Source organism: Halopseudomonas pelagia CL-AP6, from assembly GCF_000410875.1.
Lineage (GTDB): Bacteria > Pseudomonadota > Gammaproteobacteria > Pseudomonadales > Pseudomonadaceae > Halopseudomonas > Halopseudomonas pelagia.
Map to the genome: position 1 here is coordinate 172279 of NZ_AROI01000002.1, position 55818 is coordinate 228096.

The following is a 55818-nucleotide window of genomic DNA, read 5'->3' on the forward strand; positions in this document are numbered from 1 at the left end:
CGCGCTGGCCTTGGCCACCAGCGTGCGCGCCGCCTGCTGGTCTATTTCCAGGCTCCAGCCCTGCAGGCCGCTATCGAGCCACAGGCTGGGCTGTTCAAGCAGCTTCTGCTCGAATACGCAGGGTGAGTTGAAGAGCACTGGCAGGCCAGGCAGATGGTTCAGCTGATGCTTGGCCAGGATGCGCTGCAACTGTGTCGCGCGCACGGGCTCCAGTTCGCGGCCGAGCAAGACGCCGATTTTTTTCAGGTCCAGCAGGTGATCCTTGGGGAATAACGCCAGGACGGTACCCAGGCTGTCGCACAACAGCGATGCCTGTACTTGCTGTGCCAGTGGGCCGGCATGCCGAGACGGCCGCAGCTGATAACTCAGACCCTGCTGTTGCAGCAGCTTCTCGATCAGTAGGGGCAGGCTGACATTGTTCTCCTCGGAGGCGGCAAGGGTATTCATCGACATTGTCCTTGTTCTGGGAGTCAGGATGAGTGGACGTCAGTGCTGAAACGGGGTGACGGACGCACCAGTTCTGTCTGATCTTAGCATGCACTCTGGTCTAGTGCCGTAGTGGCAGATTAACCCAGTGCACCGGGGTTTTTCCGCTGCCGCAGCACCTCTTATACCTGGGCAAACTGCTGTCCGTGGGCCAGCCAGCGGTCGATCAGGGCCGGGCAGCGCTGCGGATAACGCTGCTGCATCAGGCTGGCAGCTTCCTGCACTCTGGGCAATAAATCGGCATCACGGACCAGATCGGCAACGCGGAACTGAATCAACCCGGTCTGCCGCGTGCCCAGCACTTCACCAGGGCCGCGCAGTTGCAGGTCCTTTTCTGCGATGACAAAACCGTCAGTGCTTTCGCGCATGATGCCAAGCCGCTCGCGACCCAGCTGGGACAGCGGGGCGTGGTACAGGAGCACGCAATGGCTGGCTGTACTGCCACGGCCCACTCGGCCACGCAACTGATGCAGTTGCGCCAGGCCCAGGCGTTCCGGGTTTTCGATGATCATCAGGCTGGCATTGGGCACGTCCACGCCCACCTCGATCACCGTGGTAGCGACCAGCAGATGCAGGTCGCCGCCTTTAAAAGCGGCCATGATCTCGGCCTTTTCGCTGGGCTTCATGCGGCCGTGGATCAGGCCGATGGACAGCTCGGGCAGCGTCTCGCACAGCGACGCCCAGGTGACCTCTGCGGCCTGTGCCTGTAGCTGCTCGGATTCCTCAATCAGCGTACATACCCAGTAGGCTTGGCGCCCCTCGGCGCAGCCCGCGCGTACGCGCTCAACGACTTCTTCGCGGCGGCTGTCGGCAATCAGTACAGTATTGACCGGGGTACGCCCAGGCGGCAGTTCATCCAGCACCGAGGTGTCCAGGTCGGCATAGGCGCTCATCGCCAGGGTGCGCGGAATCGGCGTCGCGGTCATGATCAACTGGTGCGGTGAAAATTGCCCGGCGGCGCCCTTGTCGCGCAGGGCCAGGCGCTGCTGTACGCCGAAACGATGCTGCTCATCGATGATCGCCAGGCCGAGATTGTGAAACTGCACCTCGCCCTGAAATAAGGCGTGGGTGCCGACCACCATAGCCGCGTCGCCGGTGGCGATCATCTGCAGCTGGTTCTGCCGGGCCTTGCCCTTGAGTTTGCCGGCAAGCCAGGCGACCGAGATACCCAGGGGGGCGAACCAGGCGCTGAAGTTGGCATGATGCTGTTCGGCCAGAATTTCTGTCGGGGCCATCAATGCCACCTGCCAGCCGGCCTCCAACGCCTGCAATGCCGCCATAGCGGCGACCACCGTCTTGCCCGCGCCCACATCCCCTTGTACCAGACGCAGCATGGGCTGGCGCTGTTGCAGATCAGCGCTGATTTCCACGCCGACACGCTGCTGCGCCCCGGTTAAGGGAAACGGCAGGCGCTGGAGAAACTGGGCCGCCAGCTCTTGGCTGGGCGGCATTGCTGGCGCCTGATGCGCGCGAAACTCGGCGCGCAGGCGCAGCATGGTTAACTGGTGGGCCAGCAGCTCCTCAAAGGCCAGCCGGTGCTGCGCCCAATGCCGTCCTTCTTCCAGTGCCTGAAGATCCACCGAGGGCGGCGGGCGGTGCAGGGTGCGGATTGCATCGTGCAGCGAGCCCAACTGGTACTCGCTGGTCAGCTCTTCTGGAAGCAAATCGACCAGGCTGTTGCCCTGGGCCAGCCAGGTTAGCGCCGCGTCAGACAAGCTGCGCAGGCGCTGTTGGGACAGGCCTTCGGTGCTGGGATAGATAGGCGTTAGCGTCTCGGCGACAGGCAGTGGCTCGTCGCTATCCAGATTCTGCAGCTCGGGATGATAAATTTCCAGCCCGGAAGCGCCCGGTCTGACCTCGCCGTAACAGCGCCAGTGGCTACCGCGCTGCAGGTTGGATTTCAGTGCCCCGGAAAAATAGTAAAAGCGTAAGCTCAGGGTGCCGCTGCCGTCCTGAATGCGGCACAGCAGGCTTTTACGCCGGCCCATGACCACATCGGCGCCTTGCACCACACCCTCAACAACCGCGTCCATGCCGGGCCGTAAGGCGCCTATCGGCATGACGCGCGTGCGGTCCTGATAGCGCAGCGGCAGATGGAACAGAATGTCTTGTACTGAACTCAGGCCCAGCTTGGTGAGCTTTTCCGCCAGGGCCGGGCCGATGCCCTTGAGCGCCGTCAGTGACGTGATGTGCTGCACGGCGGGCATGGGCTTATTTACGGCCCTTGGGTTGGCCGACCGAACACAGCCGGATCGAGTCACTGAGGATCTCGATGGCCTTGGGCCGAGGGAAGCTGGCGCGCCAGGCGATGGCGACGGTGCGGTAGGGGGCCGGGGTTTTGAACTGCTTGGTGACCAGCAGTTCAGAGCTGTAATAGCGGTCATCGGCCGCCGACATCGGCAGCACCGTCATACCGATACCAGAGGCGACCATGTGGCGGATGGTTTCCAGCGAACTGGACTCGATGGTAGTTTGCCGTGACTGTTCGTCTTTCTTGCGCAGGCTGGGGCAAGCTTCCAGCACCTGATCGCGGAAACAGTGCCCTTCGCCGAGCAATAACAGTTTGTTGTCGTCGAGCTCCTCAAGACTGATATTGTCTCTGACCGCCCAAGGATGGTCGGCCGGGATCAGCAGGCTGAAGGGTTCGTCGTACAGGGTCTTGGTCAATACATCCGGCTCATTGAAGGGCAGAGCGATGATGATCGCGTCCAGATCGCCGTTGCGCAGTTTGTCGCGCAGTACGTGAGTAAAGTTCTCTTCGATATACAGCGGCATTTCCGGTGCCACGTTGTGCAGCTGTGGCACCAGGTGCGGGAACATATACGGACCAATGGTATAAATGGCACCGACTTTGAGCGGTGCAGACAGCTGGTTTTTGCCAGCGCTGGCCAGCTCGCGAATGGTCATCGACTCCTCAAGCACCTTCTGCGCCTGGGCGACAATGCGCTCGCCGATTGGCGTAACCCTGACCGCGCTCTTGCTGCGTTCAAAAATCATCACGCCCAGCTCGTCCTCAAGCTTCTTGACCCCGACGCTCAGGGTGGGCTGCGACACGTGGCAGCGTTCTGCCGCGTGGCCGAAATGTTGCTCCTGGGCGAGGGTCACTATGTAACGCAGTTCGGTCAGAGTCATGGCGTATACTGCTCTCATATTCAATGACCCTAAGCATAGCGGGTTGATCGATAGAGGAAAACAATGAAACAAGTACTTATTGCGGGTTGCGGTGATCTAGGAACGGCCTTGGGTTTGCGCCTGGCTCAACGGGGTTGGCAGGTTACCGGCTTGCGTCGCGACCCTTCGGCATTGCCCGCAGGCATTACGCCGTTGGCAGCGGACCTGTTAAAGGATGAGAAACCGGCTGACTGGCCAGCGCGGGTCGATTACCTGATTTATTGCCCGGCCGCCGGTAATCGCGACGCGGGGCTTTATCAACAGCTGTATGTCGAGGGCTTGCAACGGGTATTGGGCTGGTTGGGTGATGGGCGCAAGCAGCTCGGCTACCTGCTGCAGGTGTCCAGCACTGGCGTCTATGCCCAAAGCCAGGGCGAGTGGGTTACGGAAAATAGCCCGGCCCTGGCGGACAGCGACACTGCACAGGCGCTGATTCGTGCGGAAGACGTAGCGCTGCGCAGCGGCGTACCGGCCAGCGTGGTGCGTCTTGCGGGTATCTATGGGCCGGGTCGTACGCGGCTGATCGAGCAGGTCCGCAGTGGGCTGTGTATGCCGGAGGAGCCGGTGCAGTACAGCAATCGTATCCACCGCGACGACGCGGCGGCGCTGCTTGAACATCTGCTGTTGCAGGTGGAAGAGGACGAACTGCTGGCGCCCTGTTATCTGGGTGTCGACGATGAGCCAGCGAGCATGTACGAGGTGGCTAGTTGGCTGGCCGCTCAGTTGGGCGTAAGTTTGTTGGCCGAGGGCGCGACGAGTGGCCGGGTTGGCAGTAAACGCTGCAGCAACGCGCTAGCGAGGGAGTCTGGGTGGGAGCCGCAATACCCGAGCTTCCGCGAGGGCTACGCGGCGATGCTGAAGGCTGAATGACGGCTGACGCAGATGTTGTGTAGTGCGATGCCAGGCAGATGGACCGAACGCGGTTTTATGTTGTCCCAACAAGACTGGGAAGCCGGCCATCAGGCCGGCTTCCATCTGGCAACCTGAACAGAGGACACGTCATGAAGAAGACTGCATCAGCCCATTGGCAAGGCGATCTTAAGAACGGCAAAGGCACAGTGTCGACTCAGAGCGGCGCTCTGAAAGACAATCCGTACGGCTTCAACACGCGTTTCGAGGATGCTCCCGGTACCAATCCGGAAGAGCTGATCGGCGCGGCTCATGCAGGCTGCTTCTCGATGGCGTTTTCTATGCTGCTGGGCGAGGAGAGCTTCACCCCGGACAGTATCGACACCAAAGCCACGGTGACGCTAGAGAAGCAGAGTGATGGTTTTGCCGTCACTGCGGTGCATCTGCAGATGCGCGCACGCATTCCAGGCATCGATCAGGCCAAGTTCGAAGAGATAGCGGGTAAGGCCAAGAGCGGTTGTCCGATATCCAAGCTGCTCAAGGCAGACATCACGCTGGACGCCACGCTAGAAGGCTGAAGCGTTTAGAGGCCCCGGTTAACCGGGGCCTCAACTTAGCAATTGCTCACCAACTGCTTAGCCGACCACCATCACCGCATCCATCTCTACCGGCACGCCTTTGGGCAATGCCGCCACGCCGATGGCTGCGCGAGCGGGGTAGGGCTGCTGGAAATAACGCGTCATGACGTCGTTGACCAGCGCAAAGTGACCCAGATCCGTCAGGAAGATATTCAGCTTGACGATGTCTTGCAGCGTGCCGCCGGCGGCTTCTGCGACGGCGCTCAGGTTGTCGAAAACCTGGCAAATCTGCTTTTCCATGCCTTCGACGACTTCCATGCTGGCCGGATCGAGCGGAATCTGCCCGGACAGGTACACGGTATTGCCAACTTTGATGGCCTGGGAATAGGGTCCGATGGCGGCCGGTGCCCGGTCGCTGGTGATCACTTGCTTGTTCATTGAAACTCCAGGTGTAGTCAGTTTTTCAGGCGGGTAATGCGCATCACGCCTTTCAAGGCACGGATACGCTTGATCAGTTGGGATAGATGCAGACGGTCGCGGACACGCACTACCAGTTGCACCACGCTGATACGGCCATCGCGTTCATCGACGCTGATCTTGTCGATGCTGGCGTCGGCCATGGTGATGCCGGCAGCCAGTTGAGCAATAATACCGCGCTCATTTTCCAGCTCAACCTGCAGTTCGACGGTAAATTCGCCGCTAACATTCTTGTCCCAGGTCAGATGCAGGGTCTTTTCATTGCTGTGGCGGTTATCGGCCAGTTTGTTGCAGTTCTCCTGGTGGATAACCATACCCTTGCCGGAGGATAGATAGCCAATAATCGGATCTCCCGGGATTGGGTTGCAGCAGCGCGCAAAACTGACCACCAGACCTTCGGTGCCGCGGATTGCCAGGGGCAGTTCACGCATATCGGCGTCGATAGGTGTGTTGACGGTGGAGGTCTCGGGGTCTGATTCGATCATGCTGGAGTTGGCCAGCAGGCGGCGTGCTACTACATAGGCCATACGGTTCCCCAGGCCGATATCCGCCAATAGATCTTCCATCAACTCCAAGTCGCAGTCTTTGAGCACTTGCTGGATATTATCTGCCGGCACATCGGCCAGGGTAGTATCAAAGCTGGCCAGCACCTTGTCGAGCAGCCGCTCACCCAGGGCGATGGATTCGGAATGCCGCTGATGCTTGAGGAAATGGCGAATATTGCTGCGCGCCTTGCCAGTGATCACGAAGCTTAACCAGGCTGGGTTCGGACGGGCACCGGGAGCGGTGATGACTTCAACCGTCTGACCGCTCTGCAACGGCTCCGAGAGCGGCGCCAGGCGGCGGTTCACGCGGCAGGCAATGCAGCTGTTGCCCACATCAGTATGCACCGCATAGGCAAAGTCGACTGGCGTTGAGCCCTTGGGCAGCTCCATGATGCGGCCTTTCGGAGTGAAGATGTAGACCTCGTCGGGGAACAGGTCGATCTTCACATTCTCGATAAATTCCAGCGAGTTGCCGGCATTTTGCTGCAGTTCCATCACGCCCTTGAGCCACTGGCGGGTGCGTGCATGGTGGCCGTTGATTACATCGTCTTTGGATTTGTAGACCCAGTGCGCGGCGATGCCGTTGTTGGCCATGTCTTCCATTTCTTCGGTACGGATCTGGATTTCGATGGGCACGCCGTGCAGGCCGAACAGGGTGGTATGCAAAGACTGGTAACCGTTGGCCTTGGGGATTGCGATGTAATCCTTGAAGCGGCCAGGGAAAGGTTTGTACAGACTGTGAACTGCGCCTAGCACGCGGTAGCAAGTATCTGGCTTGTCGACGATAATCCGGAAGGCATACACATCCATGATCTCGTTGAACGCTTTTCGCTTGCCGCGCATCTTCTGATAAATACCGAACAGATGCTTCTCGCGGCCCATCACCTTGCCCGGCATGCCTTCGCGCTCGAGGCAGCTCTGCAGTGACTCGAGAATCTTGTTTAGTAGCTCCTTGCGGTTGCCTCGGGCTCTGCGTACGGCGCGGTCGATCATATTCGAGCGCATCGGATACATGGCCTTGAAGCCCAGGTCCTCAAACTCGGTACTCAGGCTGTGCATACCCAGACGGTTGGCGATCGGCGCGTAGATCTCCAGAGTTTCCTTGGCAATGCGCCGGCGTTTTTCCGGTGCCAGTGCGCCCAGAGTGCGCATGTTGTGCAGGCGGTCAGCCAGCTTGACCAGAATCACGCGAATATCGCGCGCCATGGCCAGGGCCATTTTCTGGAAATTTTCGGCCTGCGCCTCGGCCTTGGTCTCGAAGGTCATCTGCGTCAGCTTGCTGACGCCATCGACCAGCTCGGCCACGATGTCACCAAACTGCGTGACCAGCGCATCCTTGGGGATGCCGGTATCTTCAATCACATCATGCAGCATGGCGGCCATCAGGCTTTGATGGTCCATATGCATATCAGCAAGAATATGGGCTACTGCGAGGGGGTGAGTGACATAGGGTTCGCCACTGCGCCGGGTCTGGCCATCATGGGCTTGCTCGGCATAGAAGTACGCACGCCGGACCAGGTTGACCTGGTCCGGCTCAAGATAACGGTCGAGCCGTTCGGCGAAAGCTTCTATACCGGACGTCTGCCCGGCCACGCATGCGTAGGCTTCGGCGCCAGTGCTTGGCACCCGTGGGTGGCCTGTCACCGACCTGCGCAAGGCGATTACTCGTCCAGATCTGATTCCATCGAGTACAGCGGTTCCTGCTGATCCTGAATGGCTTCCTGTGCCAAAATCTCGTTGGAAATCAAGCCGCCAGCGATTTCACGCAGGGCGACTACGGTGGGCTTGTCATTTTCCCAGGCGACCTTCGGCTCTTTGCCGCCGGTGGCCAACTGACGCGAGCGTTTGGTGGCCAGCATAACCAGCTCAAAACGGTTTTCTACATTTTCCAGGCAGTCTTCAACGGTAACGCGGGCCATGGGTGTACTCCGGAACGGCTTTAAAATCGTAACTCGACGCGCCCAGAACGGGTCGCCGGACCGTGTAGTGTACTGAATCGCGCCCTAGTCTGACAAGAGCGCGGCCAACATGCCTTGATAGCGCTCCTGCTGGCAGCTCTGGCTGAGCCGGTGACTGCGCAAAATGGCCTTGAGATCATCCAGTGCGGTAGTGAAATCGTCATTGATGACCAGGAAGTCATACTCCACGTAGTGGCTGATCTCGTCCCGGGCCAGCGACATACGCTTGTCGATCACGCCGTCATCGTCGGTACCGCGGTTGGTCAGGCGGTCACGCAGTGCTTCTCGTGACGGCGGCAGAATGAAAATCGAGCGTGCCTGAGGCAGCGCGTGGCGTACTTGTTGCGCGCCTTGCCAGTCGATCTCCAGAATCAGGTCGTGGCCTTGCGCAAGGGTTCGTTCCACAGCGCTCTGCGAAGTGCCATAGAGGTTGCCAAAGACTTCGGCATGCTCGAGAAAGTCGCCCTGTTGTACTTGATCGAGGAATGCTTGGCGGCTGACAAAATGGTAGTTAACGCCATCCAGTTCGCCGGGACGCATCGCTCTGGTGGTGTGCGAGACGGATACCCTTAGACTGTCGAGCTGATCGATCAGCGCCTTTACCAGGCTGGTTTTGCCTGCGCCCGAGGGCGCAGAAACGATATACAGGGTGCCAGTGGCTTGGGTCATCAGAGGGGTGTCCTGCGAGTCGAGGGCATGAATAATCCGGTCGATTATAGGGGGATTGCGCCCTCGCGTCATGACTCAGCACTGTACGTAGGCTTACTTGCCGCTATTCTAGCGAGGCAAGGCGCTTGCGCCGTCCTTTTTTCGGAGTAATGCATGATATCGAAATGGCAATGGGTGCTGGCACAACTGACGCGAATGCTTTGGGTACGCGCCTCGCTGTTCGCGTTATTGGCGATGGTCGCTGCGTTGCTGGCGGCCGCCGCTGAAAGGGTCATGCCCGAAGGCTTGCCGGTGAGTATCGGGGCGGATTCAGTAGAAACCATCCTCAATATACTGGCGTCCAGTATGCTCACGGTGACGACCTTCTCGCTAACCGTGATGGTGTCTGCCTATGCGGCGGCTACGACCAGTGTGACGCCGCGCGCCATTCGCCTGCTGATGCAGGACACTACCACGCAGAACGTATTGGCCACCTTTCTCGGCTCTTTTCTGTTCAGTCTGGTCGGCATTATTGCCCTCAGCACGGAGATTTACGGCGAACGCGGTCGCATCGTGCTGTTCGCTTTCACGCTATTGGTGATTGTGATCATCGTGATTACCATGTTGCGCTGGATCGACCATCTGTCACTCTTTGGTCGGGTTGGCGATACTACCGACCGGGTCGAACAGGCGACGACCAAGGCTTTGAACGACCGCGTCGAGAGTCCCTGCATTGGCGCTCATCCTTGGCTGGATGGCCAGCTCCCAGAGGGCTTTACCCCGCTCTACGCCGATAGCATCGGCTACGTACAGCATCTGGATGTGGAAGAACTCTCGGAATACGCTCAGGAACATGGTCTGCAAGTGTATGTGAGCAGTTTGCCGGGCAGCTTTGTGCATGGCGCACGCCCGCTGGCCTGGTTTTCATGCAGCGCTGCGGGCGGCGCTGATGAGGTTCCGCAGGCAAGCCTGCGTGCGGCCTTTACCGTGGGCAAGGAGCGCTCGTTCGATCAGGACCCGCGATTTGGGCTGGCGGTGCTGGCCGAGATCGCTTCCCGCGCCCTGTCACCATCTATGAATGACCCTGGCACGGCCATCGATGTGATCGGCCGGGCGGTGCGTATTCTGTCCGGTTGGCCAGCGGATGCGCAGATTCTTCAGGGTAAGGAAGCCAGTTGTCCGCACGTGTGGGTTCCGGCGCTGCGCCTCGAAGAGCTGTTCGAAGACATATTCACGCCCATCGCCCGCGATGGTGCCGCTCTGATCGAGGTGCAGATACGCCTGCAAAAAGCGTTTCAGGCGCTGGCGGAGCGCGGCGGCCAGTTCCGCCCAGTGGCTGAGCGGCATGCCCGGGTGGCTTTCCAGCGTGCTGAGGCGGTCATGGTGCTGGATGACGATGTCGCATTGTTGCGCGATTTAATCGGCCAGCCCCACGGCTGAGCCGGGTTCCCGGCTCGGCTTGGCGGTAAAGCTCAGGCGAACAGGGAGCCGGATTATTCGATGTTCTGCACCTGAATGTTGATCGACAATAAAATATAGTTAAAAATCATACACTTGTGTTTCGTACGTGCATTTATTTATTAATGTACCCACCACTTTACTCGCCGCTTGGCTTTGAGGGTTCAATTTGACCTTTGGCTAGCGGAGGCCTGGTGTAAAAGGTGACGACTATCTTGCAAGCCTCGCATGGGCTTAGAGTGAAGCGGTGTCACATTGTTGTTTGGGCTGTTCTCCGAGTGCGCTCCATGCTACCTCGGTACGCTGGGCGGGCGGGCGATCTCAATAGGTTACTTTCGGTTGTTTGGTTTTACCCTTGTTTGGGTGCTCATGTATCCCATAATCGTATCGCTAATACCAATTTTGACTACTGCTCCGCTCTCAGCACTAGTTTGATCACTGCTATCTTCCTGCTCATTACGCTGACCCCCACGGTCATTGTGATCATCAGTTGTGGGTGAATCATTAGGCAGTTCTAAAGACCCTGATTCCTCTTGTGCTGTCGTTTCACTGTTATCGTTGTAAAAGTTTTTGGTGTTTTCTGTTTTGAGCAAGAGGGTTGTTTGGCTGTCGACTCTTCGATAATGGTTTATGGCTGGGATTTTCCCTGTTTTTATTTTTAAATCAGAGATGCTTGTGGCCGGGTCTTCAGGGTTTAAGAAATTATAAACTTCAAACAGCCCTGGCCGCTTTTCTAGATCAGGCTTCAGCGGTGAGGCATCAGTATCTTTCGAAGTTCTGCGCTGCATTGCAGTGTAAGATCGTTCAATTATTTCATCCAGAAAGTCTCCTTCGCTGATTCCTTTTTTCTGAGCGAGTTCAGCTAATAGCTCTTTTGTCGTTGTCCGGATTTTGAACTTGCAGATCTGTCGCCCATCCGTTCTGTTGTGGTAGCGCCGCTGCCTCCATGCGTCTCGCATGTCTCGCAATATCAGTTTGTAGCGTGCGCCCTTATCGGTTCGCGCCTGAATTTCTCGTTCGAATTCATAGCCGATCTCAAGCATGTCTTGGTGGGTGTTTTCTTCTGGTCGGGTTCTATTCGTTCTGATTCCCTTCGCGATTAAGTGATGCACTGCCCAGATACGTTGAGACCTGTCGTTTTCGTCCAACCATTCCAGCCCCGGGGTTCGTCTTCGTGCCATCGCCCACCGCTCCTTCTATCAATGCTGCCAAGCCGCTCCGTAAGTCTAACCTACAACCTAGCCAAACTCGTCACTCATAGCGCCATCGATAGCGTTATGCCTGATGATTATTATATAAAATCATAAAAGACAGGTGTTAATATAGAATTTTAAGGGGGAAGGGTTGCCATGCTGTGTACGCTATTGCGTAAGAATTTCCCTCAGCTAGGGCCGGATGAGAAGTATCTTATCGCCTCATTCGCAGCCTGCTATGGCCACGCTTCAGCTGAGCTAACGGTTAAGGAAATGGCGAAAGCACTGCATATTTCGCCCAGGGTTGTGGCAAAGAACTTGACTGCACTGATCGACAAACATGAGCTTTTGAGGGCTGAGTTTCCGGCGCGATGGGAGGGAAAAGGTAAGCCCGCGCGTCGATACGCCATTGCCTCGGAGCTACTTGATGAACTCGGATCCAGGCAAAATTCCGAGTATTGGCCAGGTCAGGCTGATCTGGCCAAGCGTGTGCTCACAGGGGAGGTGGAGCTTTTCAGAAAGACCGTTAGCGATGACGAAGCAATGGACTCAGCTGGGGTTGGTTATAAAAGTCCTCCCAGGCGAGTTAAAGGGGATGGAGGCAGTATACGGTTGCGCCTCTTCACTGCTGTTCTCGTGTGCCACTCGGACGAACTAGGTGTTGTACGAGGGCTGAGAGGGGAAAAGCTGTACGATCTTACTGGTATAGGAGCTGCGCAGGTCAGACTCAATGCCAAGCAACTAGTTAGTTCTGGAGTCCTCTTGGGGCATGTGCCGGGCACATCAAGTAAGTGGTTTGCAGAGTCCAAAGCCGCTTCGACTTACTACCTTGATATGCCCACCTCGCTTGATGTGATGCGAAGAAATTTGTTGCGCCTGGAGTTTTATTCCGACTTCGATGTGTGGGGGCGAGTACTTGAGCCAATCGCAAGACAGAAGTGGCCATGGATGCCTGTCATACGGCGTGGTGAGGTTCGCGCAGTTTTGGTATCGGAACTGATGGGCGAGGTGTCATACATCCTCAGCACTTATTGGGAGGACCTAGATGGTGCGCAGAGCTTTTATGACAAGCATGCCGAAAAATGCGGGCTGGAGCGCAGGGTTCGGGGCATTCTTCGAGTTCCTGATGAGGTGCTGCAGGCAAAGAATGCTCCATTGAATCTAGAGAAGATCATCTACGAGGGGCTCGTATTTAGCTGCATAGAACAGGCTTGTCTGGTGAAGCGTTGGTTACAGGAACCGACATTATCGGATCTGAGCGTTGGCAAGGTGCAATTGCTGCCAGTATCAACGCTTCCGGATGGACAGTTGTGTATGCCTGTTGTGGTGGCGGGCGGTTTGGGCGAAGCGAGGTGTATTCGTTTGAATGTTCCGGGCGAGTAGGTGCGTAGTGGTCGAGATCAGTGATTTTTTACCGCTCCCGCCAATCCTCTGAGCCAACAGAGGAGACAGCTCATGAGGATCATCCGCCTGAAAGAAGTCATGAATTCAACTGGCCTGGCACGGTCAACCATCTATAAGTACATCGGGGAGCGCGCGTTTCCGAAACCCGTCTCGCTGGGAGGCCAGTGTGTCGGCTGGGTAGAAAGTGAGATCCACGATTGGATTCTGGCAAGAATCGAGGAGCGCGATCTCGCTTAGTGCGTTCCATCCCGACAGGCCGCCACGGGCTAACCATCCAGAACCAGCTATCAATGCCATGATCAGTTGTGGCTGGTCATGGCATTTATGCCGGATTAACGGCAGTGTTTTTTTTCCAGAGTTATGCGCAGAGTAAATATGCAGGCGTGGCTGGAGAATCCGAGTTGATTTTCGTGTGCTCCGGGGGAACTCGTTTTCGGTGCGGGTATTATGCCTTAGGGTTATCACCCGTAGGGTTAGGAACCAGGTACATGAAGCATGTATCACAATGCAGGGATACAGCCAGCAAGGAGTCAATAAGCTACAAGTACACATGAACCCATAAGGCTAGAGACCAAGCTATCTCATCAAGCCTGAATAGCAAGATAGACAGACCACTACGAGGTAATGGTTAAAAAATACTCATTGGACACAGGTTATGAACCTAGCCAAGGAGTAGTAACCATGATACGACATCCCCATAACACCAATCTCCGTTTGCATTACGACAACAGCTTTGAAGGCCTATCAGTGATGGTTGATAAAGGTCCTTTCATCGAACAATATCTCTCACGCCTGAAACGTACCATCGAGCTGGCTCTGGATGAGTACCCGCGACTATTGGCTTTCAGAGTCGACCTACGCTTACCAGCAGGTGCCGACCTACCTGTGCATACTGACAGCAACGTGGTCATCAGCAGGTTCATTGATTCCTTCAAGGCGAAAATCCGACAAAACCGGCTCAAGGCTTTTGAGCACAACGAGAAAGGTGCACATGACAGTCGGGTACGTTACGTCTGGGCACGAGAGGTAGGGCAAAGGGAGCGACCGCACTACCACTTGCTCATCCTGCTCAACCGGGATGCTTTCTACACGCTGGGGAAGCTGGACTCGACTGCCGACAACATGATCAGTCGTATGCAAGAGGCGTGGGCCAGTGCGCTGGGTTTGCCCGTGGAGCATGTACGATATCTGGTACATATTCCGGATAACCCTATGTATCGGGTTGATCTGAAGGTGAAGGCCGGTAAGCCAGATCGGTTGCCTGAGTTGTTTTACCGTACCAGTTACCTGTGCAAAGCAGCGACCAAGTCTTACGGGAGCGGGCATTGGGGGTTCGGTACCAGCAGAGGTTAGCGGCTTGGTGAGCTCGCCTGGTTACACGTAAGCCGTATTCGACTTACGGATTAGGCTGTTAGACATTAGAATGATTTGCGACTAGAATTAGTTGCATTGAGGGGCGCCATGTCGCGACAAGAGAAATTACTGGCCAAGCTGTTGAGCAGGCAGTCCGGGTTCACGTGGCAAGAGCTGACGACGCTACTGAATGGCATGGGGTATCGGCAGTTGGAAGGGCAGGGCAGTCGCGTAAAGTTTGACAATGGAAATCCGCACGCGATGATCAACCTGCACCGACCGCACCTCGGCAATGAACTGAAAGCTTACGTCAAGCGCCAAGTGATAGAGCACCTGAAGGCGGGAGGGTTGATCTGATGAGCACGCTACTGAAACACCAAGGCTATTACGGCTCCATAGAGGCCAGTCCTGAGGACAACTGCCTGTATGGGAAGCTTCAATTCATCCGTGCACTGGTGAGCTATGAAGGGGAGACGGTTGCTGAACTGGAACAGGCATTTCGGGATGCAGTCGATGATTACCTGGCTACCTGTGCAGAGCAGGAGCAGGCACCTGAGACTCCTTGCAAAGGCTCGTTCAATGTCCGGGTGGGCCATGATCTACACCTGGCGGCCAGCGTGGCAGCCACTCAGCAAAGCATCACATTGAATGACCTGACACGCCGTGCGCTCAGTGAGTATCTGGAGCATCGTGCCTAACGATCCCGGTTCTGTATCAGGATGGGACGCAAGCTGATTTAAGAGCGCCCGTGCGGTCTCTACGACTGGTTGCTTTGTGCCGTTGAGTTGGTTTCACAGGTGAGTAAACCGTGATATTCAAGGCAGGCTACGCAATAATGGAAGTCAAGTCGTAGATAGGGACGCCGTAGAATGGAACTGATCGACAACATCAACACCCTGCTTGGTGAGAACCTCAAAGGAACGCTCAAGCCGGGCTCGAAGCTGAAGATCGCCGCTTCGTGCTTTTCGATCTACGCCTACGTGGCATTGAAGAAGGAACTGGAGAGTATCGACTCTCTGGAATTTATCTTCACCTCTCCGACCTTCGTGCCTAACGAAGCCAGCGACAAGATCAAGAAAGAGCAGCGCGAGTTCCATATTCCCAAGGCTGAGCGCGAGCGGAGCCTGACCGGTAGTGAATTTGAGATCCAGCTGAAGAATCAGCTCACGCAGAAGGCCATCGCCAGAGAATGCGCTGACTGGATACGCCGCAAAGCCACCTTCCGTTCCAATCGTGGGCAGGCTCCGATGCAGCCCTTTATCGGTACGCGCGCGACGGCGGGTGACGCTGTCTTTATGCCCGTCCAGGGGTTTACCGCTGTCGACCTTGGTTACCAGAAAGGCAACGCGCTCTCGAACATCGTGACCCGTTTCGATGAGCCCGCCCATACCGGCATGTTCCTTAATCTGTTCGATCAGATCTGGAGCGACCCGGAGAAGCTAGAAGATGTGACCGACAGGCTCTGCGAGCACATTGCCTCGGTCTATCGGGAGAATGCCCCGGAGCGAATCTACTTTCTGATGCTCTACAACATCTTCCGCGAGTTCTTGGAAGATGTGAACGAGGACGTGCTGCCCAATGACCGCACCGGCTACCAGGACAGCCTAATCTGGCAGAAGCTGTTCAACTTCCAGCGTGACGCGGCCACCGGCCTGATCAACAAACTTGAGACCTACAACGGCTGCATTCTCGCTGATAGCGTGGGGCTAGGGAAAACCTTCACCGCGCTGGCGGTGGTCAAGTATTACGAGCTGCGCAACAAATCCGTCTTGGTGCTCTGCCCTAAGAAGCTCGCCGACAACTGGCTGAACTACAACCGCAACCTCAAGACCAACATTTTCGCGAAGGATCGCTTCAATTACGATGTGCTCTGCCATACCGACCTGAGCCGCACCCGGGGCGAGTCGCTGGGCATTCCGCTGGATCGGGTCAACTGGGGCAACTACGACCTGGTGGTTATCGACGAGTCGCATAACTTCCGTAACAACGACGTGTACAAAGACAAGGAGACTCGCTACCAGCGGCTGATGAATCAGGTGATTCGTCAGGGGGTGAAGACAAAAGTGTTGATGCTTTCAGCAACCCCGGTCAACAACCGCTTCAGCGATTTGCGTAACCAGCTGGCCTTGGCTTACGAAGGCGACAGCGACAACCTCAACGACAAGCTGCGCACTGAAAAAGACATCGACGGCATATTTCGCCGCGCTCAGGCGGCGTTCAATGCGTGGTCAAATTTACCGCCAGAAAAACGTACCGCTGCAGCAATCCTCAACACCTTGGACTTTGACTTCTTCGAGCTGCTCGACAGCGTGACCATTGCCCGCTCACGCCGGCATATCGAGACCTTTTACGACACTGCAGATATTGGCAGCTTTCCGGAGCGCCGTAAGCCGCTGTCCTTTCATAGCCCGTTGACCCATCGTGATGATGTCATCGGTTTTAACGATATCTTCAACCAGCTCTCGTTACTCAAGCTTGCCGTGTATGCCCCGGTCAGCTACATCCTGCCCAGCCGGATGAAGAAGTACGAGGAAATGTACGACACCGAAGTAGAGGGCGGCAAAGGCAAGCTCAAACAGGTCGACCGCGAAAGAAGCCTGCAAGCGCTGATGACCACCAACCTGCTCAAACGCTTGGAAAGTTCGGTCGAATCCTTCCGTCTGACCCTTAAAAACCTGCAGGCGACTCACCGCAATGCGCTAGACAAAATTGCGACCTTCAAAAAAACAGGCGGAGCCAGCGGCTTTGCTGACGTCACTGCGGCGTTCGAGGATGTGGATTTTGACGATGACAACCTGCCCCAGCCGGATGACATAAGCATCGGCAAGAAAATCCAGATCAGCCTGGAAGACATGGACGTGCCGTCCTGGGAGCAAGACTTGCAGGGTGACCTGGTCTTCATCGAAGAGTTGTTGGCCGAAATGGCCAAGGTCACGCCGGCCGATGATGCCAAGCTGCAACACCTTAAAACCCAGATCACCAGTAAGTTGAGCTCGCCGATTAACCCCGGCAATCGCAAGGTGCTGATCTTCACGGCCTACTCTGATACCGCCAATTACCTCTATGACAACCTGGCCGAGTATTTGCTACGCACTCATCAGGTACATTCCGGCAAGGTCACTGGGAGTGATGCGCCCAAATCCACTTTGGGCAATATGCAGGGCAGCCGGCAGACCTATGACTTTCAGGGGCTACTCACGCTGTTTTCACCACGCTCCAAAGAGAAGGCGGCCATCTACCCGGATGAGCCACGCGAGATCGACATTCTGATCGGCACCGATTGCATCTCCGAAGGCCAGAACCTGCAGGATTGTGACTACCTGATCAACTACGACATCCATTGGAACCCGGTGCGCATCATCCAGCGTTTTGGACGGGTGGATCGAATTGGCTCGCAGAATGCCAGCATTCAGCTGGTCAACTACTGGCCGGACATCAGCCTCGATGAGTACATCAATCTCAAGGAGCGGGTTGAGAACCGCATGATGATCGCCGACGTCACAGCCACTGGCGATGACAACGTGCTCAATGCCCAGGCCAATGACGTGGCCTACCGCAAAGAGCAATTACGGCGCCTACAAGATGACGTGATCGAAATGGAAGACATCAAGACCGGCGTCTCCATCACCGATCTTGGCCTCAACGACTTCCGTATGGATTTGCTCAACCACATCAAAACCAATGGCAGCCTTGAGCATGTTCCCAACGGTATGCACGCCGTTGTGCCCGCACGGCAAGAGCTTGGCCTGCTGCCTGGGGTGATTTTCACCCTGCGTAATCGCAATAAGGGCTCCAGCTTCAATAAACAGAATCGCCTGCATCCCTTCTACCTGATCTACATCAGCCTGGAAGGGCAGATCATCAGCGATCAAACCGAAGCCAAGCGTCTGCTGGATCTAACCCGTAGCGCTTGCAAGGGCCATAGCCAGCCGATACCTGAGGCCTACCAGCGGTTCAATCAAGCCACCGACGACGGGCGCAATATGCGCGTCTACTCCGACCTCCTTGATAAGGCCATTCGCTCGATGATCGAGGTCAAAGAAGAGAAAGACATCGACAGTCTGTTCAGCGGTGGTAGCACTACGGCTTTGGTTGATACCATCTCTGGGCTCGACGACTTCGAGCTGATTGCCTTTGTCGTTATTCAGGGTGTGACATGAGTTCTGGGGATAATGTGCCTGCGCTGTTCAGCTTTCCTGCGCAGGCTCGTGTTGCTCGTGTGGTGCCCAAAAGCAAAATCTACGAGCACGGCCCAGTGAATTCAGCGTTGCGCGATAAGTTCGTCGGCCAGGTCGAGCAGATAACTTGGGCATTCAAGCTGGGACCGGAAACCATCAACCTGCCAGCACGCGGCGGCGTAGCGGAAATCCAGGTGTTCGACGTCACGCTTAAAGCCGCCGAGCTGGATGAGGACGTGTTGCGTGCAATCGATCGCGCCATCCCGCATCCGATCATCTTTCAATTGCATCACCAGCAGCGCACCCGCATGGTGGCGGCCTTTAAGCGCCCAAGTGAAGCTGATGCCAGCAAGTGGGTGATCGATGGCTACTTTGCCGGCAACTGGTTGCCAGCCGACATCCCGCGCCAGCCGCTGCCGGTGGCGCTGGATCTGCAGGGGCTCTACGAACAACTGCTGCGCAGCTTGTTACCCAGTCCGGCTAGGCCGGGCGAGAGCCTGCCCGAGCAACTGGAGCGGCTAAACCGTTTGCGTAGCCTGCACAGTGAGCACGCCAAGCTGGATGCGCGCCTGCACAAAGAAAAACAATTCAACCGCAAGGTGGCGCTCAACGCCCAGCTGCGGGAAATCCAAAATGAAATCGCCGACCTGAGCGCCTAAACCTCGGTTCGCGCCAAACAGTTAAGAGATACAGGAAGTCCCATGGACAAGCTGAAAATGCACTCCCCCAACCTGACCGAGGCCAATATCGCCAAGCTGGCCAAACTGTTCCCCAATTGCATTACCGAAGCGCGGGATGCCCAAGGCGAACTGAAAAAGGCTGTCGACTTCGATCTGCTACGACAGGAGCTGTCTTCGTCCATTGTTGAGGGGCCGCAAGAGCGTTATCAGCTTAATTGGCCGGGAAAACGTGAAGCATTGCTGGCTGCCAATGCGCCGATTGCAAAGACACTAAGGCCTTACATAAATGAAAGTGTTGATTTTTGGACGGCGGGAAATATTTTTGTTGAGGGCGATAATCTTGAGGCTCTTAAGCTTCTTCAAGAGTCCTACTTAGCCTCAATTAAACTGATATATATCGATCCGCCGTATAATACAAAAAGCGATTTCATATACGCCGATAATTTTTCTGAGAATATTCAGGAATATCTTGAGAGGTCTAATCAGAAGGATTCATCCGGAAGACTTGTAGCTAACCCTGAGGCAAATGGACGGAGACATTCTGACTGGCTTACAATGATGTACTCAAGGCTTAAGCTGGCTAGAAATCTGCTGAGAGATGATGGTGTAATATTCGTTTCGATTGATGATAATGAGGTTGACAGCCTCCAGAAAATCTGTGAGGAAATATTTGGCGAGGCCAATATTCTTGGAAGGATTGTTTGGAAGAATGCAACAGACAATAATCCAACCACTATTGCGATTGAGCATGAGTATGTTCTTGTTTGCTGTAAGGATAAACTAAAGGTTTCGCCCGTATGGAAATCTAGTATTTCTGATGTTAAAGATTTGATTGTAAGAAAAGGGCTTGAGTTAATCGAAATGCATGATGACGATGAAGATCTTAAGGCAGCGTATTCATCGTGGTTTAAGGTTAACAAGTCGCAGCTTTCTCCGTTAGATGGCTACAAGTATATCGACCGAGGCGGGGTTTTTGCTGGTATCCGTGGTGTGCATAACCCCGGTAAAGAGGGGTATCGATATGACATTATTCACCCTGAAACAGGGAAGCCCTGTACTGAGCCTCTAATGGGCTATCGATTTCCACTAGAAACGATGAAGGGTCTTCTTGCGGAAGGAAAAATAATATTTGGCGAAGATCATACTAAGCTTATCGAGCTGAAGGTTTACGCTCATGAATATCAAGAAAAGCTTTCGAGTGTGATCGAAATCGATGGAAGGTCTGGAGCCTACGACCTCAGAGCGCTTTTCCCTGAATATAAAACTGTATTTGAAAATCCAAAGCCAGTTAAGTTCTTACAAAGATTTATTCCTCTTGTGCTAACTGATGAGGGCGATGTATTTCTCGATTTTTTTGCCGGTTCATCTTCCTCTATTCATGCACTTTTAGAACTAAACCTCAAGGAAGGGAAAAATCGAAAATTTATTGCGGTTCAAATTCCAGAGAAATGCAATGAAAAATCTGAGCCGTATCGGGATGGTGTGCAGTTAATTTCTGAGATTAGTAAAGAGAGAATACGGCGTGTAGGGAAATTGCTAAAAGGGCTAGAGGCAGAGCGGGACGGGATAGATAGGCTGGATGTAGGCTTTCGGGTCTTTAAAATAGACTCTTCCAATATGAAGGAGGTCTACTACAGCCCGGATACTGTCAGCCAAGATCTGCTTTTTGATCAAGTAGAGAATATCCGCGAAGACCGTACCCCCGAAGACCTGCTGTTCCAGGTTCTATTGGACTGGGGCGTGGATCTGGCCCTGCCGATCAGCAAGCAAAGCATCGCCGGCAAGACCGTTTTCTTTGTCGACGGTGACGCCTTGGCTGCCTGCTTCGATACCGGCATTGATGAAGACTTCGTCAAGCGGCTCGCCGGACACAAGCCGCTGCGTGTGGTATTCCGTGACGCCGGCTTTGCCAGCGATAGCGTGAAGATCAACGTCGAGCAGGTGTTCAAGCTGCTGTCGCCAGCTACCGAAATCAAGACGCTTTGACTGACAGGGAGCCGTCGCCATGGACAATCAATCATTGACCCAATTGCAGCAGCGTCTGGATGCGCTGGTGCAGCGAGTACCGGATGAGAATATCGAGTTCTGGTTCGCTCGCGATCTGCTGGAGCCTTTGGGGTATGCCCGCTGGGAGAATTTTCTCACTGCCATCCAGCGAGCCATGGCCTCATGTGAGGCAACAGGGCAAGACGTACCAGACCATTTTCGTGGCGTCACGAAAATGGTCACCTTGGGCAGTGGAGCGAAGCGTGAAATCGATGATTTTATGCTCACCCGTTATGCCTGCTACTTGACCGCGCAGAACGGCGACCCGCGTAAGCAGCCCATCGCCTTCGCCCAGAGCTACTTTGCACTGCAAACCCGCAAACAGGAGCTCGTTGAAGACCGGATGCGTCTGCAGGCCCGGTTCGAAGCGCGGGATCGTCTGCGTGAGTCGGAAAAAGAGCTGTCGCAGAACATCTATGAACGCGGCGTAGATGACGAAGGTTTTGCCCGCATTCGTTCAAGGGGCGATGCCGCCCTGTTTGGTGGCAAAAGCACCCAGGCTATGAAAGACCGCTTTGGCATCGTCAAGTCTCGCCCGCTGGCGGACTTTCTGCCGACGCTGACTATTGCGGCGAAGAACTTGGCCACCGAAATGACCAATCACAACGTGCAGCAGGCTGACCTGCAGGGCGAGACAGCGATCAGCAAAGAGCATGTGCAGAACAACCTGAGTGTGCGCGGTATGCTGGATCAGCGCGGTATCAAACCCGAAGAGCTGCCCGCTGAAGAAGACATTCGCAAGCTGGAGCGTCGCGTGAAGTCGGAAGAAAAGAAGATCGCCAAGCAGGCTTCCAAACTGCCTGCGGACGATACGAGTACTGACGCATGAAACTGAAATTTAAACAGCAGCCGTACCAAACCCATGCCGTCGAGGCTTTTGTAGACTGTTTTGCTGGCCAGCCAAAAGCCTCAGGAGTCAGCTATCGTATTGACCCTGGCGCAAATCCAGTACAGACCGTCACGCCGCAGCAGGCCGATCTCTATGGCGCGCCGCGCCCTGTTGAACCAACCGAAGCTGGCTTCAAGAATGCAGAACTGGCACTTAGCCCAACCCAGCTGCTTGAGAATATTCAGGCTGTGCAGCGCCGGCAGAACCTGCCAATTTCTCCTGCACTGGCAAAGGACAACAAAACCGGCTGCCCGGTCAACCTCGATATCGAGATGGAAACGGGCACCGGTAAGACCTATTGCTACATCAAGAGCATGTTTGAACTGAACAAGCGCTATGGCTGGGGCAAGTTCATCGTCGTCGTGCCGAGCATCGCCATCCGTGAGGGCGTATACAAGTCCCTGCAGATTACTGCCGAGCACTTCCTGGAAAGCTACGGCAAGAAGGCACGCTTCTTCGTCTACAACTCCAAACAGCTGCATAACCTGGAAAGCTTTTCCTCGGATGCGGGCATCAACGTAATGGTGATCAATACCCAGGCGTTCAACGCTACGGGGAAGGACAATCGCCGAATTTACGAAGAGCTGGACGATTTCCAGTCACGCCGCCCAATCGACGTAATCAAAGCCAATCGACCGATCTTGTTTCTCGATGAGCCGCAGAAGATGGAGGGGGCTAAGACGCTGGCTTCCTTCAGCGAGTTCAACCCGCTGATGATCGTGCGCTACTCGGCAACCCACAAAACTGAGTACAACAAGATTCACCGCCTCGATGCGCTGGATGCGTACAACCAGAAGCTGGTGAAGAAGATCAACGTGCGCGGGATCACGATCAAGAACCTGACCGGCACCAACGCCTACCTGTTTCTGCAGGATATTGAGGTCTCCACCAACAAGCCGCCCATGGCGCGGGTTGAGATTGAGGTCAAGCTGAACAACGGCATCAAGCGTGTACTGCGTAAGCTCGGCCGCAACGACAATCTGTACGACCTGTCCGGTGGGCTGGATCAGTACAAGGGCTATGTCGTTGCTGACATCGACGCGCGCATCGATACCCTGAGTTTCACCAATGGCGTAGAGCTGGTCGCTGGCGATGCCGTCGGTAATGTGGATGAGGCCGCTATGCGCCGCATTCAGATCCGCGAGGCCGTCAAAGCGCACTTCCAGAAAGAAATGATGCTGTTCAGTCGCGGCATCAAGGTGCTGTCGCTGTTCTTCATTGATGAAGTGGCCAAGTATCGCCAGTACGACGATACCGGCGAGGTACAGGGCGAATACGCGCAGATTTTCGAGGAGGAATACAACACCTACCTCAGCGAAGTGCTGTCGCTGGAGGACACGCCCTATAACCGCTACCTCAAGGGTATTCAGACGCGCCAGACGCACAACGGTTACTTCTCCATCGATAAGAAGAGCAAACGCCTGGTTGATCCCAAGGTGGGCAAAAAGGCAACCGAGACCGATGATGTCGATGCCTACGACCTGATTCTCAAGGATAAGGAGCGTCTGTTGTCCTTCGATGAGCCGGTGCGGTTTATCTTCTCTCACTCAGCATTGCGTGAAGGCTGGGACAACCCCAACGTGTTCGTCATCTGCGCCCTGAAACACAGCGATAACATCGTCTCCCGCCGCCAGGAAGTAGGCCGAGGCATGCGCTTGTCGGTGAACCAGCTGGGCGAGCGTATGGACAACCCGGCCACAGTACACGAAATCAATGAGCTGACCGTGGTGGCAAGCGAAAGCTATAAGGATTTTGTCAGTGCGCTGCAGAAAGACATCAGTGAATCGCTCTCGGCGCGACCACGAGTGGCTGACGAGAAATACTTCACTGGCAAGGTTCTGCAGACCTCTGGTGGCGATATTGAAGTCACGCCGCAGCTGGCCAAGCAAATCTACAAATACCTGCTGAAGAACGACTACACAGACGATAACGATCAGATCACCCAGGATTACCACGAGGCCAAGCGCGAAGAGCAGCTAGCCGAGCTGCCTGCCGAGCTGCAGCCTTACGCTGAGCAAGTGTTCCAGCTGATCGATAGCGTATTCAGTACTGCACAATTGCCGGAGATTGGTAACCACCGCAATGCCAAGCTGAACCCGCTGAACTCGAATTTCGAGAAGAAAGAATTCCAAGCGCTGTGGAACAAGATCAATCGCAAGGCGGCTTACACCGTTCACTTTGAAACCGATGAGCTGCTGGACAAGTGTGTGACTGCATTGGATGCCGAGCTACGCGTCAAACCGATGCAGTACATCATCGAACGTGGCGCTCAGCTGGAGAATGCCAGTTTCGATGATATGAAGAGCGGTACAGCCTTCAAAGTAACTGAAAGCTCAACGGAGAAATACACACACTCCGTTCACTCTGCCGTTAAGTACGATCTGATTGGCAACCTGGCAGAGCTCACCCAACTGACGCGCAGCACCATTGCCGCCATCCTCCAGCGCGTGAATGTGGCCGTGTTCAGTCAGTACAAGACCAACCCGGAAGACTTCATCGCCAAGGCGGGCACACTGATCAACGAGCAGAAGGCTACGGTCATCGTTGAACACATCGCTTACGATCCGGTAGATGATTCTCACAGCTCCGCTATCTTCACTGCCGAGAAACCGCGTGACGATTTCAGCAAGGCGTTCGAAGCCAAGCACCATGTTTACGACTACGTATTCACAGATTCCAACATCGAGCGCAAATTCGTTGAGGAGCTGGATGCCAGCACCGAGGTAGCGGTGTATGCCAAGCTGCCCAAGAGCTTCTTCATCCCGACCCCTGTTGGCAACTACAACCCCGACTGGGCCATCGCCTTCCAGGAAGGCAAGGTGAAGCACGTTTACTTCGTCGCCGAAACCAAAGGCTCGATGTCCTCGCTTGAGCTACGTGACATCGAAAAATCCAAAATCGCCTGCGCTCGGAAATTCTTCGCCAACATTACCTCGGATCAGGTAAAGTACCAGGTAGTGGATGGGTACGGGGCTTTGATGGATTTGGTGAAGTAAGGAGATGCAGCCGCATAAACAGAACTTGGGCCGTACCTTTTCATCTACGGCCCATTACAGCGATTTCTCTCAGCGGAACTACAAGTCGCCGTCCGGTGATTAATTGATGTTTTCTATTAACTGAGTGACAGGCATTTAAGATGGCGGGTATGGGCGGGCATGAGGGTTTATCCTGTACAGGCTAAGGCTGTGTCACAACAAGCCCCTCTCTTCAAAACTCACTGACTCTCCGCCACCCATCACCAAGTGATCTAGCAGTTGCACATGGACGGCCTCCAAGGCGGTTTTAAGGCCTTTAATCAGCGCTTTATCTGTACCACCGGGTTCGAGGTCACTGTTAGAAAGATAATGTGTTGTGATGACAGCCGAGGCATTGGCATTTAGCACTGCCTTGACAACTTCTCGACGGTAGAAGCTTGCAGACAGTATGTTTCCGTCGAACAGCCGCTTGAATCCTAAAACGCCATGCTGGCTATCGAGCAATATAACGCCAAGCGTTACATGCTCTGATTGTATCTTAAAGGTGGAGTCATAACTTGGTATCATTGCTAATTGTGTCTTTTCTTTTTTTCTATTGCGTTCCTTTTCCCACTGGCTTCTTGTGATAACAGCGGTGACATAGTCGTCGGCATTTGGGCCGTCACTTTGATAGTAAGGGGAAGAGCAAACTCTCAGTCCCGAAGCGCTCCAGTAGGTTCCTAGGCCGTCATTAGTGGCGATGGGTAAAGATTCCGAGAACCAGACCTCACCATCAACATCTTGTGTAGCGTAGGGCAGATCGCCGTACGGCCATAGATCTAGCCCGTTCGTAAGCATCTCAAGCAGATTCATGAGATATCCTTCTTCGTGATGTGGCGAACCATTTGCGCTTGGAAGTTGCGGCTAGTGCCATACAACGTCACCGCCTTGAAAGCCCCGAACTCGACATCTACCAATTGGTTTTCAAGGATTAAAAACTCTTGGTCAGTTTCTATGGTTAATTGTTGAAGCGCATTGATGCTTTTGGCTTTTACTCTGGCCCCATTCAGCCATAGTTGGTCGGCTATTTCGGCGGCTCGCAATAAGGTTGTTTGAAATCTCATTTTTCTTCCTCACCGTGAAACTTCAGTGCCACCTGTTCTAATTGCGGTGTTGTTCAGGTCACGATGACAACACACTGTCGACTCAATTTGGGCGTCCAAGTCCAGGCAAATTCGGCTGGGCAGCTATATAAGGTTAACTCCGCCGGATACGGGATTTGCGAAACCCGCCGTGGCTGGAAAAAAAGCCGGTGTCGCCCCATAAACTGAAGCGGACCGCTCGGTAGCACGCTTGTATTGATGAGACGTGATAGCTGCGCGCCTTGCGGTAAGCCCAGAGCCAGTTGTGCTGCGGATTAAAGTCTTTTCTGTGCACAGTGACCTCCCTGTTCGGTAGTGGCCTAATGTAATCGGGAATTATTAGCAATAATTACCTCTCTAAATCCTTAGAGGGGTTGACTTGCTGCCACCGTAGCGATGCGGATTGCCTGAGCGGGTAACTGGCATGAGGTGAAGGCGAGCCCGTCATGCCGCTCCGGTCGCAGCGAGGTGATCTTAAATTAATGCCATTCAACCTTTAAGGGTGGATTTCAACTCATTGAGTCCTTCATGTCAACCGGTTGATGCCCAACTATTCAGGGTGAATAGGAGGGCTATATGTCCACTGCAACAGAAAAGACTCTAGCGGCAAGCATCGGGCGGGCGATTGCTCTACAACGCACTCGCGCGAGCCTGACTCAGGAGCACGTGGCGGCCAAGCTAGGGATTGGTAATGAGGCGGTCTCGCGTATTGAGCGTGGGGTGGCAATGCCGTCGCTCCAGCGCCTGTACGACTTGGCAAAGTTGTTTGGCTGTGAAGCGGTGGATCTGTTGACCGAAGGGAGCCCGCACGTTGATGACCAAGTGCGTCATCTGCGGCAGTTGTTAGAGCCCTTGAATGTGGAGGATCGTGATCTGGTTCTGCGGTTAGTCGAGCAATTGAGCAGCCGACTGTCCCGGTAACCCAAGAGCTATGTCGGCTGCTCGTCAGCGTGGGGTGTCGTCTTCCATCAACATGAATCCGCAGCTCAGACACAGGCTTTCAAATTCACCCAGCCAGTTCCGCTCGACATTAGCAGCCAATGTCACGCCTTGTGCCAGCCCTTCAAGCTGTATGGCACGGGCGTCTTTCAATGCTCCTAATAAATCACCCAGGTGCATCCAGGGAGTGCGGTCAGGTGGCTGCTCTCGCTGCCGAACGCTGTACTGACGCAGTAGCACATCCAGCGTGCCAGCCAGGGCGGCCAGCGTATGCAGGTTCTGTCGGTTGATCAAAGTGGCTGATTGGCAGATGCAACAGGTGGGGGTGGGCATGATAGTGCCTCCGGTTCAGTTAGAAGGTGGGGCTTACAGCAGAGCCCGTTCCGCAAAGCTCACGGTGTCGGTTCCGCCGATCACCAGGTGATCCAGTATGCGGACATCAATCGTCTGTAGGGAGGCAGCCAGGCGTTTGGTAAGATGAATGTCCGCCTGGCTGGGCTCAGGATTACCACTGGGGTGGTTGTGCGCGATGATGACTGCAGCGGCATTAGCATTGAGAACAGTCTTGACCACCTCCCGGGGATATACACTGGCGCTGTCGATGGTGCCGTAGAACAGCTTCTCAAAACTCAATACCCCATGCTGGCTATCCAGCAGGATGAGGGCGAAGACCTCGCGTTCTTCCGTTGCCAGCTGGGCTTTGAGATATCCCCTGACCAACGAGGGGTTGGTCAGGTAATTGCTGCGTTTGAAGCGTGCTTCTAGGATGGACTGGGCCCATTCCAGGACGTCCAGTTCAGACAGGTTGGGCACCGCCAGATACTCCTTAACCTTGTTCATTGGGTCGCTCCTGATGATATGTCTGCGTTGGCGGCAGCATCGTGCTGCTGCATGTGGTGGCTGCGTTCCAGAATCAGCTCATGCAGGGTCGGTGTGTTTTGCGGTGAGCGTGGTCTGTCGCTGGAAGGGCTGGCGACGCCGGACTCCGGATAGAACTCCTCCAGTACCTGGTGGGCCTCGTCTTCACTGTCCTCGAAGGCCCCGTTAGTCAGCCCTAGCTGTGCCGCTGCATCCAGCGCCTGTTGATCGAACCCGGATGCTTGCCTTGTTTGTTCGAGTTGCCGGGCTTGTTGCAGGGCTTCCTCCATCCCGATCCCCGAGCGCAGGATCAGATCGACGTAGAAGATCGGTGTGCCATGGCTCTGGCGGGTGGATTTTCCTCGCAGCCGCAGTTCCAGCGGCAGACAGGCCAGTCGGTCACCGGATAACGCCTGCAGGTAGCTGAGCCGTGCGGTGAGGGTGCGGATGCTGTTGTAACCCGTGGTTCTGAACACGAAGCTGCCAAGCGGATCGTCCTCGCTAAGCCCCACATTCAGTCGTCCGTAGGGCTTGCAGTGACCGCCTTGCGCCAGCGGACAGCCATCCGGTGAAGGGCAGGGGAAAGACTGAATTCCTTCGTTGGTAGACCGCTTGCACGTTTCGCCATTGCCCACGCATAGAGGGCGTCCACTATTACGATCAAACAAGGTGTATTCGGCCCGGAAGTTCAATGCTGGATCGTTGAACAGCAGGCGTACTGGGATGCTGCGTATCTTGCCGCCTTGCTCTTGGCGTAGCTGTTCATCCAGAGGGTGGGGCAGCCAGCCCTCACGGGTTTGGACTTGGGAAGTGATGGTGAACTGGTCGTCCTTTTCTGGCAGTCGCTTGCGGTTCTTCTCGACGACTCTGCCAATGGATATACGCCCCAGCGCAGGTGGGGTTATGACTAGACCTTTGATCATGGGACTACTCCTGATTTATGGGCACAAAAAAGCCGACGGCGGTTGCGGTCGGCTTGAACGGTTGGGTTGGCGATAGCGTGATTTTGTAATGGTCAGTTGATAAGAAAGCGTCGGCTCCCGGGCTTGCTGACCTGGTAAAGGAGTTTCAAGTCAGGGTGGTCATTGAACAGAGCAGCGGTATCGACGCCCACTGAGTCTTTGGATTTTTTCCAGCTGATACTACCGTCAGCAAATACGGCCTTGCTGGCACTGCCGATGGCTTGCTGCAAGGCCTGCTTGAGCTCGCTTTCGCGCTGATTGAGTTCTGCCAGGGTATGGCGTATCTGCTTCAGGGTGAAGAAGGTCTCGTTCAACGTTGGATCCTGACTAAAGTCCAGCGCCTCGCCATCATCCTCGGGGTACAGCAGGCGTAAGGCCCGTTCGGCTGAATCGGAGCCATCTGCTGGTGGTGGTGTATCGGTTTCAACGTAATGCCAGAATTGGCGCTCCAGCTCAATCAGGTGCTTGATCAGTAGCTCATCCCGCTCGATGCGGTACACCTCAAGCTGCTGCCCACCCAGCAGAACGGCCACATCGGCTGCCTGCTTACCGGTCACCGCCAGTTGATGCATTACCTGCACCTCAACGTATTTGGGTACGCCCTCACGCCAGAGCTTGGCCCCGTTGAGCCCAGCCGTTTTGCATTCGAGGATCTGCACATCAGGACTACCTATGACCTCCCGGTCGATGTTGGCTAGCATCCAAGGGTTCTCAGCATGCTGAAGCACGGCGTTAATCTTGCGTACCTTGTTGCCGGAACGCCGTTGGTATTGAGAGGCAACGATCGGCTCCAGTACCACGCCCCAGAACACGGGAGCGGTGTCATCTTCAGGGTTCGGCTTAGCCAGGTGCTGGTCACGGTTGGTCTTCTCCAGCCATAGCTCCAGCGGCGACTTGTAAGGATTAAGACCGATCGCAGCCGACGAGTCGGAACTGCCAATGCCCCGCTTGCGCACATCCAGCCAGTCCTCCCGGCTGAGATCCTTGGTACTGACCAGACGCAATACGCCACGGCTGTTCTTGCGGTTGGTGGAGGCGGGAGAGGTGGACGATTGAGTTTTCATGGTATGACTCCATAACGCATAAAGCCCGATCAGCGGTGTGCTGATCGGGCTTTATGCCGTTGGTAAGGGGTGAGATGAATGGCTGAGGCGGCGGGTGCTCACGCCACCAATGTCAAAGCATGATCCAACGCTTTCTGCTTCAGTGTGGCTCCCTGGCCAAACCAGGCTGAGTCCAGGCGGTTATCATTGCTACGCGCTTGCTTCTCATGGTCAACGTATTCAGTCACCGCGCAGAGCAATCCCCAGGCAGTATCCTGAGCTGATTCCAGCTGGGAGCCACGACCTCCACCGTGATACAGGTCCTGCACCTTCTCCAGCGCTCGGTGCTGGGTCAGCTGCCGCCTATCCTCGACATCCTCCTCAGCATCACAGATGACCTTGAGGAAGTACTTCAGGGAGTCGGGGTAACTGATCTTGCGTTGTGACAACATTTTCATGCGATACATAAAGTCATCCCACTGGGATACCGAAATGCCCAGTTGGCGCTTTACATCCTGGGGCTTGAACTCGGTGCTGTGAGGCACCCGGATCGACTGGGGCGCGCCGTTGAGCGCGATGGCCAAGGTGTTATTGCACACCACCCGTACCGTCGTCGGTGTGGCCACCGTTGCCAAGGTTCCATCACAGGAGGTAGCCAGCAGCACATAACCATTGACCTGATCGTTACCCTTGAGCACAGACGCGTGCCCGGTACGAGCGAGTGCCCAGAACTTGCGACCGCCCTTGAGCACGCCAGCGGTTTCCAGCTCAAAGCCAGCGTGCTCAGTAAGATCCCGGTAGAACTCCAAGACATCCCATGGCTGTACCACCTTGTATCGTTGGGAGACCACCGAGAGCGGTGCCTTGGTGTCAGAGCGGTACAGCACTTTCTGTTCCGGGAAGGCATGGATGCTGCCAAGGTGTGATCCCGAGTTCGCCACAAAGCGCACCGGAGACTCTTCGATATGCCAGTTCATTCCGGCTTCGTGCTGCCAGACCTCCAGTGGTTGATGACGGGATAACTGGCTACCAAGGCCGTGCCAGGGCGGGGTCGCAACGTAGGCCATTTTTTCAATTTCGTGTGCCATGGTTTTCTCCAGACGGCATAAACCGCCCCAGCCGTGCAGAGGCCAGGGCAATGAATAAGTAAATGGATTGGGGGAGATGAAACGTCAGAAATGAGCGCGACAATCGGTGCAGCGGTGGTGACAGAACAGGTGCTGATCAACCACTTTGCCCAGTCGTAGACCGGCCAAGCAGCCAGCAAAGGCCCCGGCAATCGCACCGAGCACAGCACCCGCACCAACACCGGCAGGCCCAGCGATGACACCGACCTGCATGCCAATGCGGCTACCGATCAAAGCGCCGGTAGGGCCGGACGTAACAGCACCACTGACAGCGCCGGCAACGGTACCGACAGTGCCACCTACACGCTGGCCGTAATTGGTGTGCACCACCCGCAGTGAACCGCAGCGGGGACAGAGTTTGGTCATACGGGATTCCTCATGAGACAGGCCAGTTGAGCGGACTGGCTGTGGTAGGCTCATGGGGGTTATGTAGGGTTGAAGAAAGTTTGAGTTGAGAGTTTGGGACATTGGAGCTCGTGCCCAATACTGCAGATGTAGCCGCTTCCGGCCAGTCTCTCGTCTCTGCTGTAGTGTCGACCTAGGGCCAAATAATTAAGACATCAACGAAGGTAAGTCGATGAGCGAAAAAAGCGAGCCCCTGAAAGAGTTGCGTGCAGTAATTCAAGGGCAGTTGGATCTCTTGAACTTAACGCTCTTCGTAATGACGGAAGGTCCAGTACTCCGCGAAGGACAATGGCTTGCTTGTAGCCTTGAGCTAGAGCAAACGCGCGCGACGGCAGCAACTGCCATGGGCGCTGGCCAATCCCTCAATACCATCCTGAAGAATTCGACCGAGCGCGGCCTTGCAGTTCGCGATCTCTATCCGATTGCTCGGTCCGTCGTTGAGGGATTCATCAACGCAGCATTTTTCACCACGCAGTCCGTTGACGTCTCACAACGTGCTTTAAAGCATCGACACTACGCTGCTTGGAAGCATAACAATCGAGTGATTGGCTCTGGCAAATTCATGATGAAATTGGGGGGGGCAAATCCTAAGGCGACTGCAGCGAGGCTCTTCCCAGAATTCACCGGCCCTGGGAAGGATTCGTGGTGCTCCCTCGACGCGCCATCCAAGATTAGCCGTATAGGCAAAGTCGTGCAGGCGTCCGGGGGTGCCCTTTTGGGAGCGTATGCAGGTATCTATGCTGTGTCCTCGGAAATCATTCATGGCTCCGTTTATGGCATGAGTTACTTCATGAGCGCACACAGGGGCCGGGAGCAGACCGTCGAGGCGCTCCAGTCAGGGATCGAGGAACAAATGGTCGATATCTTGTCTGCAGTTAGCCATGCCGCCAGCGGTTTTATTGCCGCTTTTGCAAATGTTCACCAGTTCGGGCCGCTGGTTTTGGAGGAGCATGAGCTTTTCAAGCAGTTATTCAAAGCTACAACTGGGGACGACTGGGTTGGTGGGGGACCACCAGACGAGTAGTTTTCAATCCATCTATCGTTCCTGCCTCGTTGGCCGCTCTTGGCCGTTTCTGTCTGTCGCGAGCATCAGCTACCGGCCAGGAGGGTCGTTGCGGGTAACATCCTTCCTCGCCAGCCAGCCTCAATATCGTGGCCTTCTCCCGCCTAATGCAGCAGTATTAAGGGTGCTTGCTGTTATTAGAAAACCAAGGCATGCCTGCATCAGCTTGCCTCTATACGAAGGGAAGGGACTCGCATGTTTCTGCGCGCGCTAGAGATTAATGGCTTCAAATGCTTCAACGCTGGCTTCTCTATCGAGTTTCACAAGGGACTGAACGTTTTAGTCGGAGAGAACGGCTCCGGCAAGACAGGCGTCGTAAGTGCAATTCGGCAGCTCTTCAATGACTCGGAGTCAGGCAAGCGTTCAATCCACGAACGCGACTTTTATCGCGGCTTTGAAGTTGCCTCAGTGCCTGCCGAGACTATTCGCATTGAGGCAACCTTGCTATATTCTAGCAATGCCACATTATTGGGGGCGGCGAGTGGCGGCCGTCATTCTATAAAGACACCAAATTGAGGAGCAACTGATGGAACTTGTGAAGTGGATATTCTGGTGGATGGTAGCGGCTGCTTCGGGCGGGTTACTTTTAGCCCTGCTGACGGCTATAAAGGTGCGTTACCCTTCGTGGTTGAGGTTGGCGCACGGTGGGCTCGCCTTCGCGGGACTCGTGACGCTGGTCTATGCGTTGTTTAGCGGCGGGCCCGATGCTTCGATTCCGCAGGCCGCTTTCTGGGCGCTGGGCCTGCTGGTAGCAGCCTTTCTGGGAGGGGCGTTGTTTTTTGGGGTGCTGTTCCGTAACGCCAAGCCTTGGTGGGCGATCATCGGGCACGGCGGCTTGGCGTTGGCGGGCGTTGTCGTGCTATTTATGGCCGCCTATTAAGGCGCGAGGGTGCCTTGCACCTACACCGTCTGTTTGGTGGCGCGGATTATAGCTGCACAACAGTTCCGATAGTGTGGACGTGGGCGCATCAGTTTTTTTGGGGGTATAAAGAGCCGACTCAGGTGGGGGACCAGTAAGCGCACCTCATGAATTAACCCGGCTTATTCATGAGGCCGACCTGAAAACGAAGATAGCGGATGGTATTCTCTCGGAAATTCAGTGTGTTCCGCCAAGAACATGAACCAAGACAGCCATCCGCTATGGGGGAAAGCTTTCCGCCTGGACGCCCTCCTGAAACGGCGCTGTTCGTGTCGAGCTGAGCGGCCAGCGCACCACCAGCGACAGCGGTGCTCTGTTGTTGCGTGAAACCCTCGAACAGCGGCGTGATCGAGGCGCTGGAGGACAATCTGATCGACCTCCGCAACCCGCTGCGCATCCGTCATTCGCTGGCCAGCCAGCTTCGCACTCTGGTGCTGCAGCGCGCGATGGGCTGGATCGATCTCAGCGATACCGGCACGCTGCGCCGTGACCCGCTCTGGCAGTTGGCCTGCAGCGGTGCGCGTGGCATGAAGCCCCTAGCTCAGGGTCGGCTGTCTCAAGCCACGCTGTCGCGGCTGCTGACCTGCATGGGGCGAAATGACAACATCGATGCTGTGCATGAAGACCTGCTGCTGTTGGTGGTCTGGCGTCTGACCTCGCTGAAGCATGGCCAACGCCCCGAGCAGCTGACGCTGGACATCGACGGCGTGCCGATCGATGTCCACGGCCACTAGGGTGGCTCGGCGTTTCATGGGCTTTACAGCGCACGGATTTACTCACCGCTGGTGGCTTCGCTGGCCGAAACGGGCGACATGGTGGGTGGCCTGCTGCGCAGCCACATCGGCCTGCAGAAGCTGGCGGCACCGCACCTGAAGCGGCCACCGGGCCGTCAACCCGAGCAGCCTCGGGAGTGGTGCCACGACCTTGAGTACCAGGCTGGTTCCTGGCCGACGCCACGGCGCGTGGTGCTGGTGGTGCTGGTGCTGGTGGTGCAGGAACGCCCCGATGACCTGTTGGTGCATGCCTTCTTCCTGGTCACCAACCTCGGCAAGTTCGACTGGCCATCGGAGAAGATCCTGGCGCTCTCCGCAAGCGAGGCAGCGCCGAGGCGTACATGGGCAAGGTCAAGTCGGCGCTCGCCGCACACCTCTCATCGACTGATCGCGGCGCCTCCACTGTCTAGGACGCGATGGCCCGCAACGAGGTGAGCCTGCTGCTCAGCCTCTACGCCGGAGCTGTGGCGTAAGCGTCCGGCCATCACAGGTTGATCGCCGGCTTCCAGTTATGAGGCAGTAACTCGTCGATGGCGCTGTTCTTCTGCGTCGGCAGTCGACTCAGCACATCTTTCAGATAGGCATAGGGATCATGCCCGTTCAGTTTTGGGACTGAATCAGGGTCATGATGGCGGCAGCGCGCTGGCCACTGCGTAGCGAGCCGGCGAACAACCAGTTGTTGCGGCCGAGCGCCCAGGGTCGTATCTGGTTTTCGACCCAGTTGTTGTCGATTGGCACAGCACCGTCATCCAGATAACGCGTCAGCGCCGTCCAGCGTTTCAGACTGTAATCCAGAGCCCTGGCTGTTCCTGATCCATCCGGCACTTTTTCCCGTTGGGTCAGCATCCATTTATGCAGCGCCTCGGCAATGGGTTTGGCTTGTGTGGCCCTCATGATCTGGCGCTGCTGGGGTGTCAGCTCCTTGGCTTCAGCCTCGACCTGGTACAACAGCTTGATGTACTCCAGAGCCTGCTCGGCCAGCGTACTCTGGTTGGCAACGTGCAGGTCGTAGAACTTGCGACGGGCATGCGCCATGCAGCCGATCTCAATGATGCCTTCGCCGAACCCGGCCTTGTAGCCGGCGTAATCGTCACACACCAGCTTGCCTTTCCAGTCGCCTAAGAAGACGCGGGCATGCTCACCCGCGCGGCTGGGGGCGAAGTCGTATACGACGGCTTTCAGGTCAGAGAACGGGGTGGTGCTGTAGGCCCAGACGTAGGCTTTGTGGGTTTTCTTCTTGCCAGGTGCCAACATGCTGACGGGTGTTTCATCCGCGTGCAGGACGCCATGCTCCAGCACCGCCATTCTCAATGTGTCGACCAACGGTTGCAGCTGGACGCCGCAAGCGCCGATCCATTAGGCCAGGGTGGAGCGCGCAATGGTGAGGCCAGCGCGGCCGAAGATGCGTTCCTGACGGTACAGCGGCAGATGATCAGCGTATTTGGCGACCAGCACCTGGGCCAGCAGGCCGGAGGTCGGAATACCCTTGTCGATGACCTGTGCCGGAACCGGCGCCTGGGTCAGGGTACCGCACTGGTTGCAGGCCCACTTGCCACGGATATGGCGTTCAACGGTGAACACACCGGGTACGTAATCCAGCTTTTCGCTGACGTCTTCGCCGATACGTTTGAGCTGACACCCGCAGCGGCACTGCGTGGTCTCGGGTTCGTGATGGATCGGCGTCCGGGGCAGTTCGGACGGCAGCGGCGCTCGTTTGGGCTGCTGCTTGGGCTTAGTGTCAGAAGGCAGGGTCTCTGCAAGCTCGGCCAGTTCAGCTTCGATGGCTGCGATGTCGCTATCGATCAGCTCTTCGAGCAGCAGCCCTTGATGCCCATCCAGCTGTTCGCTGCGACGGGCGAATTTGTGGCGTTTAAGTATGGCTATTTCGTGGGTCAGCTTCTCGATCACCGCATCGCGGTGGGCCAGAACCCGGTCCTTGCTCTCCACGCGATCAAGCAGCTCCATCGCAAGGGCGCGGAGCTGGTCAGTAGAGAGTTGATCGAGGTCGGGTCGCTGAGTCATGGCCGACAGTATGCCAAGCCCCAGGCCTCGTCGCGATTCCCTTATTTGGTGATGGCTCTGCTGACCAGGTTGTGGTTACAGCACCGAGATGACGCCGGCTTCACCCAGACGCTGCCAGGGCAGCCCCTGAACCAGCGCCATGACCTGCTCATCGGTCAGCTGAAGACGCTCACCACACCAAGGTTCGCCCCAGTGGAACTTGCCTCGGTTCAGTCGGCGGGCACACAACCAGATACCCAGACCGTCATGGATCAGCACCTTCATCCGGTTGGCCCGTTTGTTGGCAAACAGGTAGGCACAGTGGGGGCGGGCCGAGCCAAACACCTGAACCACCCGCGCCAGTGCCGTGTCGACACCGGCGCGCATATCCAGCGGTTCGGTCGCCAGCCAGATCTCATCAATGCGGATCATCCCAGCAAATCCCGCAACAGCGTGGCACACTGATGGGCTTGCTCAACGGGCCATTCCACGACAACCGCACCACCGGCGCGGGGTATTTCCATGCGGATGGTATTAGCTGTATGCGCGGTCGCTTTGCTGGCCGGCGGCGAAGCGATGGGGGCCAGACTGATTGGCATAAACCCGGGTGTTGCCACGACTTCCCGTGCCTCGCTTATCCAGCGCCTGACCAGGTTGGCATTGAGATCATTATCCAGAGCAATACGGGCCACAGAGACGCCCGGCTGTCGGCACTGAGCAACGATGCCGGCTTTGAATTCAGGAGAAAAACGGCGGCGTGTGCGCTTAGGAGTGATTACGCTTAAGGAGTCCATCGATAGTGTCCACTAGAAAATAAGTGGACACTATCCTGACGGTATCAGCGGGACGCTCAAGATGGGATTGCCGGACGGTTACAGGGGAGTTACGCTGCAGCTTAAGGATGGAAGGAGGCTCGCGGGATACCCAAGAGCTTGGCCGACTGATCCCACAACTGGTCACTATTTGATTATTCAGCCGACGTGGATTGTTGATGGTCGCTACGAACCGGCTGACAGGATTACTTCTATGCTAATTTCCGTAACCGATGTGGCTTGGACTGAGTTTCTAGATCAGCCGGAGGAAGAAGATGAGTCGTGATAGAGAGAGCATCGATGAGGTGCTAAGAAAAAGTATTAATGAGGGGTTAAACGTTAATCCGCTCATGCCGAGGAACGTTTTGCCGAAAACACCGCCCAAGGATCCGCCAGCTCCCCCGACGAGAGGTCCGACCAAAGAAGGAGACTGAGCGTGAGCCGCGACGATAAAAAATCGACAAAGCCTATTGGTGAACCTGTCTTTGGCACTATCAATGGGGCTGCCTCCCGGAATATGCTTCCACAAACGCCTCCAAAGGCCCCGCCGAAGTTTCCTACGAAACCTAGCGAGTCGTGAGGTTAGAATAAGGGCAGAACAACGCACAAAATTCGCGTGGAGAAACCAACCTGCAGATTAGAGCAACCTGCCTTTTACAGGCTAGTTGCTCAATCGAACCGTGACGTTTAAGGGCATCAAGCTTCTGTCAGGTGATCGGCTGCTTTTGGCCGATAGTGGTCATGCGCCGGTCGTTTCCAAAGTGGAACGGCTGCTTTCGCCCAGACCTGCTTCAATCAGTTTATATAAGTGGAGCTAGTTTTTGAGACAGCTGGTTCAGCGCTTCTCTTCTCTCATCAAAGTAGTCGTGGCGGTTATAAATGCCCTCTACTCCTTTCAATTTGTGATTCAGGCAGCGTTCAGCTACATGGCCTGGTATGCCTATCGATGCTAAGAGGCTTCTACAGGTGCGTCTTAAATCATGAACAGTAAAGTGTTCAAGATCGCCCATTCTGTTTTCAGGCTGCACAGCCCTGCCGGGTTCTCTACCAAACAGGCTTGATATAGCTCGATTCAAAGTATCCTTGCCCATGTGCGGTGTTTTGCTTGCTCTTCTGTTTGGAAAGACGTAGTCAGAGTCGCAGGCGCGAACTTTTAGTTCGTTTAACCACTCTACGGATAAATCCGGTAATGGGATATCAATGGCCACGCCTGATTTGCTGCGATCATTGGGTAAGTACCACGCCTTACTATTGAGATCGAACTCGCTCCATTTTGCTTCAGTTAACTCACTTTTTCTAACGCCTAGCAATACTAAAAGTGCGCATGCCAAATAGTTGTCGCGTGTAAAGCTGTCTGACTCTTCTCTAAATCTATTAAAGGTAAAACGGAGCTCTTTTATTGTTAAAGCTCTATCTCGGCTTTTCTCAATGCCGCCAGCATCACTCACTGTAAAGGCACTGGCTGGATTGCTGGAGACGATGTCCAGCTTTATGCCGTGGTTAAACAGCTGCTTGCAATACAGCAAGGCGTCATTGGCGATAGTTGGGCGATTGCTTTCGGTGATGTTCCGCAGGATCTGTCGTATATCACGAGCCGTTACGGCCTCTGGTTGCATCTGCCCGATAACCGGTGCGATGTCCTTGGAGTAAATGCGGAAGGGTATCAGGTGGTGTTTCAAGCGCTTGATATTGCCTTCATGCCAGTCTGCAAACAGGGCATCCACGCTGCGGATGGAGTCGTGCTTGGCTCGTTGTTTTGCGACAAGAGGGTCGAGGCCTTCACGGTGTTGCTTCATCTTGAGCGCAGCTTCCGTTCTTGCGTCAGCAAGGGACAGGTCGTCAACCCTGGCCAGGGTCATTTCCTTGCGCTTTTTATTGGATGTGAAGCGCAGCATCCAATAAGCCCGACCGGCTTTCGGCACTACCAGATAAAGACCACCACCGTCTGAAAAGCTCCCAGGTGCGCCCTTGGTTTTTGCGCTCACGCTCTTGGTTGTCAATTTGCCCATTTCTCACTCCAAAGTACCCACCACTCAGGTTCTTGGAGATACTAGCATACCCACCATTTCACCCACCAGATTTTCAAGGATGGTGGTGGGTGTCTGTGGACTTGTGTGGATATGGGAAGTTCTGTATTCCTTGATTTTGCTAGGGTTATAGATGGATGTGGGCGAGTGTGGACATCACTCAATATTCTGGACCTGCTCGCGCATTTGCTCGATATACACCTTCAGGTCTACCGCAGCCTGGGTGCTGCGGCTATCTATCGCTTTTGAGCCCAGGGTATTGGCTTCACGGTTGAATTCCTGCATCAGGAAATCAAGGCGTCGACCCATGGCGACATTGCCGCCGAGCACGTGACGGGTCTCGGTAACATGCGTGGCGAGTCTGTCCAGCTCTTCTGCGACGTCGATTTTTTGCGCTAGCAGCACCAGCTCCTGCTCTACCCGGGTGCCATCCAGCTCAAGGCGTGCTTCATTGAAGCGGTCAATGAGTTTTTGCCGGTGAGCGTCGAGCAGGCTGGGCATCATTTGTCGCAGGGTGGCGACACGTTCGGAAATGGCCTCCAGACGCTCTTCGAGCAGCTTCTTGAGCTCGGCGCCTTCGCGAGCGCGCTGGATTTTCAGTTCGCTGACCGCTTGGCCAAACAACTGACTTGCTTGTGCTGTCAGTGCTGCCTGATCGTCCTGCGCGCCGCCGAGAACGCCGGGCCAGGTCAATACCTCGAGCGGGTTGATCGGTGCCGGGTTGTCCAGCTGTTGAGCGACCTGGTGCGCAGCAGCGAGCAATTGGCTAACCAGCGGTTGATTCAGTTGCAGGCTGTCGGCGCTCTGCTGCGCCGGGTTGAAGCGCAGCGTACATTCCAGCTTGCCGCGGGCAAACTCCTTGCGCAGGCGTTCGCGCAGTGGGCCCTCCAGTTCGCGGAACGCCTCCGGCAGGCGCAGGGTCGGTTCCAGGTAGCGATGGTTGACCGAGCGAATTTCCCAGGCAAGGTTGCCCTGCTCTGTGCTTAATTCGCAGCGCGAAAAGGCGGTCATGCTGTACACCATCGGTGGGCCTCATAATGCGTAAAGAGTGCGGAAACAGAAACGCATTGTACCCCTGCGCACTCTCAGGTGTCGCCCTGCCTGCTTGGGCCGTATAATCCCAGCCACACATACTTGCAGTACAAGGATTCAATAGATGAAACGTCCCAGTGGCCGCGAAGCCGATCAGATGCGTCAGGTAACCCTGACCCGACATTACACCAAGCATGCCGAAGGCTCCGTGCTGGTGGAGTTTGGTGACACCAAGGTGATCTGTACTGTCAGCGTCGAGGCTGGCGTGCCGCGCTTCCTGCGCGGCTCTGGTCAGGGCTGGATCACCGCCGAGTACGGCATGCTGCCACGTTCGACCGGCGGGCGCATGCAACGCGAAGCCAGCCGCGGCAAGCAGGGTGGGCGCACGCTGGAGATTCAGCGCCTGATCGGCCGTTCGCTGCGTGCAGCGGTTGACCTGAAAAGCCTCGGGGAAAATACCCTGTACATCGACTGCGACGTGATCCAGGCCGATGGTGGCACCCGTACCGCCTCCATCACTGGGGCGTGCGTGGCATTGGTCGACGCGTTGCGGGTCATGAAGCAGCGCGGCGCGCTGAAGAAGATCCCCACCGTACAGATGATCGCTGCGGTTTCTGTGGGTATTTATCAGGGCGAGCCGGTGCTGGACCTGGACTACCTGGAAGATTCCGCCGCCGACACGGATCTTAACGTGGTGGTGACTGACAAGGGCGGCTTTATTGAAGTGCAGGGTACTGCTGAAGCCGCGCCGTTCAGCGCCGAAGAGCTGAATGCTATGCTGGCCTTAGCCAAGCAGGGTGTTGATCAGTTGTTTGGCTTGCAGCTTGCCGCACTGGAAGCCGAGTAATCGGTATTTATTGTGTTGGTGTTCACCTCAGCTAAGGAGTTCAGGCAATGATTGACGAAGCGCAAACAGTGGTGGATACCGACCTGCCCGGTCCGGAAGCACGCAAGTGGGCCATGTTCGCCCATCTCTCGGGCTTTCTTGGCTGCCTGATTCCTTTCGGCAGCCTGATCGGGCCGCTGCTGGTCTGGCAGCTAAAGAAGGATCAGGATCCCTTTATCGATGATCAGGGCAAGGAAGCACTCAACTTCCAGATCAGCGTAGCGCTGGCGGGGCTGTTGTGCGTGCTACTGATGGTCGTGTTTATCGGTATTTTGCTGATCTGGGTTGTGATCATCGGCGCAGTGATACTGATGATCATCGCGGCGATCAAAGCCAACGAAGGCAAGGCCTATCGTTATCCGTTCTGCTGGCGGATCATTAAGTAGCGTTTAGCAACACCGTTTCGCTGCCGGGCTGCGGCTCCCGCCCGGCCAGTTCAGCCCCGGCGCGAAGGGCTCAACTAGAAGGGTTCGGCTAATAGCCGCCAATGGCTTGGGGCCTAGATGCTCAAGGTCCAGTCATAATCGATGATCACCGGCGCGTGCTGTGAAAAACGTGCGTTGCGGGGGATCTGGGCGTTGGTGACGAAGCGCCGCAGACCCGGGGTCAGAATCTGGTAATCGAAGCGCAGACCCAGATTCAGATTCTCGGCCTGTTCGCTGTCCGGCCACCAGCTGTAGAGCTCGGCTTCGCGGGTGACTTCACGCAGCGCATCGACGTAGCCCAGATTACCAAAAATTTCATCCATCCAGGCCCGTTCCGGGGCCATGAAGCCGGGCTCGTTCTGGCAGTCGCGCCAGTTTTTTACATCCAGCTTCAGATGCGCACTGTAAAGCGAGCCGCAATAGATGAATTCGCGGCGCTTGCGCCGCTGTTTGTTCAAGTAACCGGTGAAATCGTTCATGAACTTGAATTTCTGATTCAGGTCAGCGTCGCCATTGCGTCCGGAAGGTAGCAGCAGGCAGCCGATACTGACCTTGTCGAAATCAGCCTGAATATAACGGCCATAGCGGTCGGCCAGTTCGAAATCCAGCCCCATGATGATCGCTTTGGGTGTGGTCTTGGTGTAGATCGCAACGCCGCCTTGGCTGGGCACTTCGGCCTCGAAACAGTACTGCCAGTAACCATCAATCCAATAGGGATCCTGTTCCAGCTCGGGGGCGGTAACGCGAATGTCCTGTAGGCAAATTACATCGGCATCCTGTGTGCGCAGCCAGTCAAACAGGCCTCGGGCGGCCGCCGCCTCGACGCCGTTGACATTCAGACTGATAATTCGCATACATGGCTCCCCCAAAATCGAAAGTGTATGATAACCGAGCCTGAGGGGATTTTGTTAAGAAGAGGGTGGGAATGCACGAATATCAGCGGGAATTCATACGTTTTGCTTTGGATAGACAGGTATTGCGTTTTGGCGAATTTACGCTGAAATCCGGACGCAAGAGCCCTTACTTCTTTAATGCTGGCCTGTTCAATACCGGTTCTGCGTTGGGTCGTCTAGGTCGTTTCTACGCGCAAGCCTTTGTGCATAGCGGGCTGGAGGACATCGACGTGATCTTTGGTCCGGCCTACAAGGGCATTCCGCTGGCGGCAGTCACCGCGGTTTCTCTGGCTGAAAGTTTTGATCGCGATGTGCCATACTGTTTCAACAGAAAAGAAACCAAGGACCATGGCGAGGGCGGTACGCTGGTAGGCGCGCCATTGGTGGGCCGGGTGCTGATCATCGACGATGTGATTACTGCGGGTACCGCCGTGCGAGAGGTGATGGAGATTATCAAGGCGGAAGGCGCTGAGCCGGCAGCCGTGATGATTGCACTCAATCGCGAGGAACGCGGGCAGGGCGAGCTGTCGGCGATTCAGGAAGTCGAGCGCGATTTCGGTATTCCGGTCGTCAGTATCGTCTCCCTGACCCAGGTCCTGGCTTTTCTAGAAGAGGACGCCGATTTGCGGCATCACCTGCCGGCTGTGCAGGCTTACCGCGAAGAGTTCGGTATATAGGTTCGGCCGGATAGGTTCGGCCGAATAGGTTCAGCCGGATAGGCTGGGCAGCACTGTCTTAGGCTGTCTGGTTATGCGCGGGGAGCTGCGGCTCCAAGGACAGGGGTGTTGATTTATGCTGAGGTCGTTTTCCGGTGTGATTGCCGGGCTGCTGATCAGTGTCGCTGCTTTTGGTCAGCAGGCGCAGCTCTATCGCTACGTCGATGACAAAGGTGTCACGGTATTAGGCAACCGCGTGCCACCGGAGTTCGTTAGCCGTGGCTATGAGGTGTTAGACAGCAACGGGCGAGTACGCGAGGTAATACCCGCCGCTCCCACTCGGGAAGAGCTTAAAGCCAACCGTGAAGCCAGAGAAGCCCAGGCGCGCCAGCGTCAATCTGACACCACCTTGTTGCGGCTCTACAGCAGCCAGGCGGACCTGGACCGCGCGCATGCCCGGCAATTGGCTCAGATAGACAGCCTCATCCAGTCGGCGCGCGGTGAAATGGACGGCGTGCAGGACCAGCGCGAAGCGTTACAGCAGCGCGCCGCCGTTCAGGAACGTGCTGGCCGCGAAGTAGACCCACAGATTCTGCAAGATCTGGCACACGCCGATGATGAAACGCTGCGTCTGGAGCGGCTGATCGAAGCCAAGCAGTTGGAGATCAAGGAGGTGCGCGCCAACTTTATTCATCAGCGCGCGCGCTTGGGTTACTTGCTGGGTGCGAGTGACAGCGGGAGTTAGATCTCCGATGGACGGCGCCCATCAAGCACCGTCGGGCATGACCTTTTCAAATCCGGTTACTGCCGCGCGAAAGCTGGCCGGAATCGGGCTGGGTCGGCGGCTACTTTGATCGGCATGCACATAGACGATCTCGCCGTTAACCAGCAACTCTGCGCCGCGATAAATCCCAATCAGAAACTGCATGCTCGAGTTGCCCAGCCGGGCAATTCGCACATGCACATCAAGCAGATCATCAAAGCGCGCCGGTGAGCGATATTCCAGCAAGGTCCTGACGGCGAAGAAATCACTGCCGTTAACCCCGGTTTCGCCGCTGTAGGCCTGACCCATGGCGCGGAAATACTCGGTAATGCCCACATCGGCGTAGGTCAGGTAATGGCCATTGAACACGATGCCCTGCATATCGGCCTCAGCCCAACGCACGCGCAAGCCGTGCTTGAAGCGGAAATCGTCCAGTTGCATGCGTTAGTCCTGTTGCTGATTGGTGATCAAGGTCCCGACGCCCGTATCGGTGAAGATTTCCAGTAACACCGCATTGGGCACCCGGCCGTCGACGATGATGGCACTGCTGACGCCGCCCTGGACGGCATCCAGCGCGCAGCGAATCTTCGGCAACATGCCGCCATAGATGGTGCCGTCGGCGATCAATGCGTCGACCTGTGAGGTGTTCAGGCCGGTCAGTACCTTGCCGGACTTGTCCATCAGCCCGGCGATGTTGGTTAGCAGCATCAACTTTTCCGCTTTCAGCGCTTCTGCAACCTTGCCGGCCACCAGGTCGGCATTGATATTGTACGAAGCGCCATCGCTGCCGACGCCAATCGGCGCAATGACCGGAATATAGTCGTCGGACACCAGCCGATTGATCAGCTTGGTATTGATCTCCACTACCTCGCCAACATGGCCGATATCGATGATCTCCGGTTTATCCATGCCGGGGGTGTTGCGTGTGACTTTCAACTGGCGTGCTTTTATCAGGCCTGCATCCTTGCCGGTCAGGCCGATTGCGCTGCCGCCATGCTGGTTGATCAGGTTGACGATATCCTTGTTGACCTGCCCACCGAGGACCATTTCCACGACATCCATGGTCTGGGTGTCGGTCACGCGCATGCCTTCGATGAACTGGCTCTCAATGTTCAGACGCTTAAGCAGGTCGCCGATCTGCGGACCACCGCCGTGTACGACCACCGGGTTGATGCCGACGGTCTTCATCAGCACGATGTCGCGGGCGAAGCTGTTTTTCAGCTCTTCGCTTTCCATGGCGTTTCCACCGTACTTGATAACGATGGTCTTGCCGGTAAATCGCTGAATGTAGGGCAATGCTTCGGTTAAAACCCGGGATACCTGTGTGGCGGCGTCACGACTCAGCATGGTGTTTTTATTACTCCTGTCGGTATGGCAGTCAATGCCCGGCTGCGCAGCAGTCCGGTAGCAAATTAAAAGGCCCGTCCCGGTCTGACAGGAGGGCCCGGTCTTTGTTCAGAACGTCAGTTGTAGATCGCTGGCGACCTTCGCCAGTTGCTCGCGGAACAATTGCTGAATACGCTCCAGCTCTTCGGGCTGGTCAGCCTCAAAACGCAACACCAGAACCGGCGTAGTATTGGAGGCGCGTACCAGGCCCCAGCCCGCAGGATAATCGACGCGGATGCCGTCCAGTGTGGACACTTTGCCGGCGCCCCAGTCAGCCTGCTTGCGCAATGCTTCGATTATTTCAAACTTGCGGGCTTCGCCTGCGGTCACGTTGATTTCAGGGGTGACCAGGCCGACGGGGTATTGGTTGAAAATATCGGCGCTCTCCGCCGTGCTCTGCGTCAGGATCGATATCAGCTCCAGCAGCCGGCAAGCGCTGTACAGGCCATCATCAAAGCCGAACCAGCGCTCCTTGAAAAAGATATGCCCGCTCATCTCGCCGCCCAACAGCGCGCCGGTTTCGAGCATTTTTGCCTTGATCAGCGAGTGGCCGGACTTCCACATCACCGGTCTGCCGCCCATGCGGCTGATCAGTGTCGGCAGACGCCGCGAGCATTTGATGTCAAAAACGATGTCGGCACCGGGGTGGCGGGTGACGATGTCCTCGGCGAACAGCATCATCAGCCGGTCGGCATAGATCATCTCGCCCTTGGCCGTCACTACACCGAGACGATCAGCGTCGCCGTCCAGCGCAATACCTACGTCGGCACCCTGGCGCGCGACTTCGGCGATCAGATCCTGGAGGTTTTCCAGCTTGCCGGGATCAGGGTGGTGGTTGGGGAAGTTGCCGTCCACTTCGCAGTACAGCGGAGTTACCTCGCAACCCAGGCTTTCAATCAATTGCTGGGCGATCACGCCGCCCACGCCATTGCCGCAATCGACCACCACTTTTAGCGGCCGAACCAGTACCACGTCCTCGGTGATCTGCCGGCGATAGGCGTCGAGCAGATCCAGTTGCTGGCGGCTGCCGGCGCCTTCGTGCAGATCATTTTCGCGTAGGCGCCGGTGCAGGTCGCTAATCCGCTGTTCAGACAGTGTCTCGCCTGCGATCACGATTTTCAGGCCGTTATAGTTCGCGGGGTTATGGCTGCCGGTAAGCATCACCCCAGAGGTCGCTTCGCTGGTATGCGTGGCGTAATAGAGCACCGGGGTGGGCACCATCCCCAGGTCGGTCACATGGCAACCGCTGTCTATCAGGCCGCGAATCAGCTGTTCGCTGAGTGCCGGCCCGGAAAGCCGGCCGTCGCGGGCGACTGCGATCTTGCTTTCATCGGCGGCGATCGATTCGCTACCAATGGCGCGGCCCAGCCAGTACACGGTGTCTTCGGTGAGCGTTTTACCGACCACCCCGCGTATGTCATAGGCGCGGAAAATCTCGGCGGGTATCTCCGGAATGAGCGGCCCGGCGGGCGGCTCGCCAGACATGCCAAAAGCGTCATCGTCACTGTCGATGATGTCGATATCCAAAATGTCTGTGTGCGGAAATGGCGTGTTGTCCTGTGGCGCGTCAAACACGGGTTTGGATGGCTTTCTGCCGGGACTTTCGCGCTCCGGGCTGGGACCCAGGGTACGGCCGCTACCGCTGGCAAGTTGCATGATGCTCTGGCCGACCGGCACCAGGGGGCCAAGCTGCACGCCGGCGGCCTTGTGGCCGTGCGTCAGTTGTATCAGTACCTCGGCGTCAGCCTTCAGACGCGAGGTCCAGCTGCGCTGCAGCTGCCACAGACCGAGCATCAAGCCAAACAGGGCCAGGAGCACTGCGCCGAGCAGTAGCAGGGGGTTGACCATACCGCTACTGAGCGCTGGGCCGGCCAGAAACTGGATGCTCCACAGTGGGTTGACGCTGGTGATCGAGAGCGGTTGGCCGAAACCGCTGCCGGCCTGGTACAGCGTCTGCGTCGATGCCCCGGGAAAGGCCTGCGTCAGCGTAATCTGGCCAGCATTCTCGGGCAGAGGGGGCAGTGTCGCGGTCAGTCGCTGGAGCTCGAAAATGGCAATCAGCGTGCCGCCTATGGGGGCGTTCTCCGAGGCGCGCAGTGGTTTGACGGCGTAGAGCCGCCATTGCCCGTCTACCGGATGCACTTCCATCGGGACCGGCATATTGCGCTCAGCGCGGCGGATCATATCCAGCGCGGCGAAGCTAAGCGGCGCGTCCTGCGCATCGGTTACTTCAGCGCGGCCGACAGCATGGGTATAGATCGCCAGATTGCCGGCCAGATTGTAGCGTAGCAAGCGCTGCATGCTGGCACTGCCGCCCTGCTGCAATGCGACTTGCAGTTGTGGGTTGGCGGCCAGGCGGCTCAAGTCGGCATCCAGTTGGCGAATGCCTTGATTTAAAGCGCCGGTCTGCTGGCTCGCATAAACGTTGGTCATATCTGTTCGGTAGCGTTCGCTGCCCATACCAAACAGCGCAATCCAGATGGGAATGGCTGCCAGTGCCAGGCCGGCCAGCGCCAGTAGCAGAGGAATCAGAGTGCTCGGCAAGCTTGAGTCTGCTTTGGCCGTTTGTTGTTTTTTTAGCTTGATCACTGCGTACTGCCTCCCTGCTCACTTCATTGTGAATGGTTAGTGGCTACCAGTATGGCCGAATCCACCGGCTCCACGCTGACTGTCATCGAAGCTCTCGACTATGTCGAGTTCTGCTTGCAGAACGGGTACCAGAATCAGCTGAGCAATGCGCTCGCCGGGCTCTATGGTGAAAGGGCTCTGGCTGCGGTTCCAGCAGGATACCATCAGTTCTCCCTGATAATCGGAATCGATCAGGCCGACCAGATTGCCCAGCACTATGCCGTGCTTATGGCCCATGCCCGAGCGCGGAAGAATCATCGCCGCCAGGCCGGGATCGGCAATATGGATTGCCAGGCCGGTGGGCAGCAATTGGGTCTGGCCTGGCTCAAGCACCAGCGGCTCCTGCAGCATGGCGCGCAGATCCAGTCCGGCGGAGCCTGCAGTGGCGTAATGGGGCAGGGGCCACTGCTGGCCCAGTCGCGGGTCCATTACCTTGGCTTGAAGTTTGTGCATATGTTGTCCTTGTAGGTCTGGATCAGGGCGTCTGAGGCGAAGTGGGCTGCCGGGCAAGCTGCTCGGCTATAAAAGCAATGATCTGCCGGGCCAGTTGCTGTTTGCTCGCGTGGGGCAGGCTACGCTGTTGCAGAGACCGGTCAATCAGCGTGACTGCGTTGTCATCGCTGTTGAAGCCGATACCCGGCTGGCTGACATCATTGGCGATGATCAGGTCCAGGTTCTTGCGCTGGAGTTTGTCCTGGGCGTAGCCAAGCAGATCATTGGTTTCGGCGGCAAAGCCTACGCACCAGGGGCGCAGTTGCCCAGTGGGCGGCGAAGCGAGGGTAGCGAGAATATCCGGATTGCGCACCAGGCTCAGGGTCATGCCGTCGCCGGAATGCGGATCTTTCTTCAGCTTGGAGTCGGCGCAGTGCGCTGGACGGTAGTCTGCCACTGCAGCAGAGGCAATAAATATATCGGCGGGCAGCGCGCTCTGACAGGCGCTGAGCATGTCCTGAGCACTGATCACATCTACCCGCTGGACCCGCGCCGGGGTGGGTAGATTGACCGGGCCAGCCACCAGGGTCACGCGCGCGCCGGCTTCGGCGGCAGCTTCAGCCAGTGCAAAGCCCATTTTCCCCGAACTGTGATTGGATATATAGCGCACCGGGTCAATCGCCTCGCGCGTGGGGCCCGCGTTGATCAGCAGGTGCAGGCCGGCAAGGCTGCCGCGCTCGAAGCAGTCAGCGACCTTCATGGCGATATCGGTGGGCTCAAGCATGCGCCCAGGGCCGATGTCACCACAGGCTTGCTCGCCAGCGCCGGGGCCAAAGATGCTGACGCCGCGTTGCAGCAGGGTATCGAGGTTGGCCTGGGTCGCGGCGTCGCGCCACATTGCCTGATTCATCGCCGGGGCCAGGGCAATAGGTGCGTCGGTAGCCAGCACCAGGGTGGTCAGTAGATCATCGCCGCGCCCATGGGCCAGGCGTGCCATCAGATCGGCGGTGGCAGGGGCGATCAGCACCACATCGGCCCAACGCGCCAGGTCGATATGTCCCATCGCCGCCTCAGCGGCCGGGTCCAGCAGATCACCGTGCACCGGGTGACCCGACAACGCCTGCAGCGTCAGCGGGGTGATGAATTCCCGCGCGGCCTGGGTCATCACCACCCGCACTTCGGCACCGGCATCGCGCAGCCGGCGTATCAGTTCCGCACTCTTGTAGGCGGCGATACCGCCGCTGACGCCAAGAAGAACCCGTTTATTAACCAACCGCTGCATGCTTGACTCCTGACCTGCGGCGAACACATTCCAGCCCAGCGATACTAGCATAGGGCCGCTATTTTGCTGCGCAAACAGGTATCGACCCGCTTGCCGTCAGCTTTTATACTGCGCTCATATTACACCGCACGAACAGGAAGTACGTGCCTGACTAGCAGGGAAATGCTTATGCCTATTACCGATTGGCCGCTGGCCGAACGGCCGCGCGAAAAACTCATCAATCAGGGCGCTGCGGCGCTGTCGGATGCCGAATTGCTGGCCATTTTTCTGCGCACCGGCATGCCTGGGCGCAGCGCGGTGGATCTAGCCCGTGATCTGCTCAATGGATTCGGCAGTTTGCGTGATCTGGTGCAGGCGGATATGCCGACCTTCTGCCGGCATCCCGGGCTCGGGCCGGCCAAGTATGTGCAGCTGCAGGCGGTGATGGAAATGGCCCGCCGGCATTTGTTTGAAGAGCTCAAGCGTGGCACAGCGCTGACCTCGCCTGGGGCAGTGCGCCAGTATCTGCGCAGCCGGCTGGCGCATCTGCCGCACGAAGTCTTTGCTTGTCTGTTTCTGGATAACCAGCATCGGGTCATCGCCTTCGAAGAACTCTTTCAGGGCACGCTGGACAGCGCCAGCGTTTATCCGCGCGAGGTGGTCAAGCGCGCGCTGTCGCTGAACGCCGCTGCGGTGATTCTCACGCACAACCACCCGTCGGGTGTGGCCGAGCCGAGCCAAGCTGATCAGATGCTCACCCGGCGCCTTAAAGAAGCCCTGGCGCTGGTGGATATACGCGTACTTGACCATCTTGTGGTTGGTGATGGGGAGCCGGTTTCGTTCGCCGAACGGGGCCTGCTATGAAGCAGAAATAATCAAAAGTCGTTGCTTGCGGGGGCTGCTTTTGATATAAAGCTCCGCTCTTCTCGGGGCTGCGCCTGCACAGATGCATTTGCAGGTCGGCATAAAGGTTTGCCCCGGCTGGAAAATACATTTTTTATGGCTTCCAACCAGTTCGGGTTGGGCAAGTGGTTGGAGAGGGTTAACCATGTCTCGAGTATGTCAGGTGACCGGTAAAGGTCCAGTGACTGGGAACAATGTTTCCCACGCTAATAACAGAACCAAGCGTCGTTTTCTGCCTAACCTGCAGCACCATCGTTTTTGGGTAGAGTCAGAGAAGCGTTTTGTGCGTCTGCGCACGTCCACCAAGGGTATGCGTATTATTGACAAGCGCGGCATTGATGTCGTCCTGTCGGAAATGCGCGCCCGTGGCGAAAAAGTTTAAGGAGCAGTCCCATGCGTGAATTGATTCGTTTGATTTCTTCTGCCGGTACTGGTCACTTTTACACTACCGACAAGAACAAGCGTACTACGCCCGATAAGATCGAAATCAAGAAGTTCGATCCCGTCGTTCGCAAGCACGTGATGTACAAGGAAGGCAAGATCAAATAAGGTCTGCCTCCCACAACAAAAAACCCGCTTCGGCGGGTTTTTTGTTGTCTGGATTTTAGTTTGGTTGGCGTTCAGCTCGTGCGCTCAGGGCTCGCCACCCACCGCGAAGTTAGGCAGCCGACCGACCGCCTGGGTAAAGGTAAACGGAATGGAAATGGTATCCAGGCCGACGTTCTTCTGCACCACAAAATGCAGATGCGGCCCGGTGCTGTTACCCGTGTTGCCAGACTTGCCGAGCATAGTGCCCGTGCTGACACGCTGGCCCTCATGGACCACCACCGAGCGGTGCTTGAGGTGCAGGTATACGCTCATGGTGCCGTCATCATGCAGCAGGCGGACAAAATTACCTGAAGGGTTGGTGCCGCGCCCTGATTGATTGTTTTCGGTTTTTACCACCACACCCGGGCGTGCCGCCACTATAGGCGTGCCTTCTGGCATGGCGATATCGATAGCGTAGCGGCCTTTAGGCCCGGTGTGGCTGTAGCCACCGCCTGGCCCTTGGGTAACGCGGAAGGGGCCGCCTTGCCAGGGTAGAGGGTAATCCTTCAGCACATGTTGCGCCCGTGGGTCACCAACAGCGTGGCGAAGTTTGTAGTTGTAACTGGGCGGGCCGGCACCTGGCTTGGGGGCCAGGGTTACCAGGCGCATCTGCTGGCGCGGCTGCAGAATCCAACGCACCGGCTTGTCGGGCACACCGATCAGGTTCTTTGCCGCGTGGATGCTCAGCTCTACTTCAACGGGGGCAAACAGATCATTATGGACGATCAGAGTTTCGCCACCGGGATGTTTGTTAGTGGTGACGTAAACATCCTTTTCAAAGGTTTCGACCATGGCATCGCGGAACACGAATACCTGAGCGCCTTCGGTTTTTTTATCGGTATAGGTGACCACGCCATTGCTATCGACAAACTTGTAAATCGTCGATGCCAGCAGCGCAGGGCTTACCAGCAGCAGTGCCAGGCCGGTTAAAAAGGTCCGCATCCTTTGCAACCTCATATAATGCGTGGTGGCGAAAAGCCTGAGTCTACCCCTTTGCACGAGCCAAGGCGACTCGCACAAAGAGCTAACTATAGTTCAGCGAGCCATGTTCGGTGAGGGCTGCAGCGAATAGGTGCGCAAGGTAGTGGAAAAGTCCTGCAGCGCCTTGATACCACTGGTTTCTGCCTGGTGACACCATTCGCGCAGCGCCTGCAGCATATCGTGGCCATTGGCACTGGTCCGGCCCCAGATTTGTTGCAGTGCCAGGCGTTTTTCGTAAATTACTTTAAGCGCCTGGCTCTCGGCCAATACCCGCTGTAGCCGTTCTTCGTTTTGACTGTCCAGCAGACTGCTTTCGCGGCTCAGCAAGCGCTTGGCACGGCGAAACTGGTGGCGAACAGACTCGTCAACCCGGTGCATTTCCTGCTGCACCAGCGGCTTGATGACCAGCTTGCGGTATTGCGCCATGATTTGAAAACGGTTGTTCAGAATTGCCATGGCGGTGTCCATATCCAGCGTTTGCTTGCCTTCCACCCGGTGGGCGATGGGCGCGGTGCGACGTACCTTGGCCAGCCCAAGCACGCTGAACAGCCGGATCCACATCCAGCCTATATCGAACTCCCAGTTCTTCACTGACAATTTGGCTGAATTAGGGTAGGTGTGGTGATTGTTATGCAGCTCTTCACCGCCGATCAGAATGCCCCAGGGCATGATATTGGTGGCGGCATCCTTGCATTCGAAATTGCGATAACCCCAGGCGTGGCCCAGGCCGTTGATCACGCCTGCGGCCATCAGCGGAATCCACATCATCTGTACCGCCCATACGGTCATGCCGAGCACGCCAAACAACGCCAGATCAATAATCGCCAGCAGCGTGACGCCGGCAATCGGGAAGCGGCTGTACAGATTGCGCTCGATCCAGTCATCCGGGCAGTTCTTGCCATAGATGCGCAGGGTCTCCTGATTCTTGGCCTCTTCCATATACAGCTCGGCGCCTTTGCGCAGGACTGTGCTCAGGCCCTTGTGTACCGGGCTGTGAGGGTCTTCAGGCGTTTCGCATTTGGCGTGGTGCTTACGGTGGATGGCGGTCCACTCGCGGGTGTTCATGCTGGTGGTGAGCCACAACCAGAAGCGGAAAAAGTGCTGCAGCGCAGGGTGTAACTCGAGCGCTCGATGGGCCGAGTAGCGATGCAGATAAACAGTGACGCTGACGATGGTGATGTGTGTCAGAACCAGAGTCACGGCCAGAATTTGCCAGCCGCTGAGTTGCAGTAAACCTTGATACCACATAGTGCTTCTATACCTCTTTCAGCATTTCCGGAAAAACACCGGATTTTCGATTATGGACCAGCACACAGTGAAATGACACGCTCGTCAGACAATCGGCGAGTGCTATATTGCGTAAAAAGCCTGATCTAACTCAATGAGTAAAGCATGACGTCTAGTCGCAGCGCCTGGCACATCAGCCTTATATACATGGTAGTAGCTACCCTGTGGATATTGTTCAGTGACAATATGTTGCTATGGATGGGTGTGGAAATCCTCACCCAACAGCGCCTGCAGACGCTCAAAGGGCTGTTTTTTGTGGTCGTTACCGGCGTGCTGCTGTTCTATTCAACGCGTCACCATCTGCGCCGCAGGCAGCAGAAGGAACAAGCGTTACGTCACAGCGAAGAACGTTTTGACCTGGCTCTGCTGGGCTCCAATGATGGGGTCTGGGATTGGGATATCGTCTCGGATGAGCTGTACTTTTCCGATCGCTGCAAAGTGATTCTCGGGTACCTGCCCGAATTCAACATGAGTCGGCAGGACACCTGGCTGAAACATCTGCATCCCGAAGATCGGCTATCACTGACGGCTGAGCTGCGCAGGCACCTTCGGGGTGATACCGAGCGCCTGGAGCATGTGCATAGGGTGCGCCGGCGCGATGGTTTTTATGCTTGGGTACAGGCGCGCGGCCAAGTAGTCCGCAACACCCAGGGCAGGGCAATACGGATGGTTGGCATCCTTTGTGATGTAACCCAGCAGAAGGCCGACAACGAACGACTGCAGCAGGCTGCGGTGGTATTCGACAGCACCAATGAAGGCGTGGTGGTCAGCGATAGCCGCAATCGTATTATCAACGTCAACAACGCGTTCTGCCGTATTACCGGCTATGAGCATGACGAGGTAGTGGGGCAAAAACCATCCGTACTGAAGTCCGGCTGGCATGACGAACTCTTCTATCGGGATATGTGGGAAGCGCTGTCGCGCTGCGGCAGTTGGCAGGGTGAAGTCTGGAACCGGCGCAAGAATGGCGAGATTTACCCGCAGTGGCAATCCATTAATACGGTGAAGGACCGTACCGGCAAGCTGACGCATTACGTAGCGGTATTCTCGGATATATCGGTGCTTAAACAGTCGCGCCAGGAGATTGACTTTCTCGCCCATCACGATCCGCTTACCCGCCTGCCCAATAGGCTATTGCTGACCGAGCGGCTTACCAATGCGCTAGTGCGCGCCAAGCGCCGGGAGCAACGGCTGGGTCTCATCTTTATTGATCTGGACCGCTTCAAGACCGTCAATGACAGCTTGGGACATGCTGCAGGCGATGAACTACTGCGTATTGCGGGTGAGCGGATGTTGGGACTGTGCCGCGAGGAAGACACCCTGGCTCGCCTCGGTGGAGACGAATTTGTGATGTTGGTGGAAAACCTCGCAGAAACCGACGACATCACTCCTATTGCGCAGAGACTGCAGCGCGGCTTCGCGCGGCCGTTCGATATCAACGGGCAGCGCATCCATCTGAGTGTCAGCCTGGGCATGAGCATCTTCCCCGAGGATGGTCAGGAAAGTGCAGAGCTGCTGACCAACGCTGATGCCGCCGTCTCCCAAGCCAAATCCAACGGCCGCAATACCTATGCCTTTTACACCCAGGCGCTGACGGAAAAAGCCCGGCGGCAGATGTCCTTGCAATCAGACCTGCACCAGGCCATCAGACAGAAACAATTGCAGGTGTTCTACCAACCTCAAGTGAACATGCTCAGTGGTCAGGTCGTCGCACTGGAAGCGCTGGTGCGGTGGCAGCATCCGCTACGCGGGTTGATCAGCCCCGGAGAGTTTCTGCCAGTCGCCCAGCACGTGGGCTTGTTGATCCCGATAGATGAATATGTTCTCAATCAGGCCTGTCGGAAGATGCGCCAGTGGCTGGATGCGGGCTATCCGCTGAGCTGTGTTGCGGTGAACATGTCAGGGTCCTCGCTGGAGCGCGGGGACGTGCTGAATAAGGTCAAAAAGGCCCTGCTTGAAACTGGATTGCCAGCAGCCTATTTAGAGCTGGAGCTGACCGAAAGCGAAATCATGCAACAAGGCGACCGCTGCATAGAAACGCTAGATGCTCTGCGCGAGTTGGGCGTCAAACTTTCCATTGATGATTTCGGCACCGGTTATTCATCGCTGCTGCGGTTAAAACGGCTGCCGGTCAATACGCTGAAGATCGATCGCGGGTTTATTGTCGACCTGCCTGCCTCAGGTAACGACAGCGCCATCTCCAGAGCCATCATTGCACTGGGTCAAAGCCTGCAGCTGTCCATCGTCGCCGAGGGAATCGAGACTCAGGCGCAGCATGAACTGCTTCGGGATATGAAGTGCGATATAGGTCAGGGCTTTCTGTACAGCCGCCCGCTAGATGCGGCGGCGATTACAGCCTATCTGGATGAGCACTTCAGTCGGTAGGAGTGTAACAGGGATTGTACATCGAGGAATTAATTGTACATAAGCTGTACAAAGGTAATGCAATCCACATAACAGCCTCCTTGGAGAACACTATGTTTGCAATTACTCAAAACCTCACTCAGCGCGTGCGTTACACCTTATTGGCCATGTTCAGCGCCAGCATGCTGGCAGCCGCGCCTGCTTATGCTGACCATCATGGCGACAAAAAAGCCGCAGCAGATATCGTCGATACCGCAGTAGCCGCTGGCAGCTTTGAAACCCTGGTCACTGCCGTACAGGCCGCGGGTCTGGTAGAGACGTTGAAAGGCGAAGGTCCGTTCACCGTCTTTGCGCCCACGGATGAAGCCTTCGCTAAAATCCCCCAGGCGGACCTC

Annotated in this window: 54 protein-coding genes and 2 pseudogenes (2 of these 56 cut by a window edge); 27 read left to right on the forward strand and 29 right to left on the reverse strand. The window is 56.3% G+C overall.

The window, feature by feature from the left end:
* The 3 genes from K787_RS0100975 to K787_RS0100985 form a co-directional block, all read right to left on the reverse strand.
* Positions 1–447, reverse strand: partial view of an aminoacyl-tRNA deacylase and HDOD domain-containing protein gene (locus tag K787_RS0100975; protein ID WP_022960909.1) — the 5' end (the start) only. It extends 957 nt beyond the left edge of the window; the window shows 447 of its 1404 coding nt (coding positions 1–447); it begins with the start codon at positions 445–447; its stop codon lies beyond the left edge, outside the window.
* A 161-nt stretch (positions 448–608) separates the two neighbouring features.
* A complete protein-coding gene (recG, locus tag K787_RS0100980) occupies positions 609–2693 on the reverse strand; it encodes an ATP-dependent DNA helicase RecG (RefSeq protein ID WP_022960910.1) in 2085 nt (694 codons plus the stop codon).
* A 4-nt stretch (positions 2694–2697) separates the two neighbouring features.
* Complete coding sequence (locus tag K787_RS0100985; RefSeq protein WP_022960911.1) at positions 2698–3618, reverse strand: hydrogen peroxide-inducible genes activator; 921 nt, start codon at positions 3616–3618, stop codon at positions 2698–2700.
* A 63-nt stretch (positions 3619–3681) separates the two neighbouring features.
* Between K787_RS0100985 and K787_RS0100990 the strand changes: the two genes are divergently transcribed.
* Both K787_RS0100990 and K787_RS0100995 read left to right on the forward strand, forming a co-directional pair.
* Positions 3682–4527: an NAD-dependent epimerase/dehydratase family protein gene (locus K787_RS0100990; RefSeq protein WP_022960912.1), complete on the forward strand. Its 846-nt coding sequence runs from the start codon at positions 3682–3684 to the stop codon at positions 4525–4527.
* A gap of 131 nt (positions 4528–4658) precedes the next feature.
* Positions 4659–5084: an OsmC family protein gene (locus tag K787_RS0100995; protein ID WP_022960913.1), complete on the forward strand. Its 426-nt coding sequence runs from the start codon at positions 4659–4661 to the stop codon at positions 5082–5084.
* Positions 5085–5141: 57 nt separating this feature from the next.
* On the opposite strand, the gene ridA is transcribed toward K787_RS0100995, so the two are convergent.
* The 4 genes from ridA to gmk all read right to left on the reverse strand — a co-directional run bounded on the left by ridA (position 5142) and on the right by gmk (position 8733).
* A complete protein-coding gene (gene ridA / locus K787_RS0101000; RefSeq protein WP_022960914.1) occupies positions 5142–5522 on the reverse strand; it encodes a deaminase RidA in 381 nt (126 codons plus the stop codon).
* A gap of 17 nt (positions 5523–5539) precedes the next feature.
* Complete coding sequence (spoT, locus tag K787_RS0101005) at positions 5540–7699, reverse strand: bifunctional GTP diphosphokinase/guanosine-3',5'-bis pyrophosphate 3'-pyrophosphohydrolase (RefSeq protein WP_028614467.1); 2160 nt, start codon at positions 7697–7699, stop codon at positions 5540–5542.
* 68 nt (positions 7700–7767) lie between these two features.
* A complete protein-coding gene (gene rpoZ, locus K787_RS0101010; protein WP_022960916.1) occupies positions 7768–8025 on the reverse strand; it encodes a DNA-directed RNA polymerase subunit omega in 258 nt (85 codons plus the stop codon).
* A gap of 84 nt (positions 8026–8109) precedes the next feature.
* Positions 8110–8733 (reverse strand): guanylate kinase, encoded by a 624-nt coding sequence (gmk, locus tag K787_RS0101015; RefSeq protein ID WP_022960917.1) that lies wholly within the window; start codon positions 8731–8733, stop codon positions 8110–8112.
* A gap of 153 nt (positions 8734–8886) precedes the next feature.
* On the opposite strand from gmk, the gene K787_RS0101020 reads away from it, so the two are divergent.
* A complete protein-coding gene (locus K787_RS0101020; protein ID WP_022960918.1) occupies positions 8887–10152 on the forward strand; it encodes a DUF2254 domain-containing protein in 1266 nt (421 codons plus the stop codon).
* Positions 10153–10499: 347 nt separating this feature from the next.
* Here K787_RS0101020 and K787_RS0101025 read toward each other — a convergent pair whose 3' ends face one another.
* Positions 10500–11351 carry a hypothetical protein gene (locus tag K787_RS0101025; RefSeq protein ID WP_022960919.1) on the reverse strand — a complete coding sequence of 284 codons (852 nt, stop codon included), beginning with the start codon at positions 11349–11351 and terminating at the stop codon, positions 10500–10502.
* A 285-nt stretch (positions 11352–11636) separates the two neighbouring features.
* Here K787_RS0101025 and K787_RS0101030 point away from each other — a divergent pair, with 285 nt between their 5' ends.
* The 10 genes from K787_RS0101030 to K787_RS0101075 all read left to right on the forward strand — a co-directional run bounded on the left by K787_RS0101030 (position 11637) and on the right by K787_RS0101075 (position 24909).
* Positions 11637–12746: a hypothetical protein gene (locus tag K787_RS0101030; protein WP_152486766.1), complete on the forward strand. Its 1110-nt coding sequence runs from the start codon at positions 11637–11639 to the stop codon at positions 12744–12746.
* A 72-nt stretch (positions 12747–12818) separates the two neighbouring features.
* A complete protein-coding gene (locus K787_RS0101035; protein WP_022960921.1) occupies positions 12819–13004 on the forward strand; it encodes an AlpA family transcriptional regulator in 186 nt (61 codons plus the stop codon).
* Between the two features lie 444 nt (positions 13005–13448).
* Positions 13449–14120: an inovirus Gp2 family protein gene (locus K787_RS0101040; RefSeq protein WP_022960922.1), complete on the forward strand. Its 672-nt coding sequence runs from the start codon at positions 13449–13451 to the stop codon at positions 14118–14120.
* A gap of 108 nt (positions 14121–14228) precedes the next feature.
* A complete protein-coding gene (locus K787_RS0101045) occupies positions 14229–14477 on the forward strand; it encodes a type II toxin-antitoxin system HicA family toxin (protein ID WP_022960923.1) in 249 nt (82 codons plus the stop codon).
* The gene (locus tag K787_RS0101050; protein WP_022960924.1) at positions 14477–14818 is read left to right on the forward strand and encodes a type II toxin-antitoxin system HicB family antitoxin; all 342 of its coding nucleotides are present in this window, start codon (positions 14477–14479) and stop codon (positions 14816–14818) included. The genes K787_RS0101045 and K787_RS0101050 overlap by 1 nt, the downstream gene beginning before the upstream one ends.
* Before the next feature lie 171 nt (positions 14819–14989).
* The gene (locus K787_RS0101055; protein ID WP_022960925.1) at positions 14990–18280 is read left to right on the forward strand and encodes a helicase-related protein; all 3291 of its coding nucleotides are present in this window, start codon (positions 14990–14992) and stop codon (positions 18278–18280) included.
* On the forward strand, positions 18277–18957 hold the full coding sequence (locus K787_RS0101060) for a DUF4391 domain-containing protein (protein ID WP_022960926.1): 681 nt from the start codon (positions 18277–18279) through the stop codon (positions 18955–18957). Before K787_RS0101055 ends, K787_RS0101060 begins: the two co-directional genes overlap by 4 nt.
* A 42-nt stretch (positions 18958–18999) precedes the next feature.
* Positions 19000–20964, forward strand: a complete 1965-nt coding sequence (locus K787_RS0101065; RefSeq protein WP_022960927.1) for a site-specific DNA-methyltransferase — start codon at positions 19000–19002, stop codon at positions 20962–20964.
* A gap of 19 nt (positions 20965–20983) precedes the next feature.
* Positions 20984–21853, forward strand: coding sequence for a DNA damage-inducible protein D (gene dinD / locus K787_RS0101070; protein ID WP_022960928.1), 870 nt, complete (start codon positions 20984–20986; stop codon positions 21851–21853).
* Positions 21850–24909 (forward strand): type III restriction-modification system endonuclease, encoded by a 3060-nt coding sequence (locus tag K787_RS0101075; RefSeq protein ID WP_022960929.1) that lies wholly within the window; start codon positions 21850–21852, stop codon positions 24907–24909. The genes dinD and K787_RS0101075 overlap by 4 nt, the downstream gene beginning before the upstream one ends.
* A gap of 192 nt (positions 24910–25101) precedes the next feature.
* Here K787_RS0101075 and K787_RS24195 read toward each other — a convergent pair whose 3' ends face one another.
* Both K787_RS24195 and K787_RS0101085 read right to left on the reverse strand, forming a co-directional pair.
* Positions 25102–25740 carry a JAB domain-containing protein gene (locus K787_RS24195; RefSeq protein ID WP_022960930.1) on the reverse strand — a complete coding sequence of 213 codons (639 nt, stop codon included), beginning with the start codon at positions 25738–25740 and terminating at the stop codon, positions 25102–25104.
* A complete protein-coding gene (locus tag K787_RS0101085) occupies positions 25737–25991 on the reverse strand; it encodes a hypothetical protein (protein ID WP_022960931.1) in 255 nt (84 codons plus the stop codon). Before K787_RS0101085 ends, K787_RS24195 begins: the two co-directional genes overlap by 4 nt.
* A 594-nt stretch (positions 25992–26585) precedes the next feature.
* Here K787_RS0101085 and K787_RS0101090 point away from each other — a divergent pair.
* Positions 26586–26930, forward strand: a complete 345-nt coding sequence (locus K787_RS0101090) for a helix-turn-helix domain-containing protein (RefSeq protein WP_022960932.1) — start codon at positions 26586–26588, stop codon at positions 26928–26930.
* Between the two features lie 24 nt (positions 26931–26954).
* Here the strand turns inward: K787_RS0101090 and K787_RS0101095 are convergent, their stop codons facing one another.
* The 6 genes from K787_RS0101095 to K787_RS0101120 form a co-directional block, all read right to left on the reverse strand.
* The gene (locus K787_RS0101095; protein WP_022960933.1) at positions 26955–27281 is read right to left on the reverse strand and encodes a hypothetical protein; all 327 of its coding nucleotides are present in this window, start codon (positions 27279–27281) and stop codon (positions 26955–26957) included.
* 33 nt (positions 27282–27314) lie between these two features.
* Positions 27315–27788, reverse strand: coding sequence for a RadC family protein (gene radC / locus K787_RS0101100; RefSeq protein ID WP_022960934.1), 474 nt, complete (start codon positions 27786–27788; stop codon positions 27315–27317).
* Positions 27785–28729, reverse strand: coding sequence for a recombination directionality factor (locus K787_RS0101105; RefSeq protein WP_022960935.1), 945 nt, complete (start codon positions 28727–28729; stop codon positions 27785–27787). The genes radC (K787_RS0101100) and K787_RS0101105 overlap by 4 nt, the downstream gene beginning before the upstream one ends.
* A 92-nt stretch (positions 28730–28821) precedes the next feature.
* Positions 28822–29832, reverse strand: a complete 1011-nt coding sequence (locus K787_RS0101110; protein WP_022960936.1) for a YqaJ viral recombinase family nuclease — start codon at positions 29830–29832, stop codon at positions 28822–28824.
* A 98-nt stretch (positions 29833–29930) separates the two neighbouring features.
* Positions 29931–30899, reverse strand: a complete 969-nt coding sequence (locus K787_RS0101115; RefSeq protein WP_022960937.1) for a DUF932 domain-containing protein — start codon at positions 30897–30899, stop codon at positions 29931–29933.
* Between the two features lie 84 nt (positions 30900–30983).
* Positions 30984–31304, reverse strand: a complete 321-nt coding sequence (locus tag K787_RS0101120) for a membrane protein (protein WP_022960938.1) — start codon at positions 31302–31304, stop codon at positions 30984–30986.
* A gap of 211 nt (positions 31305–31515) precedes the next feature.
* On the opposite strand from K787_RS0101120, the gene K787_RS0101125 reads away from it, so the two are divergent.
* The 4 genes and pseudogenes from K787_RS0101125 to K787_RS21830 all read left to right on the forward strand — a co-directional run.
* Positions 31516–32367 (forward strand): hypothetical protein, encoded by an 852-nt coding sequence (locus K787_RS0101125; RefSeq protein WP_022960939.1) that lies wholly within the window; start codon positions 31516–31518, stop codon positions 32365–32367.
* A 234-nt stretch (positions 32368–32601) separates the two neighbouring features.
* Positions 32602–32922, forward strand: coding sequence for an AAA family ATPase (locus K787_RS0101130; protein WP_022960940.1), 321 nt, complete (start codon positions 32602–32604; stop codon positions 32920–32922).
* A gap of 10 nt (positions 32923–32932) precedes the next feature.
* Positions 32933–33286 (forward strand): hypothetical protein, encoded by a 354-nt coding sequence (locus tag K787_RS0101135; protein ID WP_011005926.1) that lies wholly within the window; start codon positions 32933–32935, stop codon positions 33284–33286.
* 221 nt (positions 33287–33507) lie between these two features.
* Positions 33508–34505 (forward strand): annotated as a pseudogene (locus K787_RS21830) (transposase); the annotation flags it as partial.
* Positions 34506–34582: 77 nt separating this feature from the next.
* Here K787_RS21830 and tnpC read toward each other — a convergent pair.
* From tnpC to K787_RS0101175, 5 genes and pseudogenes are all read right to left on the reverse strand, one after another.
* Positions 34583–36120 (reverse strand): annotated as a pseudogene (gene tnpC / locus K787_RS21835) (IS66 family transposase).
* A 75-nt stretch (positions 36121–36195) separates the two neighbouring features.
* The gene (gene tnpB, locus K787_RS0101155; RefSeq protein WP_022960943.1) at positions 36196–36531 is read right to left on the reverse strand and encodes an IS66 family insertion sequence element accessory protein TnpB; all 336 of its coding nucleotides are present in this window, start codon (positions 36529–36531) and stop codon (positions 36196–36198) included.
* Positions 36528–36893 carry an IS66-like element accessory protein TnpA gene (gene tnpA / locus K787_RS0101160; RefSeq protein ID WP_022960944.1) on the reverse strand — a complete coding sequence of 122 codons (366 nt, stop codon included), beginning with the start codon at positions 36891–36893 and terminating at the stop codon, positions 36528–36530. Before tnpA ends, tnpB begins: the two co-directional genes overlap by 4 nt.
* Before the next feature lie 818 nt (positions 36894–37711).
* Positions 37712–38920: a tyrosine-type recombinase/integrase gene (locus K787_RS0101170; protein WP_022960946.1), complete on the reverse strand. Its 1209-nt coding sequence runs from the start codon at positions 38918–38920 to the stop codon at positions 37712–37714.
* Between the two features lie 174 nt (positions 38921–39094).
* On the reverse strand, positions 39095–39961 hold the full coding sequence (locus tag K787_RS0101175) for a YicC/YloC family endoribonuclease (protein ID WP_022960947.1): 867 nt from the start codon (positions 39959–39961) through the stop codon (positions 39095–39097).
* Between the two features lie 133 nt (positions 39962–40094).
* Here K787_RS0101175 and rph point away from each other — a divergent pair, with 133 nt between their 5' ends.
* On the forward strand, positions 40095–40817 hold the full coding sequence (gene rph / locus K787_RS0101180; RefSeq protein ID WP_022960948.1) for a ribonuclease PH: 723 nt from the start codon (positions 40095–40097) through the stop codon (positions 40815–40817).
* 47 nt (positions 40818–40864) lie between these two features.
* Positions 40865–41242, forward strand: coding sequence for a DUF4870 domain-containing protein (locus K787_RS0101185; protein WP_022960949.1), 378 nt, complete (start codon positions 40865–40867; stop codon positions 41240–41242).
* 113 nt (positions 41243–41355) lie between these two features.
* Here K787_RS0101185 and K787_RS0101190 read toward each other — a convergent pair whose 3' ends face one another.
* Positions 41356–42135 carry an exodeoxyribonuclease III gene (locus K787_RS0101190; protein ID WP_022960950.1) on the reverse strand — a complete coding sequence of 260 codons (780 nt, stop codon included), beginning with the start codon at positions 42133–42135 and terminating at the stop codon, positions 41356–41358.
* A gap of 71 nt (positions 42136–42206) precedes the next feature.
* Between K787_RS0101190 and pyrE the strand changes: the two genes are divergently transcribed.
* Together pyrE and K787_RS0101200 are read left to right on the forward strand one after the other, a co-directional pair.
* Complete coding sequence (pyrE, locus tag K787_RS0101195) at positions 42207–42851, forward strand: orotate phosphoribosyltransferase (RefSeq protein ID WP_022960951.1); 645 nt, start codon at positions 42207–42209, stop codon at positions 42849–42851.
* A 115-nt stretch (positions 42852–42966) separates the two neighbouring features.
* On the forward strand, positions 42967–43575 hold the full coding sequence (locus K787_RS0101200; protein ID WP_022960952.1) for a DUF4124 domain-containing protein: 609 nt from the start codon (positions 42967–42969) through the stop codon (positions 43573–43575).
* A gap of 21 nt (positions 43576–43596) precedes the next feature.
* Here K787_RS0101200 and K787_RS0101205 read toward each other — a convergent pair whose 3' ends face one another.
* The 5 genes from K787_RS0101205 to coaBC form a co-directional block, all read right to left on the reverse strand.
* Positions 43597–44034, reverse strand: a complete 438-nt coding sequence (locus K787_RS0101205; RefSeq protein WP_022960953.1) for an acyl-CoA thioesterase — start codon at positions 44032–44034, stop codon at positions 43597–43599.
* Between the two features lie 3 nt (positions 44035–44037).
* Positions 44038–44940, reverse strand: coding sequence for an acetylglutamate kinase (gene argB, locus K787_RS0101210; protein ID WP_022960954.1), 903 nt, complete (start codon positions 44938–44940; stop codon positions 44038–44040).
* Positions 44941–45048: 108 nt separating this feature from the next.
* Positions 45049–47568 (reverse strand): phosphomannomutase/phosphoglucomutase, encoded by a 2520-nt coding sequence (locus tag K787_RS25740; RefSeq protein ID WP_022960955.1) that lies wholly within the window; start codon positions 47566–47568, stop codon positions 45049–45051.
* A gap of 36 nt (positions 47569–47604) precedes the next feature.
* Positions 47605–48060, reverse strand: a complete 456-nt coding sequence (gene dut / locus K787_RS0101220) for a dUTP diphosphatase (protein ID WP_022960956.1) — start codon at positions 48058–48060, stop codon at positions 47605–47607.
* A gap of 22 nt (positions 48061–48082) precedes the next feature.
* The gene (coaBC, locus tag K787_RS0101225; RefSeq protein WP_022960957.1) at positions 48083–49321 is read right to left on the reverse strand and encodes a bifunctional phosphopantothenoylcysteine decarboxylase/phosphopantothenate--cysteine ligase CoaBC; all 1239 of its coding nucleotides are present in this window, start codon (positions 49319–49321) and stop codon (positions 48083–48085) included.
* Positions 49322–49489: 168 nt separating this feature from the next.
* Between coaBC and radC (K787_RS0101230) the strand changes: the two genes are divergently transcribed.
* The 3 genes from radC (K787_RS0101230) to rpmG all read left to right on the forward strand — a co-directional run bounded on the left by radC (K787_RS0101230) (position 49490) and on the right by rpmG (position 50752).
* Entirely contained in the window at positions 49490–50164 is a 675-nt protein-coding gene (gene radC / locus K787_RS0101230; RefSeq protein WP_028614470.1) for a RadC family protein, read from the forward strand.
* A 184-nt stretch (positions 50165–50348) separates the two neighbouring features.
* On the forward strand, positions 50349–50585 hold the full coding sequence (gene rpmB / locus K787_RS0101235) for a 50S ribosomal protein L28 (RefSeq protein ID WP_022960959.1): 237 nt from the start codon (positions 50349–50351) through the stop codon (positions 50583–50585).
* 11 nt (positions 50586–50596) lie between these two features.
* Complete coding sequence (gene rpmG, locus K787_RS0101240) at positions 50597–50752, forward strand: 50S ribosomal protein L33 (RefSeq protein WP_022960960.1); 156 nt, start codon at positions 50597–50599, stop codon at positions 50750–50752.
* An 84-nt stretch (positions 50753–50836) separates the two neighbouring features.
* On the opposite strand, the gene K787_RS0101245 is transcribed toward rpmG, so the two are convergent.
* Positions 50837–51733, reverse strand: coding sequence for a peptidoglycan DD-metalloendopeptidase family protein (locus tag K787_RS0101245; RefSeq protein ID WP_022960961.1), 897 nt, complete (start codon positions 51731–51733; stop codon positions 50837–50839).
* 93 nt (positions 51734–51826) lie between these two features.
* On the reverse strand, positions 51827–53020 hold the full coding sequence (desA, locus tag K787_RS0101250) for a delta-9 fatty acid desaturase DesA (RefSeq protein ID WP_022960962.1): 1194 nt from the start codon (positions 53018–53020) through the stop codon (positions 51827–51829).
* Between the two features lie 144 nt (positions 53021–53164).
* On the opposite strand from desA, the gene K787_RS0101255 reads away from it, so the two are divergent.
* Together K787_RS0101255 and K787_RS0101260 are read left to right on the forward strand one after the other, a co-directional pair.
* The gene (locus K787_RS0101255; RefSeq protein ID WP_022960963.1) at positions 53165–55444 is read left to right on the forward strand and encodes a putative bifunctional diguanylate cyclase/phosphodiesterase; all 2280 of its coding nucleotides are present in this window, start codon (positions 53165–53167) and stop codon (positions 55442–55444) included.
* Positions 55445–55536: 92 nt separating this feature from the next.
* On the forward strand, positions 55537–55818 hold the 5' portion of the coding sequence (locus K787_RS0101260; RefSeq protein ID WP_022960964.1) for a fasciclin domain-containing protein. Its footprint extends 243 nt past the window's final position; only the first 282 of its 525 coding nucleotides appear in the window; the start codon lies at positions 55537–55539; its stop codon lies off the right edge, out of view.

Bases quoted from the DNA above. Each gene is read 5' to 3' on its own strand.
- recG (WP_022960910.1), bottom strand. From the start codon at position 2,693: ATGCCCGCCGTGCAGCACATCACGTCACTGACGGCGCTCAAGGGCATC.
- K787_RS0100985 (WP_022960911.1), bottom strand. From the start codon at position 3,618: ATGACTCTGACCGAACTGCGTTACATAGTGACCCTCGCCCAGGAGCAA.
- K787_RS0100990 (WP_022960912.1), top strand. From the start codon at position 3,682: ATGAAACAAGTACTTATTGCGGGTTGCGGTGATCTAGGAACGGCCTTG.
- K787_RS0100995 (WP_022960913.1), top strand. From the start codon at position 4,659: ATGAAGAAGACTGCATCAGCCCATTGGCAAGGCGATCTTAAGAACGGC.
- ridA (WP_022960914.1), bottom strand. From the start codon at position 5,522: ATGAACAAGCAAGTGATCACCAGCGACCGGGCACCGGCCGCCATCGGA.
- rpoZ (WP_022960916.1), bottom strand. From the start codon at position 8,025: ATGGCCCGCGTTACCGTTGAAGACTGCCTGGAAAATGTAGAAAACCGT.
- gmk (WP_022960917.1), bottom strand. From the start codon at position 8,733: ATGACCCAAGCCACTGGCACCCTGTATATCGTTTCTGCGCCCTCGGGC.
- K787_RS0101020 (WP_022960918.1), top strand. From the start codon at position 8,887: ATGATATCGAAATGGCAATGGGTGCTGGCACAACTGACGCGAATGCTT.
- K787_RS0101025 (WP_022960919.1), bottom strand. From the start codon at position 11,351: ATGGCACGAAGACGAACCCCGGGGCTGGAATGGTTGGACGAAAACGAC.
- K787_RS0101030 (WP_152486766.1), top strand. From the start codon at position 11,637: ATGGCGAAAGCACTGCATATTTCGCCCAGGGTTGTGGCAAAGAACTTG.
- K787_RS0101035 (WP_022960921.1), top strand. From the start codon at position 12,819: ATGAGGATCATCCGCCTGAAAGAAGTCATGAATTCAACTGGCCTGGCA.
- K787_RS0101040 (WP_022960922.1), top strand. From the start codon at position 13,449: ATGATACGACATCCCCATAACACCAATCTCCGTTTGCATTACGACAAC.
- K787_RS0101045 (WP_022960923.1), top strand. From the start codon at position 14,229: ATGTCGCGACAAGAGAAATTACTGGCCAAGCTGTTGAGCAGGCAGTCC.
- K787_RS0101050 (WP_022960924.1), top strand. From the start codon at position 14,477: ATGAGCACGCTACTGAAACACCAAGGCTATTACGGCTCCATAGAGGCC.
- K787_RS0101055 (WP_022960925.1), top strand. From the start codon at position 14,990: ATGGAACTGATCGACAACATCAACACCCTGCTTGGTGAGAACCTCAAA.
- K787_RS0101060 (WP_022960926.1), top strand. From the start codon at position 18,277: ATGAGTTCTGGGGATAATGTGCCTGCGCTGTTCAGCTTTCCTGCGCAG.
- K787_RS0101065 (WP_022960927.1), top strand. From the start codon at position 19,000: ATGGACAAGCTGAAAATGCACTCCCCCAACCTGACCGAGGCCAATATC.
- dinD (WP_022960928.1), top strand. From the start codon at position 20,984: ATGGACAATCAATCATTGACCCAATTGCAGCAGCGTCTGGATGCGCTG.
- K787_RS0101075 (WP_022960929.1), top strand. From the start codon at position 21,850: ATGAAACTGAAATTTAAACAGCAGCCGTACCAAACCCATGCCGTCGAG.
- K787_RS24195 (WP_022960930.1), bottom strand. From the start codon at position 25,740: ATGAATCTGCTTGAGATGCTTACGAACGGGCTAGATCTATGGCCGTAC.
- K787_RS0101085 (WP_022960931.1), bottom strand. From the start codon at position 25,991: ATGAGATTTCAAACAACCTTATTGCGAGCCGCCGAAATAGCCGACCAA.
- K787_RS0101090 (WP_022960932.1), top strand. From the start codon at position 26,586: ATGTCCACTGCAACAGAAAAGACTCTAGCGGCAAGCATCGGGCGGGCG.
- K787_RS0101095 (WP_022960933.1), bottom strand. From the start codon at position 27,281: ATGCCCACCCCCACCTGTTGCATCTGCCAATCAGCCACTTTGATCAAC.
- radC (WP_022960934.1), bottom strand. From the start codon at position 27,788: ATGAACAAGGTTAAGGAGTATCTGGCGGTGCCCAACCTGTCTGAACTG.
- K787_RS0101105 (WP_022960935.1), bottom strand. From the start codon at position 28,729: ATGATCAAAGGTCTAGTCATAACCCCACCTGCGCTGGGGCGTATATCC.
- K787_RS0101110 (WP_022960936.1), bottom strand. From the start codon at position 29,832: ATGAAAACTCAATCGTCCACCTCTCCCGCCTCCACCAACCGCAAGAAC.
- K787_RS0101115 (WP_022960937.1), bottom strand. From the start codon at position 30,899: ATGGCACACGAAATTGAAAAAATGGCCTACGTTGCGACCCCGCCCTGG.
- K787_RS0101120 (WP_022960938.1), bottom strand. From the start codon at position 31,304: ATGACCAAACTCTGTCCCCGCTGCGGTTCACTGCGGGTGGTGCACACC.
- K787_RS0101125 (WP_022960939.1), top strand. From the start codon at position 31,516: ATGAGCGAAAAAAGCGAGCCCCTGAAAGAGTTGCGTGCAGTAATTCAA.
- K787_RS0101130 (WP_022960940.1), top strand. From the start codon at position 32,602: ATGTTTCTGCGCGCGCTAGAGATTAATGGCTTCAAATGCTTCAACGCT.
- K787_RS0101135 (WP_011005926.1), top strand. From the start codon at position 32,933: ATGGAACTTGTGAAGTGGATATTCTGGTGGATGGTAGCGGCTGCTTCG.
- tnpB (WP_022960943.1), bottom strand. From the start codon at position 36,531: ATGATCCGCATTGATGAGATCTGGCTGGCGACCGAACCGCTGGATATG.
- tnpA (WP_022960944.1), bottom strand. From the start codon at position 36,893: ATGGACTCCTTAAGCGTAATCACTCCTAAGCGCACACGCCGCCGTTTT.
- K787_RS0101170 (WP_022960946.1), bottom strand. From the start codon at position 38,920: ATGGGCAAATTGACAACCAAGAGCGTGAGCGCAAAAACCAAGGGCGCA.
- K787_RS0101175 (WP_022960947.1), bottom strand. From the start codon at position 39,961: ATGGTGTACAGCATGACCGCCTTTTCGCGCTGCGAATTAAGCACAGAG.
- rph (WP_022960948.1), top strand. From the start codon at position 40,095: ATGAAACGTCCCAGTGGCCGCGAAGCCGATCAGATGCGTCAGGTAACC.
- K787_RS0101185 (WP_022960949.1), top strand. From the start codon at position 40,865: ATGATTGACGAAGCGCAAACAGTGGTGGATACCGACCTGCCCGGTCCG.
- K787_RS0101190 (WP_022960950.1), bottom strand. From the start codon at position 42,135: ATGCGAATTATCAGTCTGAATGTCAACGGCGTCGAGGCGGCGGCCGCC.
- pyrE (WP_022960951.1), top strand. From the start codon at position 42,207: ATGCACGAATATCAGCGGGAATTCATACGTTTTGCTTTGGATAGACAG.
- K787_RS0101200 (WP_022960952.1), top strand. From the start codon at position 42,967: ATGCTGAGGTCGTTTTCCGGTGTGATTGCCGGGCTGCTGATCAGTGTC.
- K787_RS0101205 (WP_022960953.1), bottom strand. From the start codon at position 44,034: ATGCAACTGGACGATTTCCGCTTCAAGCACGGCTTGCGCGTGCGTTGG.
- argB (WP_022960954.1), bottom strand. From the start codon at position 44,940: ATGCTGAGTCGTGACGCCGCCACACAGGTATCCCGGGTTTTAACCGAA.
- dut (WP_022960956.1), bottom strand. From the start codon at position 48,060: ATGCACAAACTTCAAGCCAAGGTAATGGACCCGCGACTGGGCCAGCAG.
- coaBC (WP_022960957.1), bottom strand. From the start codon at position 49,321: ATGCAGCGGTTGGTTAATAAACGGGTTCTTCTTGGCGTCAGCGGCGGT.
- radC (WP_028614470.1), top strand. From the start codon at position 49,490: ATGCCTATTACCGATTGGCCGCTGGCCGAACGGCCGCGCGAAAAACTC.
- rpmB (WP_022960959.1), top strand. From the start codon at position 50,349: ATGTCTCGAGTATGTCAGGTGACCGGTAAAGGTCCAGTGACTGGGAAC.
- rpmG (WP_022960960.1), top strand. From the start codon at position 50,597: ATGCGTGAATTGATTCGTTTGATTTCTTCTGCCGGTACTGGTCACTTT.
- K787_RS0101245 (WP_022960961.1), bottom strand. From the start codon at position 51,733: ATGCGGACCTTTTTAACCGGCCTGGCACTGCTGCTGGTAAGCCCTGCG.
- desA (WP_022960962.1), bottom strand. From the start codon at position 53,020: ATGTGGTATCAAGGTTTACTGCAACTCAGCGGCTGGCAAATTCTGGCC.
- K787_RS0101255 (WP_022960963.1), top strand. From the start codon at position 53,165: ATGACGTCTAGTCGCAGCGCCTGGCACATCAGCCTTATATACATGGTA.